Consider the following 56,303-nt stretch of genomic DNA (forward strand, 5'->3'; position numbering starts at 1 on the left):
CCGAAGAGCCGGGAGACGGTGTGCTTCTCCGAGAACTCGGACATGTCGAGCGAGATCAGCGCGTCCTCGTCGCCGAAGAGGAACTCGGCGAGCGTCTTGGACAGCTCGGTCTTACCGACACCGGACGGGCCGGCGAAGATGAACGAGCCGCCGGGGCGCTTCGGGTCCTTGAGGCCCGCACGGGTGCGCCGGATGGCCTGGGAGAGCGCCTTGATGGCGTCCTTCTGGCCGATGACGCGCTTGTGCAGCTCGTCCTCCATGCGCAGCAGCCGGGAGGACTCCTCCTCGGTGAGCTTGAAGACCGGGATGCCGGTGGCGGTGGCCAGGACCTCGGCGATGAGCTCCTCGTCCACCTCCGCGACGACGTCCATGTCGCCGGCCTTCCACTCCTTCTCGCGCTTGGCCTTGGCCTGCAGGAGCTGCTTCTCGTCGTCGCGCAGGGACGCGGCCTTCTCGAAGTCCTGCGCGTCGATCGCGCTCTCCTTCTCGCGGCGCACGTCGGCGATCTTCTCGTCGAACTCGCGCAGGTCCGGCGGCGCGGTCATCCGGCGGATGCGCATCCGGGAGCCGGCCTCGTCGATCAGGTCGATGGCCTTGTCCGGCAGGAAGCGGTCCGAGATGTAGCGGTCGGCCAGGGTGGCGGCGGCGACCAGGGCGGCGTCCGTGATGGAGACCCGGTGGTGGGCCTCGTAGCGGTCGCGCAGGCCCTTGAGGATCTCGATGGTGTGCGGCAGCGACGGCTCGGCGACCTGGATCGGCTGGAAGCGGCGCTCCAGCGCGGCGTCCTTCTCCAGGTGCTTGCGGTACTCGTCCAGCGTGGTGGCACCGATGGTCTGCAGCTCGCCACGGGCCAGCATCGGCTTGAGGATGCTGGCGGCGTCGATGGCGCCCTCGGCGGCGCCCGCGCCGACCAGGGTGTGCAGCTCGTCGATGAACAGGATGATGTCGCCGCGGGTGCGGATCTCCTTGAGCACCTTCTTCAGGCGCTCCTCGAAGTCACCGCGGTAGCGCGAGCCGGCCACCAGGGCGCCCAGGTCCAGCGTGTAGAGCTGCTTGTCCTTGAGCGTCTCCGGGACCTCGCCCTTGACGATCGCCTGGGCCAGGCCCTCGACTACGGCGGTCTTGCCGACGCCGGGCTCACCGATCAGCACGGGGTTGTTCTTGGTGCGGCGGGACAGCACCTGCATGACCCGCTCGATCTCCTTCTCGCGCCCGATGACCGGGTCGAGCTTGGCCTCGCGGGCGGCCTGGGTGAGGTTGCGGCCGAACTGGTCCAGGACCAGCGAGGTCGACGGGGTGCCCTCGGCGGGCCCGCCGGCGGTGGCCGACTCCTTGCCGCCGCCGGTCTGGTAGCCGGAGAGCAGCTGGATGACCTGCTGGCGCACCCGGTTGAGGTCGGCGCCCAGCTTCACCAGGACCTGGGCGGCGACGCCCTCGCCCTCGCGGATCAGGCCGAGCAGGATGTGCTCGGTGCCGATGTAGTTGTGGCCGAGCTGCAGGGCCTCGCGGAGCGACAGCTCCAGGACCTTCTTCGCCCGGGGGGTGAAGGGAATGTGACCGGACGGGGCCTGCTGGCCCTGGCCGATGATCTCCTCGACCTGCTGGCGAACAGCCTCTAGAGAAATCCCGAGGCTCTCCAGGGCCTTAGCGGCGACACCCTCACCCTCGTGGATCAGACCCAGGAGGATGTGCTCGGTGCCGATGTAGTTGTGGTTGAGCATCCGGGCTTCTTCCTGAGCCAGGACGACAACCCGCCGCGCGCGGTCGGTGAACCTCTCGAACATCGTTTATCGCTCCTCAGAGCGGTCGGGCAGTTCGGGGTCGGTCCCCGCCCTGTCCTTCCGCATGCTAGTCCCGCTCAGCGGCGCGGCCCACGGATTCACTCCCCCGTACGGGAGCGACATGCTGCGCGACCAGCCGACACCAATCCCAACCTGATGCTGGGAGACGGTGTTCCCACAGGTGGGCCGGATGCACCAGATACCGCTACGCCATCGGCGAACATCGCCGGACTCGGCGGATCCGGAACGGCCCCCGGCCGGTCGCACGTACTGCCCCGGGCGGGGTCCAGGACCCCGTCCACCTGCATTCATACCCGGTATCGGGGTGGTTCTCGCGCAGTTTCCGCGGTGGCGGTGTTCGCCTGGCGAGAAGTCGGCCGGCGGTGACGGTGGTTCAGCTGCGGCCGCTGTGGCCGGTAGGCCATCCCGGTGGTGCCTGCGTTACCGCTTCGCCCCTACAGCGTTGCACAGCCTGTGATTGTTCCGCCGCCCGGAACGCCGCCCGGAACGCCGCCCGGAACCCTGCCCCGAACGCTGCCCGGAACGCCGGCCGGACCGGTGCCCGCCGCCCGGGCGCGCGCCGCGGGGCGCGGAGGAGGATCCCTCCGCGCCCCGCGCGTGTGCCAGGAACACCGCCGGCCCGCGCCGGCGCCCCGCACCTGATCCGGCGGCGCCGGGGTCAGGCCGCGTTGGCCTTGTCGTAGGCCTCGCGGACGGTGCTCGGCACCCGGCCGCGGTCGTTGACCTCCAGGCCCTGCTCCTTGGCCCACGCGCGGATCTTGGCGGTGTCCGGAGCGCTGCCGGACGGGCGCGGAGCCGTGCCACGGCCCGGGCGGCGGGCGCCGGCGAGCCGGCCGCTCTGCTTGCGGCCCTTCTCCACGTACGGCGCCAGCAGACCGCGGAGCTTGTCCGCGTTGGCGCTCTTCAGATCGATCTCGTAGGCAACGCCGTCGAGCGCGAACGTCACCGTCTCGTCCGCCGAACCACCGTCGAGATCGTCTTCAAGAATGACCTGCACCCTCTGTGCCACGGGCTTCCCTTTCCGCTAAACGACCCATTGCCTAAGGAAAGGAAAGCGCCTTTCAGCGGAAAACACAAACCCCTGAGGGGGTCGGGAGCCGCTCACAGGTGCAGCAGCATGCGCGAGTTGCCCAGAGTGTTGGGCTTCACCCGCTCCAGGTCGAGGAACTCCGCGACACCTTCATCGTACGAGCGGAGAAGTTCTTCATAGACATCCGTAGCGATCGCCGCCGGGTCTGTCGTACCATCATCGGTTTCCTGGACCTCGCCGATCTCGACGAAACCGTGTTTCGCGAAGAAGGGCACCTCGAAGGTCAAGCAGAAAATCCGACGGACGCCCAGCCAGCGCGCGGTCTGCAGCAGCTTCTCCAGCAGCAGGTGTCCGACGCCGTGTCCGCGGCAGGAGGGATCGACGGCGAGCGTACGAACCTCCGCGAGGTCCTCCCACATGACGTGCAGCGCGCCGCAGGCCACCACCGCCCCGTTGTCGTCGCGTTCCGCGACCCAGAACTCCTGGACGGACTCGAACAGTGTGACGGTGGGCTTGTCGAGCAGAATGCCGTCGCGCGAGTAGGCGTCGATGAGCCTGCGCACTGTCCGCACGTCCGTGGTCCGCGCCCGGCGGATGGTGACCTCCATGGCGGGACGTTATCGCGCCGGCCCCGCCCCGGTCTCCCCGGTATCCGCCCCGGGCCCGGCGGAATCCGGCGGGGCCGGATCGGTCGGGAACAGAGCGGCCACCCGCAGCGCGTCCCGCAGCGCCTCCCGTTGCTCGGGCGACATCAGGCCGAAGAAGTGCACCAGGGCGGCCGCCGGATTGTCACTGGTGGCCCAGGCGTCGTTCATCAGGGCCGCCGTGTACGCCTCGCGGGACGAGACCGGTTCATATCGATAGGCCCGGCCGGCGCGCTCCCGGCGCAGCCAGCCCTTTCTGTGGAGCTTGTCCAGGACGGTCATCACCGTGGTGTACGCGATTTCGCGTTCCGACTGCAGATCCAGCAGAACCTCGCGAACCGTGACCGGTCGGTTCCACTGCCACACCCGGGTCATGATGGCGTTCTCAAGTTCGCCGAGTTGCCGGACCATAGTGCGGCCAGGATAGGGAGTGAATGGGGCAAATCTTGTGAAGTGCTGCCAAACCGGCGCGCCGCCACCCCGGGAATCGGGAATGGCGGCGCGCCGGAGTCCGCGGGCGGCTGACGGCGTCAGTCGACCAGGTCCTCCTTGGCCTTCTGGGCCCCGCCCTGGCTGCGGATGATGGCCCGCACCAGGAAGCCGAATCCGATCGCCATGACCAGCGGCGGGACGATCGCGCTGACGTAGTCCATCAGGTCACTCCTCCTCGGTCTTCTCCGCCGCGGTGGCGGCGGACGCCTTGGGCTCCGGCTTGACCAGCGGGAAGAGCACGGTCTCCCGGATGTTCTTGCCGGTGAGCAGCATGATCAGGCGGTCCACCCCGAGGCCGAGGCCGCCGGTGGGCGGCATCGCGTACTCCAGGGCCCGCAGGAAGTCCTCGTCGACCTGCATCGCCTCGACGTCGCCGCCGGCCGCGAGCAGGGACTGCGCGGTCAGGCGGGCACGCTGCTCGACCGGGTCGACCAGCTCGGAGTAGGCCGTGCCGATCTCGGTGCCGAAGATCACCAGGTCCCACTTCTCGGCCACGCCCGCGATCGAGCGGTGCTGGCGGGTGAGCGGGGACACCTCGGTCGGGTAGTCCTTGATGAAGGTCGGCGCGACGGCGTTCTCCTCCAGCAGGCGCTCGACCATCTCCAGCACGATCTGGCCGTGGCCCCACTCCTTCTCGAAGGGGATGCCGTGCTCGGTGGCCAGCTTGCGCAGCTCCTCGACGCCGGTCTCCGGGGTGACCTCGGTGCCCAGGTGGGCGGAGATGCCGGGGTAGACGCTGACCTCGGCCCACGGCTCGGCCAGGTCGATCTCGTGCTCGACGCCGTGCGGGTCCAGGCCGCGGATCACCGTGGTGCCCAGCGCGTCCCGGGCGGCGTTGATGATCGTCGCCCGGATCAGCTCGGCCTGGGTGTCGTAGTCGCCGTAGGCCTCGTACGACTCCAGCGAGGTGAACTCCGGGTTGTGGGTGGAGTCCGCGCCCTCGTTGCGGAAGTTGCGGTTGATCTCGAAGACCTTCTCCGCGCCGCCGACCACCAGCCGCTTGAGGTACAGCTCGGGGGCGATCCGCATGAAGAGGTCGATGTCGTACGCGTTGATGTGGGTCTTGAACGGACGCGCGTTGGCGCCGCCGTGCACCGGCTGGAGCATCGGGGTCTCGACCTCGATGTAGCCGCGCTCCTCGTAGGTGCGGCGGATCGAGCGGACCACCTTGGAGCGCAGGTGCAGGATCTCGCGGGCCTCGGGGTTGACGATCAGGTCGACGTACCGCTGGCGGACCCGGGCCTCCGGGTCGGTCAGGCCCTTGTGCTTGTCCGGCAGCGGGCGCAGGCACTTGGCGGTGAGCGCCCACTTGTCCACCATCACCGACAGCTCGCCGCGGCGGGAGGTGATCACCTCGCCCTCGACGCCGACCTGGTCGCCGAGGTCGATGTCGGACTTCCAGGCCGCCAGCCGCTCCTCGCCCAGCTTGTCCAGGGAGAGCATCACCTGGAGGTCGCCGCTGCCGTCGCGCAGGGTGGCGAAGCAGAGCTTGCCGCCCGTCCGGGAGAGGATCACGCGGCCGGTGATGCCGGCCCGCTCGCCGGTCGCGGTGTCCGGAGCGAGGTCCGGGTGCTTGGCACGGAGGTCCGCGATGGTGCTGGTCCGGGGGAAGCCGACCGGGTACGGGTCGACGCCGGCCGCCCGGAGCCGGTCCAGCTTCTCGCGCCGGACGCGCATCTGCTCGGGAAGGTCGTCGGTCGCGGGGAGGGGGCTCTGATCGCTCACCCCACAAGGGTAGCCAGCCACACACCGTGCTCCGCCACGGGATATCCGCAGCGCGTGCCGCGCCGCACGGCAGAAGGGGGAGAGCGCAGGGCTCTCCCCCTTTCCGTCAGCGCCAGATCACATAGAAGGTCCTACCGGCGTAGGACATCCGGGTGCCGTCCGTACTCACCGCGGTGACGGTTAGGTTCTGAATGCCCCAGTTGTTCGGTACGACGTCGACTGTCGCACCGCCATTGACCGGACGGACGGTCGGCGCCTCGGTGTCGTAGATTCCGGCGAAGCTGTACCTGAAGTACGCCAGCTGGAAGCCGGGCTCGATCTCGTCCGTCGTGGCGGTGAAGGTGAATCGCACCGGTTGGCCCATGTACACCGGGTCCTTGGGCTCCGACATGGTCATGGTGAAGCCGGGATCCTGGCTGGCCCTGAAGTAGCACGGCGCGCTGGCCGGAGAGGTGTGTACCCCGTCGGTGGTGTACGCGTACCAGCTGTACGCGTTGCCCTTGACCACATGGCCCTCGAAGATCAGTGCGTAGACCGGTCGGCCGTCGGGCTGGACCGTGTTGGTCGCGAACGATTTGGTGCCCTCCGGGCCCGTCAAGACGATCTGGGTCCAGACCGGCCCGGTGGCGCCGGGAAGCTTGCCTGCGGTCGCGAAGAGCGGGGAGGCCGAGATGCTCGGGATGAACCAGCGACCGGGGCTGGGTGTGTCACAGCCCGTGTGGTTCATCGACAGCCCGGTCGGGCCGCCCTGGGGTGCGGTGAAGTAGCCGAACACGTCGACCACCACGTCCACCGAGCCGGAGTGGTTGTAGAAGTTGACGTCCCCGGAGCCGTCGACGGGGACGATCACCGTGTTGGCCACGGTCTGCCCCGCCGTGTAGTTCAGGTTCGAGCTGCTCGGCCGCGGGCTCCCGCCCGGGTAGACGTCGAGGTGGCTGGTGGCCGTCGGGCCGGTCGCGGTCACGTTCAGCACGACGGCGCTCACCTTGCCGGCGGGCAGGGCCGGCTCGTCGCCGACGGACCAGCTCAGGATCTCGCCCGGGCCGACCGGGTGGTGACCAGGGTCGCGGGTGTCCAGGACCCGGGCCGGGCCGGCGGAGGTGAAGCCGGAGCCGCTGGGGGCGCCGGTGTAGAAGCCGAACACGTCCACGACCAGGTCGGCCGAGCCGACGTGGTTGTAGAGGTCGACGCTGCCGTCGGCCCCGAGCGGGACGGTGACGAGGTTGGGCACCGTCCGGCCCGCGGTGAAGTTGAGGTTCGAGGTGACCGGCCGGGCGGTGCCGTGCGGGTACACCGTGAGGAAGCTGGAGTCCTCGGTGTCGGTGGCGGTGACGTTGAGCACCACGGCCGTGGCCCCGGCGGCCGGGACGCGGTTGCGCCCGGCGAGCGCGAGGTTGACCGTGGCATCGGTGCCGACCGGCTGCGCGGTGCCGCCCGGACCGGTCGTGCGGGTGTCCAGCGCCCGCGACGGGGTGACGGGCTGGAAGGTCGAGGCGGTCGCCGCGGGGTCGTCCGTGTAGTAGCCGAACAGGTCGGCGATCAGGCTGGCCGAGCCGACGTGGTTGTAGACGTCGACGTACCCGTTGGACACCGGGACGGTGACCAGGTTGGCGACCGTCTGGCCGGGGGTGAAGTTGAGGTTGGACGTCCCGGGCCGGGGCCGGCCGTCGGGGTGCACGGTGACGAAGCTGTTCTCGGTGGTGTCCGTCGCCGTCACGTTCAGGACCACTGCCGTGGCACCGGGCGCGAGCTGTCCGACCGGGAAGCGGAGGGTGCTGTCGCCGCCGAGCGGCCCCTCGGTCGGGACGCCGATGGCGGCCCGGGTGTCCAGGAGCCTGGTGAGGTCCGTCTGGACGAACCGGCCGGGCTGGACGGCGGCGGGCGGGACGGGGTCGCCGGGGGAGACGGCCGGTGCGGCGGACGCCGGCACGGTGACCGCCGCGAGGGCCAGGGTGGTCGCGGCGACCGCGAGGCGCAGCAGTGTGCGCGGCGGTGCCCAGGCCCGGGGCCGCGGCGGGTAGGGGGTGGACCGGTCCATCCATGCTCCAGGGATCGCGAGTCGGCAGATCAGGGAGCGAACGATGGCGGACCGCGCACGGTCCGGCCCGGCCACGGGCATCGTGACCGGTGAAACGAACGAAAGAGTGTTCCTGTAGAGCCCGCCCCCGCCGGAGGCGTACTCCGGCAGCACACAGTCATACCAGCGGGGTGATCATCGGGGTTGCCCTTTGACGATCACTGTTCGGCAACGAAGAGACGAAGAGAGAGGGGCGGTGGGCCGTCGGCCCACCGCCCCTCTCGGCCCTCCCGGTCAGCCGGTGCCGGTGGCGAGTTCCAGTCCCTCCTCCGGCGCGGAGGGGGGAGCGGGGCGGGCCGGAGGCTTGGGGCGGCGGCCGAAGAGCTCGGCGGGGGTGGGCATCCGGTGCGGGCGGGGCGCGGACGCGGGGGTGGCGGGCTGCTCGGTGCCGGCGTCGGTGCTGCTCATCGGAATCCGTCCTCCAACAGGGGTGGGGAGACTGCTCGGGGGTGCGGCGGGGCTCGGTACGGCGACGAGGTGGCGCTGGCCGGTGGTGAGGGCGAGCCGTTCGCGGACGGCGGCCTCGGCCAGTGCGTGGCAGCGGCCGGCCAGCCGCGAGCGGCGGGCCCGCTCGCTCTGGCCGCAGGGCTGGCGGGTCAGGCCGCGCAGCGCGGTGAGGTCCTCGGGCCCCGGGAGGTAGCCGTCGGTCACCGCCTCCTCCAGGCGTTCCAGGTAGCCGCGGGCGCTGCCGGGCAGCGCGGCCCGGTAGCGGCCGAGGTCGGCGAGCAGGAAGGTGCGCAGTCGGCCGCCCTCCTGGACGGCTTCGTCGATCGCCTCGGTCAGGCGCAGGGCCTCCTGGACGTCCTCGGCCCACATGTCCGCGCCCGCGCCGGCGAACGGCAGCCGGTCGGGGGCCTGGAGATGGAGGGGGACGGCAGGGTGCAGGGCTTGGGCGAGGGCGCGGCGCAGCACGCGGACTTCGTCGGCGCTGAAGGCCATGCCGCCGCGCGATCCGTGTGGCGTAGGCATGGGTTGACACTACGTGAGGAATATCCGATTTGTCGGTAACGTCGCGCCGATGCCCCACGTTCGGCCCGCCGAATGCCCGCGGATGTCCCGTGGACGAAGGGCCCGGGCGGGGGCCGGGGCCGTCCGCCCGGCGCCGGACCGGTGCGGCGTCAGCGTCGCAGCGCCTCCGCCGGCTGGATCCGGGCCGCGCGCCAGGCCGGGTAGACGCCGGCCAGCAGGCCGGTGGCGAGGCCGATGACCGGCGCGGCGGCCACCGTCGCGGGGTCGACGACCGGGGTCCAGTCGCGGGCCAGCGCCACGCCGAGCACCGTGAGCACCCCCAGCGAGGTGCCGACCAGGCCGCCGACCAGTCCCAGCGAGGCCGACTCGGCGAGGAACTGGCCGGTGATGTGGCGGCCCCTGGCGCCCAGCGCCCGGCGCAGGCCGATCTCGCCGGTCCGCTCCAGGACGGCGACCAGGGTGGTGTTGGCGATCCCGACGGCGCCGATCACCAGGCAGAGCCCGGCGAGCAGCAGGAAGAGCCGGTCGAGGTCGGAGGTGACGTCGGAGCGCAGTGTGCGCGGGTCCGGGGGCGGCACCGGCTTGAAGTTCTCCGGGTGGGCCGGGTCCAGGGCGAGCGCGGCCTCGTCGGCGATCTGCCGGGCCGCGCCGATCCTGGTGGAGATGACCATCTTCGCCCGGCTCCGGTCGGGCGGGCCCCACAGCCTCTCGGCGGCCCCGCGCGGCACGGTGACGGAGAGCAGCAGGTCGGCCTTGCGGCGGACGTCGCCGACGATCCCGATGACGCTGAACGGCCTGCCGTCCAGGAAGACCGCGGGTTGGGTGTCCAGCGTGGTGATCCCCAGCCGGGCCGCCACCGCGGCGCCGATCACGGCGACCTGCCGGCCGGTGCCGTCGTGCCAGGAGTCGAAGGTCCGGCCCTGGACGAGCTGCGGCTCGGCCGCCGCCAGCACGCCGGCCGAGGCGGCGACCACCGCCACCTGCTCCCCGCCGTTCGGCCGGCCGACCGGCGCGGCCCGGACGGTGCCGGTGGCCTGGTGCACCGGCCAGTAGACGCCGGCCGCCTCGACCCCGTTCAGCCGCTGGATCCGGGCGTCGGCGTCGGAGGGGAAGGAAAGGGCGGTCAGCTCCGGCCGCGGCCCGCCGGTGTCCTCGACGTTCACCTCGGTCGCGGTCAGCACGCTGAACCGGGAGTCGATCCGGGCGGAGGCGGTGGCGGTCAGGCCGAGGACGGCCACGAAGGCGCCGACCCCGAGGACGGTCCCGAGGCCGGTCAGCGTCGAGCGGGCGGGCCGCTGCAGCAGCCCGGCCAGGGCCTCGGAGAGCAGGTCGCGCAGCGGCAGCCGGGACGGCTCGACCACGGGGGTACGACGGCGCAGCCTCATGCCGCGGCCACCTCCCGCAGCACGCCGTCGCGGATCGCCACCGTCCGCCGGCCGCGGGCGGCCACCTGCGGGTCGTGGGTGATCAGCAGGACGGTCAGGCCCCGCGCGTGCAGCTCGTCCAGCAGGGCGAGGACGGACTCCGCGGTGGCGGTGTCCAGGTTGCCGGTCGGCTCGTCGCAGAGCAGCAGCGAGGGCCGTCCGACCAGTGCCCGGGCGATCGCGACCCGTTGCCGCTCGCCGCCGGAGAGCCGGGTCGGCAGGGCGTCCAGTCGGTGGCCCAGGCCCACCTGGACGAGGGCCGCGCGGGCGCGCTCCCGTCGCTCGGCGGCGGCCCGGCGGCCGCGGGCCGCCGTGTACAGCAGGGCGAGGGCGACGTTCTCGGCCGCCGAGCGGTGCGGCAGCAGGTGGAAGGACTGGAAGACGAAGCCGATCCGGCGCCCGCGCAGCGCGGTGCGGTCGCCGTCCGGGAGCGCGCCGGTGTCGATGCCGTCCAGCAGGTACCGGCCGGTGGTGGGGGTGTCCAACAGGCCGGCGAGGTTGAGGAAGGTGGACTTGCCGGAGCCGGACGGCCCGATCACCGTGACGTACTCGCCCGGGGCGACGGCCAGGTCGCAGGGCCTGAGGGCGGCGACCGGGGGCGGCCCCGGGTAGGTCAGGCCGACCTGGCGGAACTCGACGACGGGGGTGCTCACGGGGCGCCCGCCCCGGAGGCGTCCTTCACGCCGACGATCACCTGGTCGCCGGGCCCGACCGCGCCCTCGGTCAGCGGCCGGACCTCCGCGCTGCCGCCGCCGACCGTGCCCGGGGTCACCTCCACCCGGCGGCGCCGCCCGTTCTCGTAGACCGTCACCACGGTCCTGCCGTCGGCCGTCGCGGAGACCGCCGACAGCGGGACGACCAGCACCGGGCCGGCCGAGGAGGCGGCCTGGACGGTGAGGCGGACGTCCTGGCCGGCCAGCTTCGGGTCGAGCGGGGCGTCCGGCTGGACGACCAGCTGGTAGCCGGCCGGCCCGCCTCCCTGACCGCCGCCGGCCTGCTGGCCGGTGCCGCCCTGGGGGCTGCCGGGGGCGGGCTGCTGGCCGTCGCCGGGGGCGTCGGCGACGGCCGCCACCTTGGCGGTGGCCTTGACCCCGGTCACCTCGGAGAGGATCTCGACCGGCTGGCCGGGGTGGACCAGGCCCTTGTCGGAGACGGTCAGCGTGCCCTTGACCACCAGGGCCCCGGCCGAGACGGTCAGCACCCTGCCGCTGACCTCGCCGCCGATCCGGCCGGTGACGGCGTCCACCCGGGCGGGGAAGCCGGAGATGAAGAGCAGTTCGGCGGCCGGGACCATCGGGCCGTCGGCGGCTGTGACGTCGGCGGCCTTCTTCCGGAGCCTGGCGAGGTCCTCGCCGGAGCGGGCCACCTGCTTCTGGGCGGTGTCGACGGCGGTTCGCGCGGCGTCCACCGGGCTCTCGCCGGCGGAGCCCGTGCCCGCGGAGGCCGATCCCGTGCCCGTGGAGCTCGCGCCCGGGCCGGCGGAGCCCGTCACCCCGCCGCCGGGGGGCGGGGTGGCCGGCGTGCCTGCCATGGCCGTCGCGGGGCCCGGGGCCTGGGAGGACTGCTGGGACCGCTGGGCGGCCACCGCGTCGTCGTACCGCTTCCGGGCGGCCTTCAGAGCGTCCTTGGCGTCGGACAGCGCCCGCTCACCGCCGGTCACCGCGTCCTGGGCGGCCGACATCTGGGCGTCCCCGTCCGGGGAGGCCGGCAGCGGGTCGTAGCCGCGCGCCGCGTAGAACGCCGTCACCGCGGTCTTGGTCGCCGCCCCGTAGATGCCCGCAGGGTCGCCGTCCGAGCCGAATCCGAGCTCCTCCAAGGCCTGTTGGAGCTGTCGGACGTCCCGTCCGGTGGCCCCGGGCTTGAGGTCCCGGTAGACCGGGAGGTCGCCCTTGAGCGCGAACACCGGCCGCCCGGCCACCTCCAGCACCGACTGCCCGGCCCGGGCCTGGTCGCCGGCCTTCAGCGGCAGCTTGGTCACCACCGGCCTGACCCCGCCCGCCCCGCCGCCGGCCGGCGCCACGTCCACCGACTGGCCGGCGCTGACCTGCCCGCGGACCACCACCGAGTCGGTCAGCACCCGCTTCTCCACCGGGGCGGTCAGCACGTCCGCCGGCGGCGGCTTGCTCTCCGCCGCCGCCTGCGCGGGCGACTTGATCACCAGTGAGGCGGCCAGTCCGCCGCCGGAGAGGGCCACCGCGGCCGCCACCACGGCCAGCAGCAGCCGCCTGCGCCGCCGCAGCCCGTGGCGCCCGGGCCCGTCCTCCAGCGGCTCCGGCCCATCGGCCGGGGTGTCCCCGGCCGTCACCTCCGGCTCCTCGAACTCCGTCACGCCCCCACCCTCGATCCGGCCGACCGGCCGCGGCCAATCAGGCCTGTATACAACAGTATTGATGAACTGTCAGGACCGTCTCGACCTTGCGGAAGGGCCCCTGGGCCGCCGCGCTCGGCCGGCCTCGCCGTCCCTTGCGGATCCGCGCCCGGGCAGGGGCGTTCCGCGGGGAGGAGGCGCCGTACCCGTACGAGCGGCGGTCATGGAACAGGCGGGCCCCGACCGGTGGCAGCGGCCGTGCCGGCCCGCCGGCCGAACCGGCCGCGCCGGAGATCCTCCGGACGTCTGTAACATCCCCGGCCCGCCGCCGGTCATCTAGGTGTAGGGGAAAACGAGGCAGGGGAGCCCGGCAGATGGCACGAGAAGGTCAGCTTCGGACGGCAGGAGTCCAGGGCCGGGACGAGGACTTCCGGGCCTTCGCGGCGGCCCGTACCCCGCACCTGTACCGCACCGCCTGCCTCCTCACCGGCGGGGACACCCACCTGGCGGAGGACCTGGTCCAGGAGACCCTCGGGCGGATCTACGCCCAGTGGCACCGCACCTCCTGGTTCGTCCCGCGCGCCCGGATCGACAACCCGGCGGGGTACGCGCACACCGTGCTGGTGCGCGCCTTCCTCTCGCACCGCAGCCGGCGCAGCAGCGGCGAGCAGCCCGTCGACGCCGTCCCGGACGGTGCCGCCCGGGAGAGTGACCCGGCACTGCGGCTGACCCTGGTCGACGCCCTCGGCCGGCTCCCGCCGCGTGACCGGGCGGTGCTGGTCCTGCGCTACTGGGAGGACCGCAGCGTCGAGGAGACCTCCGAGATCCTTCGCAGCAGTTCGGGCGCGGTCCGCACCCGGACGGTACGGGCGCTCGACCGGATCCGCGCCGTACTCGGCGACAGCCTCGGCGAGCTCGCCGGGCGTTGAGCCGGCCGCCCCCACGCACATCCGACCGACCGACCTGAAACGGTGGTTCAGCATGCCCGCAAACCGGGATCTTCCCGACACCCAGTACGAGCAGGACTTCGCCGCGGCGATCACAAGCGCGGGGGAGACATTCCAGACCGAGACCACCTCGCTGGTCGACACCGGCTGGGCGTACGGCCGCCGGCTGCGCCGCCGCCGGCGGGCGTCGGTCCTGGCCGGTGCCGCCGCGCTGGCGCTGATCGGGGTCGGCGGCGTGGCCGCCGGCGGTCTGACCGGCGGTGGCGGTGGCGGGGGCCTCGGCCCGGCCGCCGCCGCCTCGGCCGCACCGGTCTCCGGCCAGGAGTTCCTCGGCATGCTGACCGGCCTGCTGCCGGCCGGAAAGGTCGTCGAGGTCGGTGAGGCCAGGGGGACCGAGGGCGGCAGCCCGCAGCTGCGGCTGACCTACGACGACGGGCAGGGCGTGGTGCAGTACCTGTTCTGGATCACCCGCGCCGTGAAGGTCGCGGACGGCGGCTGCGAGCACACCGTCGCACCCGACGTCTGCGCCGAGACCACCGCGGCGGACGGGTCACGCGTCGTGCTCTACCAGGCAGGGACGCGGTCCGGCGAGCCGGCCGGATCGAAGACCTGGTCCGCCTCGTTGTACTCGAAGAACGGCTACCAGCTGATGCTCCAGGAGTGGAACCGCAAGCCGCTGGAGAAGGACTCCCCCGTCACCAGGGCCGATCCGCCGCTGACCACCGACCGGATGGCCGCGGTGGTGACCGACAAGCGCTGGGAGCGGGTGGCCGCCGCGATCCCGGGGGAGAAGCAGCCCTACGTGACGACCACCATCCCGGGGCCGGACGGCGGCCCGGGCATCGTCGTGACCCACGAGAGCGGCCGGCCGCTGCCCTCCGACATGGTGTCCGCAATGGTCGAGGACGCGAAGCGGAAGGGCCCGGCCACCCCGGTCCCGGGGGCCGGCGCGACGGTGCCCCAGCCGCCGCTCCCGAAGCCGGACGGCGCCACCCCGCCCGCCGGTTCGGTGACGCTCCCGGCCACCCCGCCGGCCGGTCTGGTGACGGCCCAGGCCACCCCGCAGAGCGGTCCGGTGACGGCCCAGGCCTCGCCGCCGGCCGCTCCCTGACGCGGCGTCCGCCGGGCTCAGCTCGGGCGGTTGCGCTCGTAGACCAGGCGCAGGCCGATCAGGGTCAGCCAGGGCTCGTGCACGTCGATGGTGCCGGCCTCGCCGAGGACCAGCGGGGCCAGCCCGCCGGTGGCGATGACCTGGACGTCGTCCGGGTCCTTGGCGAGCTCCCGGGCCATCCGGTCGACCAGGCCGTCGACCTGGCCGGCGAAGCCGTAGAGGATGCCGGACTGCATGCCCTCGACGGTGTTCTTGCCGATCACGTTGCGCGGCCGGGCCAGCTCGATCTTGCGCAGCTGGGCGCCGCGCGCGCCGAGCGCCTCCACGGAGATCTCGATGCCGGGGGCGATCGCCCCGCCGACGTAGTCGCCGCGGGCGTTGATCGCGTCGAAGGTGGTGGCGGTGCCGAAGTCGACCACGATGCACGGGCCGCCGTACAGGTGGTTGGCGGCCAGCGCGTTGACGATCCGGTCGGCGCCGACCTCCTTGGGGTGGTCCATCAGGACGTGCACGCCCGTCTTCACCCCGGGCTCCACGATCACCGCGGGGACGTCACCGTAGTAACGGCGCGTCACCTCGCGGAACTCGTGGAGCACCGAGGGGACGGACGAGCAGATCGCCAGGCCCTCCACCGCGGCCTCGTTGACCGCGGTGTGCGAGCCCATCAGCCCCTGCAGGAGGACCGCCAGCTCGTCGGCCGTGCGGCGCGGATCGGTGGAGATCCGCCAGTGCTCGGCCACTTCCTCGCCGTCGAACAGGCCGAGTGTGGTCTGGGTGTTGCCGACGTCGATGGTGAGCAGCATGGGTGCCTTCTGCGTGAGGGGCGATCAGGTGATCAGGCGCGCAGGTCGAGGCCGATGTCCAGGATCGGCGAGGAGTGGGTGAGCGCGCCCACGGCCAGGTAGTCCACACCAGTCTGGGCGACCTCGTGCGCGGAGGCCAGGGTCAGGCCGCCGGAAGCCTCCAGCCGGGCGCGGCCGGCCACCAGCTCGACGGCCTCCTTGAGCTGCGGGACGGTGAAGTTGTCCAGCAGGATGAGGTCGGCCCCGGCGTCCAGCACCGGCGGGATCTGCTCCAGGGTGTCCACCTCGACCTCGACCGGCAGGTCGGGGTAGGCGGCCCGGACGGCCCGGAACGCCTCGGCGACGCCGCCGGCCGCGATCACGTGGTTGTCCTTGACCAGGGCGGCGTCGGAGAGCGCCATCCGGTGGTTGGCGCCGCCGCCGCAGCGGACCGCGTACTTCTGCAGCGCCCGCAGGCCCGGGGTGGTCTTGCGGGTGTCGCGGACCACCGCGCCGGTGCCCTCCAGGGCGTCCGCCCAGGCGCGGGTGGCGGTGGCGATGCCGGAGAGGTGGCAGAGCAGGTTGAGCGCGCTGCGCTCGGCGGTCAGCAGGTCGCGGGTGCGGCTGCGGACGGAGAGCAGCACCTGGCCGGCCTCGACCCGGTCACCGTCCTGGACGTGCCGCTCGACCTCGAACTCCTCCTCGCAGACCAGCGAGACGACGGCCTCGGCGATCCGCAGGCCGGCCACCACGCCGGCCTCGCGGGCGGTGAAGTCGGCGGTGGCGACGGCCTCGGCCGGCACGGTGGCGACGGAGGTGACGTCCTCGCCGCCGGCCAGGTCCTCGGCCAGCGCCAGGGTGGCGATGTCCTCGACCTCGATCGGGTCCAGCCCGGCCTCCTCCAGCAGCTCGGCGAGCTGCGGGTCCAGGCCGGTCTCGTAGCCCTCGCCGTCCCCGCACGCGCAGCCGTCGCCGCAGCCGCCGGCCATCGGGAGTTCCTCGTGGGAGTGGGTCATGGTTCTACTGCTCCTCAGGGGTGCTGACAAGGTCGCCGGAGGCGGTGAGGGTGGTGATCAGGTGGCGCTGCCAATGGGCGTCGTCCCGCTCGGGGAAGTCCTCGCGCCAGTGGCAGCCGCGGGTCTCGGCCCGCTGCGCGGCGGCCGTGACCAGGGCGGTGGCGACCAGCAGTAGGTTGGCGGCCTCCCAGGTCTCCACCCGGGGGTCGGCCGGCTTCTCCTCGGCGACGTCCGCGGACGCGCCCCCGGCCCGGCGGCTGTGAGCTGCCCCTCGCCCGGCGAGCAGGGCGAGCCCGGCGGCGGTGTCGGCCATCGACGCGGCCGAGCGCAGCACGCCGGCGCCGCGCGACATCAGCCGCTGGATCTCGGCGCGCGCCTCGGGCGCGGGCAGCGGCACCGCGTGCGCGGCGCGGGCGGCCGCGACGTCCACCGACCGCTCGGGCAGGTCGCCCGTGCGGTGCAGGCCGGTCAGGTCGGCGGCGATCCGCTCGGCGAAGACCAGGCCCTCCAGCAGCGAGTTGGACGCCAGCCGGTTGGCGCCGTGCACCCCGGTGCAGGCCACCTCGCCGCAGGCGTACAGGCCCGGGACGGTGGTGCGGCCGTGCAGGTCGGTGCGGATGCCGCCGGAGGCGTAGTGCGCGGCCGGGGCGACCGGGACCGGCTCGGTGACCGGGTCGACGCCGTGCGCGCGGCAGGAGGCGAGGATGGTCGGGAACCGCTGCTCCCACATCTCGGCGCCGAAGTGCCGCCCGTCCAGGTACATGTGGTCGGTGCCCTGCAGCTGCATCTGACGGGTGATCGCCTTGGCGACGATGTCGCGCGGGGCCAGCTCCGCCAGCTCGTGCTGACCGAGCATGAACCGGGTCCCGGCCGCGTCGACCAGGTGCGCGCCCTCGCCGCGGACCGCCTCGGAGACCAGCGGCTGCTGGCCCTCGGCCTCCGGGCCGAGCCAGAGCACGGTCGGGTGGAACTGGACGAACTCCAGGTCGGTGACCTCGGCGCCGGCCCGCAGCGCGAGCGCGACGCCGTCGCCGGTGGAGACCGCCGGGTTGGTGGTCGCCGAGAAGACCTGGCCCATGCCGCCGGTGGCGAGCACCACCGCGCGGGCCCGGATGGCGCCGACGCCGTCGCGCTGGCCCTCGCCCATCACGTGCAGGGTCAGGCCGGCCGCGTGGCCGTCGGCGTCGGTCAGCAGGTCGAGGACGAGCGCGTGCTCGATCAGCTCCAGGCCCGGGTCGCTGCGCACGGCGGCCACCAGCGCGCGCGATATCTCGGCGCCGGTGGCGTCCCCGCCCGCGTGCGCGATCCGGCGCCGGTGGTGGCCGCCCTCGCGGGTGAGCAGGATCTCGCCGTCCTCGCCGCGGTCGAAGGCGGCGCCGGTGGCGATCAGGTGGCGGACGGCCTCCGGGCCCTCGGTGACGAGGGTCCGCACGGCCTCCTCCTCACAGAGCCCGGCGCCCGCCACCAGGGTGTCGTCCAGGTGCTGCTCGGGGGTGTCGCCCTCGCCCAGGGCGGCGGCGATGCCGCCCTGGGCCCAGCGGGTGGAGCCGTCGTCGAGCATCGCCTTGGTGACCACCACGGCCCGCAGGCCGGCCTTGCGGACGTTGAGGGCGACGGTGAGGCCGGCCACGCCGGAGCCCACCACGACGACGTCGGTGGTGGTCGTCCAGCCGGGGGCGGGGGCGGCGAGGCGGTGCGTGACGGACATGGCGTTCAGTGGCTCCTTCAGCGCGCGGCGGTCGGGGCCGCGTCGTTGCCGTCACCGTACGCCTGGTCGCCGCGGAGCAGCCCGGTGCCCTCCCCGGCCTCGGCGGGGTCGCCGCCCATGCCCGTGATCCGGTTGTCGGCGTCCACGAAGACGACCTTCGGCTCGTAGCCCTTGGCCTCGGCGGTGTCCATCTGCCCGTAGGCGATGAGTATGACGAGGTCGCCCGGGTGGACGAGGCGGGCGGCGGCGCCGTTGATGCCGATCACGCCGGAGCCGCGCGGGCCGGCGATGGTGTACGTCTCCAGCCGGGCGCCGTTGTTGATGTCGACGATGTGGACCAGCTCGCCGGGGAGCAGGTCGGCGGCGTCGAGCAGGTCCTCGTCCACCGTGACGGAACCGACGTAGTGCAGGTCGGCCTGGGTCACGGTGGCCCGGTGGATCTTGGACTTGAGCATGGTGCGGAGCATTGCGGGTCACGCCTCCTGTGAGTGCATGCCTGAGGGTTGCCTACCGGATTCGCCCGGGTTGCCGGGCGGTTCTGTGCTTCGTGCCCATCCGCCTAGCGGCAGATGACGTGGACGTTGTCGATCAGGCGGGTCGAGCCCACCTTCGCGGCGACGGCCAGCACCGCCTCGCCCTGGAAGTCGTCCGCCGCCTCGGTGAAGGCGTGCGGGTCGATCAGGGCGAGGTAGTCGAGGGTGACGCCCTCGGCGGCGTCCAGGACGGCCGCGGCGGCCTCGCGGACGGCCTTCGGGCCCTGCGCGGCCACGTCGCGGCCGGCGAACAGCGCCTTGGAGAGGGCCGCCGCGTGCACGCGGTCCTCGTCCGAGAGGTAGCGGTTGCGGGAGGAGAGCGCCAGCCCGTCCTCCTCGCGGATCGTCGGCACGCCCACGATCTCGACGTCGAAGTCCAGGTCGGCCACCATCCGCTGGATGATCGCCAGCTGCTGGGCGTCCTTCTCGCCGAAGAAGGCGAAGTCCGGGTCGGTGATGTGCAGCAGCTTGGCGACCACGGTCAGCACGCCGTCGAAGTGGCCGGGGCGGGTGGCGCCCTCGTAGCGCTCGCCCATCGGGCCGGCCGCCAGGCGCACCTGGGGCTCGCCGTTCGGGTAGACCTCGTCGACGGACGGCGCGAAGACCACGTCGGCACCGGACTCCTCGGCGAGCCTGACGTCGTCGTCCAGGGTGCGCGGGTAGCGCTCCAGGTCCTCGCCCGCACCGAACTGCAGCGGGTTGACGAAGACGGTGACGGCGACCCGGCCCTCCCGGCCGACCTGCTTGCGGGCGGCCCGGATCAGCGCGGCGTGGCCCTCGTGCAGTGCGCCCATGGTCATCACGACCGCGTTGTCCACCGGCTGCTCGTCCGGCCAGAAGGCCGCCTCGAAGTCGGCGACGGTGCGCGTCACGACGGCCCGGTGGACCTTGGGTGCCCGCTGGGCCTTGCCCGGCTGCTTGCCGCGTGCCATTGGTCAGCTCTCCTCGTTCAGTACGTCCAGCAGCGCCGCCGCCGACGCTTCGTCGATCGTCCCGTGCGCGAGCGCCCGCTGGGCGGTGGCGCGGGCCATCGCCCGGTAGGCGGCCGGGATGTCCGGGGACACCGTACTGAGCTGCGCCAGGTGGCGCCGCACGGTGCCGCTGTCGCCCCGGGCGACCGGGCCGGTCAGGGCCGCGTCGCCGGAGCGCAGGCTGTTGTCCAGGGCGGCGCCGAGCAGCGGGCCGAGCAGCCGGCCGGGTTCGGCGACCCCGGCGGTGCGCAGCAGCTCCAGGGCCTGCGCGACCAGCGTGACCAGGTGGTTGGCGCCGTGCGCTAGGGCCGTGTGGTAGAGCGGGCGGACGCCTTCCGGCACCCACTCGGGCTCGCCGCCCATCTCCACCACCAGCGCCTCGGCGACCGGGCGCAGCTCCTCGGGGGCGGTCACCCCGAACGGGCAGCCGGCGAGGCGGGCGAGGTCGACGGAGGTGCCGGTGAAGGTCATCGCGGGGTGCAGCGCCAGCGGCAGCGCCCCGGCCCGGGTGGCGGGCTCCAGGACGGCGACGCCGTGCGCGCCGGAGGTGTGCACGAGCAGCTGGCCCGGGCGGACCGAACCCGTCGCGGCGAGGCCGGCGACCAGGTCGGCCAGGGCGTCGTCGGGGACGGTGAGCAGCACCAGGTCGGCGGCGGCGAGGACCTGCGGCGGGGTGACGATCCGTACGCCCGGCAGCAGCGCGTCGGCGCGTCGGCGGGAGGCGGCGGAGACCCCGGAGGCGGCGACCACCCGGTGCCCGGCGAGCTGGAGGGCGGCGCCGAGGGCGGGCCCGACCCGGCCGGTGCCGACCACGCCGACGGCGAGCCGGGCGGGGCGGTTGCCGGGGTCGGCCGGGTCGCCGAAACCGTCGGCGAGCGGGGCGAAGTCGGCACTGTCGGCACTGCTCACGGCTCGGCCCTGGTCCTCACTCTCCGTTCCGGTCCTCCTCGGGTACCGGACGCACCGGCCCATTCTACGGGCGCGGCCCGGCGCGCCTTCAATCCGTGGTGCCGGCCCGGATCAGACCCGCCTCGTAGGCCAGGACGACGGCCTGGACCCGGTCCCGCAGGCCGAGCTTGGCCAGGATCCGGCCGACGTGGGTCTTCACGGTGGCCTCGGAGAGCACCAGCCGGGCGGCGATCTCGCCGTTCGACAGGCCCTGGGCGACCAGCAGGAAGACCTCGCGCTCGCGCTCGGTGAGCGGGCCGAGGGTGTCCGGGCCGGGCGCGCTGGCCGGGGTGGGCAGCACCTCGGCGAAGCGGTCGATCATGCGGCGGGTGGTGGTGGGCGCGACCACCGCGTCGCCGCCGTGCACGGCGCGGATCGCGGCCACCAGCTCGGTCGGCGGCACGTCCTTGAGCAGGAAGCCGCTGGCCCCGGCCTTGAGCGCGGCGAAGGCGTACTCGTCGAGGTCGAAGGTGGTGAGGATGAGGACGTGCGGGGCGTCCGGCAGGGGGCTGCCGTCCTCGGCGAGGCAGATCCGGCGGGTGGTCTGCACACCGTCCAGGCGGGGCATCCGGACGTCCATCAGGATCACGTCCACCTGTGTGTGCTTCAGCTTCTCCAGCGCCTGCGCGCCGTCGCCGGCCTCGGCGGCGATCTCGATGTCGCCCTGCGACTGCAGGATCATCCGGAAGCCGGTGCGCAGCAGCTCCTGGTCGTCGACGAGCATCACGCGGATGGTCAAGGTGGCTCCTAGTTCGGGGGCGGCGCGGTGGGGGCGTTCGGGGGCGGCCCGGTCAGTGGGCTGCCTTGAGCGGCAGGACGGCCCGGATCCGGAAGCCGCCGCCGGGGCGCGGCCCGACGTCGAGGCTGCCGGCGACCATGCCGACCCGCTCGCGCATGCCGATCAGGCCGTGGCCCTGGCCGTCGATGCCGCCGGTGGCCAGCTGCTCGTCGGTGGAGCCGCGGCCGTCGTCCTCGACCAGGACGGCCAGCTCGCGCTCGCCGAAGTCGACCGCGACCCGGGCGTGCACGTCGGGGCCGCCGTGCTTGCGGACGTTGGTCAGCGCCTCCTGGACGATCCGGTAGACCGTCAGCTCGACGCCGCGGGGCAGCTCGCGGAGGTTGCCCGAGGTGGCGAACTCCACCTGGAGGCCGGCCGTGCGGACCTGGTCCAGCAGCTCGGGCAGCTCCTCGACGCCCGGCTGCGGCACATACTCCTCGGCGGTGTCGGCCGTCCGCAGCACACCCAGCAGGCGGCGCATCTCGACCAGCGCCTGGCGTCCGGTGGAGGCGATCGTGCCGAGGGCCTCCTTGGCCTGCTGCGGCGAGTTGTCCAGGACGTACGCGGCGCCGTCGGCCTGGACGATCATGACGGAGACGTTGTGCGCGACCACGTCGTGCAGCTCACGGGCGATCCGCGCCCGTTCGGCGGCGACGGCCACCTTGGCCTGGGCGTCCCGCTCGCGTTCCAGCCGGGCGGCGCGGTCCTCCAGCTCGACCAGGTAGGCCCGGCGCACCCGGGTCAGCCGGCCCCACGCCCAGCAGAGGATGAAGGGGCTGGTCATCAGCGCCGTGATGAGGAGCGTCTCGCCGACGCCGTAGGGGTGGAGGGTGGTCGTCCTGGTTTCCGGGTGGTACGTGCTCTTGAGCAGCCCCTGCTGCCAGAAGACCAGCGGCCCGGCGGCCAGGCCGGCGGCGAGGGCCAGTCTGGAGATCCAGGCGGAGCCGAAGGCGGCGCCGGTGTACGCGAAGACGAGGTAGGCGATGCTGGAGGAGCCCGGGTCGACGTTCAGCGCGACCTGGGTGAGCCCGATGACGACGGCGGCGGCCACCGTGAGGTCGGGCCGGCGCCGCCGGAAGACCATCAGCAGCGGCAGGATGATCGCCACGGCGAGTTGCACGCCCCCGCGCCACCCCTCCTCGCCGGCGTCGCTGGGCAGCACCCCGAAGAACAGCACGATCGCCGCCCAGGCGGAGTCGACCACCATGGGGTGACGGCGGAGCCAGGCGTTGAGTCGTTGCACGTCTCAAGCGTAGGCAGTCGCACAGTGTGCCCAGGTCCGCCGGGAGGGCGATCCGTCCTACTCCCTAGGTCGGAGAAGCCCTCGCTCCGTTTGGGAGGGTGCGCCCGGATCCCGGTAGCGTCCCGCTGCATGACTTGGATGCGGTGGCAGCCCGCCATGGAACGGGCCCTGTACGACCCGGACGGCGGCTTCTACCGCAGGCCGGAGGGCCCGGCCGGGCACTTCCGTACCTCCGTGCACGCCTCCCCGCTGTTCGCCCGTGCGGTGGCCCGGCTGCTGCTTGAGGTTGACGCGGCCCTCGGCCGTCCGGAGGAGCTGGCCTTCGTGGACGTCGGGGCGGGCCGCGGCGAGCTGCTGGCCGGCGTGCTGGCCGAGCTGCCGGACGCGGTGCGGGCCCGGCTGCGGCCGTACGGCGTGGAGATCGCCGACCGGCCGGACGCACTGCCGTCCACAGCCCTGTGGACGGACGAGGTGCCGAGCGGGGTCACCGGGCTGCTGTTCGCCAACGAGTGGCTGGACAACGTGCCGCTGGACGCCGGCGAGGTGGACGAGGACGGGGTGCTGCGCTACGTCGAGGTGGACACCGTGACGGGCGCCGAGCGCCCGGGCGGGCCGGTGGACGCGGCGGACGCCGCCTGGGCCGCCCGCTGGTGGCCGGTCCGCCACCCGGGGGCGTACGTGGAGTTCGGCGGGCCTCGGGACGCGGCCTGGGCGCGGGCCGTCGCCGGGCTGGAGCGCGGCCTCGCCGTCGCCGTCGACTACGGGCACACCGCCGCCCGCCGCCCGCCGCTGGCCACCCTGACCGGCTTCCGGGCCGGACGCGAGGTGCCGCCGGTGCCGGACGGCTCCCGCGACGTCACCGCGCACGTGGCGCTGGACGCGGTGGCCGTGCCCGGTCTCCACAGCCTGTGGACGACGCAGCGCGACGCCCTGCGGGCGCTCGGCGTCAGCGGCGCCCGCCCGGCGCTCGCCCTGGCCTCCACCGACCCCCTCGCCTACCTGCGGGCGCTCGGCGGTGCGGGCGAGGGCGCCGAGCTGACCGACTCCGCGGGCCTGGGCGCGTTCGGCTGGCTCGCGCAGACCGTCCGCATGCCGGTACCGGAGAGCCTGGGGATGCTGCCGGGATGGCAGACTCTGGGGTCATGAGGGAGACCACGGTCGGCATCGGGGCGGGAGCCGAGAACTTCACGGGCGAGGCGGGCACCACCGACATGGTGCTCAACATCGGCCCGCAGCACCCCGCGACCCACGGCGTGCTGCGCCTGAAGCTGGTGCTGGACGGCGAGCGGATCGTGACCGCCGAGCCGGTGATCGGCTACATGCACCGCGGCGCGGAGAAGCTCTTCGAGGCCCGCGACTACCGGCAGATCATCATGCTGGCCAACCGGCACGACTGGCTCTCCGCCTTCGCCAACGAACTGGGCGTGGTGCTGGGCGTCGAGCGGATGCTCGGCATGGAGGTGCCCGAGCGCGCGGTCTGGATCCGCACCCTGCTCGCCGAGCTGAACCGGGTCCTCAACCACCTGATGTTCCTCGGCTCCTACCCGCTGGAGCTGGGCGGGATCACCCCGATCTTCCACGCCTTCTCCAGCCGCGAGGACCTCCAGCACGTCCTGGAGGAGGCCTCCGGCGGCCGGATGCACTACATGTTCAACCGGGTCGGCGGCCTCAAGGAGGACCTCCCGGCCGGCTGGCTCGGCCGGGTCCGTGCGGCGGTCGCCACCGTCCGCTCCCAGCTGCCGGTCTTCGAGGACCTCGTCCTCGGCAACGAGATCTTCCGCGCCCGCACCGCCGGCGTCGGCGTGCTCAGCAGGGCGCACGCGGAGGCGTACGGCGTCAGCGGGCCGATCGCCCGCGCCAGCGGGCTCGACTTCGACCTGCGCCGCGACGAGCCCTACCTCGCGTACGGCTCGGACGAGCTGCGCTCGGTGCTGACCGTGGTCACCCGCGAGGAGGGCGACTGCCTGGCCCGCTTCGAGTGCCTGCTGGAGCAGACCGTCAACGCGCTGGACCTCGCCGACGCCTGCCTCGACAAGCTGGCCACGCTGGCGCCCGGCCCGGTCAACCTGCGGCTGCCCAAGGTTCTCAAGGCCCCCGAGGGCAGCACCTACGCCTGGACCGAGAACCCGCTCGGCGTCAACGGCTACTACCTGGTGTCGCGCGGCGACAAGACGCCCTGGCGGCTCAAGCTCCGCTCGGCGTCCTTCAACAACATCCAGGCGCTGACCGAGCTGCTGCCCGGCACCCTGGTCGCCGACATGGTGGCGATCCTGGGCTCGATGTTCTTCGTCGTCGGGGACATCGACAAGTAGGCCGCCGAGCAGCCCGCGCCTACGGCTGCTTCTTCTTCGGCTTCGCCGGGTCGGCCGGGTGCGGTGCCACTCTGCGGTCGCCCTTGGTGGCGATCCGCTGCTCGCAGAGGCCGGCCAGCACGTCGTACGCGGCCTTGCCCATCAGCTCGGTGAGCTCGGGGCGGTAGCTGACGTACACCGGGTCCGCGCCGGTGTGCGCGTCCGGGCTGCCGGTGCACCACCAGTGCAGGTCGTGGCCGCCCGGGCCCCAGCCGCGGCGGTCGTACTCACCGATGGTGACCTGGAGGTAGCGGGTGTCGTCCGGGCGGTCGATCCAGTCGTAGGTGCGGCGCACCGGGAGCTGCCAGCAGACGTCCGGCTTGGTCTCCAGCGGCTCCTTGCCCTCCTTGAGGGCGAGCGCGTGCAGGGCGCAGCCGGCGCCGCCCGCGAAGCCCGGGCTGTTGACGAAGATGCAGGCGCCGTTGACCCGGCGGGTCTGCCGGTCGCCGTCCTCGTCGAGCATGGTGATGCCGCCGTCCGGCTTGATCCGGCCCTTGGCGTCGGTGCCGTGCGCGAAGTTCTCCCAGAGCTCGGGCGTCAGCCGGGCCGCGTGGCCGGCCACACGCTGCTCGTCGTCCTCGTCCGAGTAGTGCGCGCCGAGCGTGCAGCAGCCGTCCGACTCGCCCCGGCCCTCGCGGATGCCCTGGCAGCCCTGGCCGAAGATGCACGACCAGCGGGAGGTCAGCCAGGTGAGGTCGCAGCGGAAGACCTGCTCCTCGTCGTCGGGGTCGCCGAACTCGACCCAGGCGCGCGGGAAGTCGAGCGGGACCTCGGCACGCAGGGTGGGCATCGCGAGGTCGACCGCGGTGGTGCCGGTCTTGGACTTCTTCTTGGACGTGTCTGCTGCTGCCACTCGGCAAGGGTAGAGCCTCGGCGCCCGGTGCGAACCGCCCGTGGCTTGGGCATTTGCGACGATTTCACCGGGTGACGGCAGGGGTACGCCGCGTCGGCGGGCGTGAAGGCGGGGTGAAGAGGTCCCCGGCGTGCTGCGGGGGTGCCCGGAAGCGGCCCTAGGATGGCGGCCGGTCCGCTACGGGGAGGTACGGGGATGGCCAGCGGCAGCAGTACAGGCGGGTCCGGAGGCGGCAAGTTCGTCATCAAGCCGTGGGAACTGCACGGCGAGGGGCGGGAGTTCGAGAAGATCTCGCAGGATTTCGGGAAGGCGGCCGCCACCCTGGAGCAGGCGCTCGCCGCGCTCGGCAGCCCGTGGGGGCTGGACAAGCCGGGCAGCGGGTTCGCCGCCGTCTACAAGGACGCGCACGGCGGGCTGCTCGGCGGCCTGCGCGGGCTGGCCGGCCGGCTCGGCCAGGTCGGCTCCGGGCTGCACACCATGGCCGAGCGGACCGCGGACGCGGACACCTCGGCCGCGACGGGGTTCGGCGGCGGGGCGGGGCCCGGCGCGGCGGTGCCGGGCGGGAGGACGGGCGCAACCCCGGCGGGCGGGAAGACCGTCCCCAAGGACATGTCGGCCTGACCGCCGGCCCGTCCGGCCGGTGCGGCCGATGGCCCGCACGGCGAAGTCCGCAGTTCGAAGACCGCACGTCGAAGGGGGAGGCACGTGTCCCGGAAACTGCCCGAGGAGCTGGCGCCGGTACTGGCCAGGACCGGTCACCAGTGGCCGCAGGCCGACGAGGACGGGCTGCGCAAGGCAGCCGGACTCTGGCGCGAGTTCGGCACCGAGGCCGAGCGCCTCGGCAAGCGCGGCGGGGACTCCGCCAAGCGCGTCGCCGGGGACAACTCCGGCCGCGCGGTGGAGGCCTTCGAGGCGTACTGGCAGGCGTTCAGCGGGAGCGGCAAGGGCCACCTGGACGACGCCCACTCCGCCACCGGCCTGATCGCCGGCGCCTTCGACAAGGCCGCCCGGGCCGTCGACAGCTGCAAGGGCGACATCGTCGCCACCCTCACCGAGCTGGCCGCCGAGCTGAAGAAGGCCGAGGAGCAGGCGGCCAAGGCCAAGGAGGCCGCGGCCGCGATCGCCGCCGCCACCCAGACCACCCAGAGCGGGGGCAGCGCCCCCGGCGGCGTCTTCGGGGGGCTCCGGCAAGGCGTCAACGCCATCGCGACCGGGGTGCAGAACGCCGCCACCGAGAAGGTCGCCGAGGTGTCGGCGGCGCTCGCCGTCGAGGCCGCGAAGCTGAAGATCGGCGGGCTGCTGGACGAACTCGGCCGGGCCATGAAGGACGGGCTGAGCGGCACGCTCAAGGAGCCCGCCGTGGTCGCCATGCTGCGCCTCGGGCCGGACGGCGGCCCCGGCGGCGTCCGACCGGCCTCGTACACCACCGGCCCCGACGGCGCGTTCGACCCGCTGGCCGCAGGCCTGCCCGCCGCGCTCGGCGAGCCCGGCGTGCTCGGCGCGGGCGGCGCCGGCCTGGCGGTGGTGGTCGGCAAGGACGGCAAGCCGGTGATCGGCGAGGACGGCAAGCCGGTGGTCGGCGTCCCCGGGCTCGCGGTCAAGCTGGACGAGACCGGCCGGCCGGTGCTGGACGAGCTCGGCAACCCGGTCATCGTCCGGGCCGACGGCACGCCGGTCGCCGACCCGAGCGGCCTGCTCGTCGTCCGGGGCGCGGACGGCAGGCCGGTGGTCGGGGTGGAGGACCTCACCGTCAAGGTCGACGAGCACGGGCGGCCGGTGCTCGGCAAGGACGGCCGGCCGGTGCTGACCGACAAGGACGGCAAGGAGGTCGTCGTCCCGCTGTCCGACCTCGCGGGGGGCGGCAAGGGGAACGGCCACGGACTCGACGGCAAGCCGGGCGGCTTGCTCGCCGACGGGCCGGGCGCCGTGCTGCCCGGCGCGCCGGGCGCCCCCGTGGCACCCGGGGCGGGGGTGACCGGGGCCGGGCCGGACGACCTGGTGATCATGGCCGGGGCCGACGGCAACGGGCACGGCCGTGGCGGCGGGCCGGTCTCCTCGGGCGGCCCCGGCGCGGACGCCTCCGCCGCCGACGGCGGCCGGGCGCCGGTGCGGACCGGCCCGGTGACCGGTGGCGGCGACTGGTCGCCGCCACCCGCCCGCCCGGACACCCCGGACCGGCCGGCCGCCCCGGCGCACCACGGCGGCGGGGGCGGCGGCCCGGCCGAGGGGGACTACAACCTGGCGCCGGCCACCCCGGCCGCGGCCTCGTACGCCTCCGGCGGCGGGCCCGTCACCGTGCGGACCGACTCCGTGCTCGCCCCGCCCGCGCCGTCGGCGCCCGCCTCGTACCCGTCGTACACGCCGGGGCCGGACGCGCCGTCGGGCGGCGGCGCCTCGCACGGCAGCTCGTACGGCGGCACCTCCTACAACGGCCCGTTCAACGTGCCGGTCGGGGCCGGACCGGCCGCGGGTCCGACCGGCCCCGGCCCGCTCGGCGGCGGGTCGGCCGGCTACAGCGGTGGTTACGGCGGCGGCTACAGCGCCGCCCCGCCGGCGGCCGGGCACGGCACGGCACCGTTCGGCGGCGGCGTCGCCGGTCCGCCGGCCGGTGGCGCCCACCCCGGTGCGCCGGTACCGGCCGGGCCCGCCGGAGTGGTCGGCGTCCCGGTCGGCACGGGCAGCCCGGTGCCCGGCGGGTCCGCGGCGCCCGGCGCCTCCGGACAGCACGCCCCCGGCGAGGCCCGGCCCGGCGCCGGGCCGGGGGGCGGCCCGCGCGCCGCCACCGGCACCCCGCACCCCGTCACCACACCGGGCCCGCTGATCGTGCCGCCGCCCCCGGCCGCCCCGCCGGTCGCCGGCCCCGGCACCGGGCGCCCCGAGTTCCACCCGGGCGACCAGCGGCGCCGCCCCGACGGCTCCCCGGCCGAGGGCCAGACCGGGCTCGACTGGGCCGCCGTGCCCGTCGCCACCGCCCACGCGATGGCCCTTCAGCTCGCCCTGCGGGGGAGGCGCGGCACCGCCCCCGACGAGCTCGTCCTCCGGCTGCGGACCATCGCCGACAGCCGCCCCTACGGCCTGCCCGGCGGCCTCGGCCCCGTCGACCCCGAGCACCAGCGGGAGATCGAACGCCGCGCGCCCCGGGACGCCGACGGCCTGCCGCTGCGTCACCCCGACCCGGCGGCCGGCGGCTGGGCCGAGGTCGTCAACGACGGCGGGCACCGCGAGCCCGGCCGGGCCAACAACAGCCTGGAGATCGCCCTCTCCGCCGTCGACACCTTCACCGGCCGCCCGACCTGCGCGGCCCCGCGCATCCCCACCGAGGGCGACGCGGGCGAACGCGGCGGGCGCGACCGCGCCGAACGGGAACTCGGCGCACCCTTCCGCGACCTCGGCGACGGCGGAACGGCCTTCGGCCGGCTTGCCGGCGAGCTGCGGCGGGCCGGCCACGGTGCTCAGGCCGTGCTGCTCACCCTGGACGGCTTCGGCCGCCCGCACGCCTGGAACGCCGTCAACCACGAGGACACCGTGACCTACCTCGACCACCAGGTCGGCCGCCAGGACCACGCCCCCCTGCACGACGCCGCCCACGGCCTCTGGGCCATCGCCCTCGACCCCGACGGCCGCCCCCTCGACCTCGCCGCCCGCCGCCCCGACTTCGCCACGGCCCAGGCCTCGTGACGTCCCGTCCGTCCGCCCGGCGCCGTCTCCCCGGGCGGGGGCCGGGCCGGCCGGTGCGCCGGCGGCGCGTGGGATCCTGGCAGGTGGCCGGTGGGGGGCCGGAGGCCGGACCGGCGCTCCGGTGCCCGCCGTCCGGTCCGTCCGTCCGTGCTCGCGCCCATGCAAGGAGCTCCACCACGTGACCACCCGCGCGCAGGCGATCGAGGCCGCCCACCGCTGGATCAACGGCGAGTTGCCGAGGGCTTCGGCCGACGGTTCGACCGGGAGCCGGCGGGTGCACTCGCACGAGTTCGAGCTGGGCTGGGTGGTCTGGGCCGAGCCGTCGCCGGCCCGGGTCGACCCGCTGACGGGGGAGCGGCGGGCTCCCGAGGAGGTGGGGGCGGCCTGTGCGGTGGTGGACCGGGAGACCGGGCGGTTCACCGTCTGGCCGTCGGTGCCGGTGGACGCGGTGGTCGCGCTCTACCGGGACTTCCTCGGTGCGGGCGCCCACGACCCGGCCCGGCCGCCGGCCACCGGCCGGGGCACCCGGGCCGAGCTGACCTACCGGGACGACCTGGGCGAGGTGCGCTCGCTGGCGCTGCGTTCGGCGCCCGGCCTGCCGCACCCGGCGCTGCGCGGCTGGTGGTGGCTGCGCGAGCAGGGCGTGCGGGCCGAGCACATGCTGTCCGTCCACACCGACCTGCGGCTGAGCGCGCTGCCCGGCGGCTACTGGGCGTACGCGCTGGCGGCCGAGCTGCCGGACGTCCGAGTGGGCTTCGACCTGCCGTACGGGCCGTACTTCGACCACCGTGCGGCGGCCGTCCGCGCCCTGCCGCCCGAGGCGCCCGAGGGTCCCGGGGAGGGGGCGCCGGCCCGCAACCGGGTGCCGTTCCCGCGCACCCTGCCGCCGGTGCCCGCCGAGCCGGACGGGGTGCTGGCGGCCCGGCTGGTGGAACGGTTCGGCGCCGGCGGCGTCCAGCGGTTCGACCCGGCGGACGTCGCCCGGGCGGACCTGCCGGAGGCCTCCGCCCGCGTCCTGCTGACGGTCGGCGTGCCGGTGGCGGTCGAGGGCTTCTTCGCGCTGCACCACCCCCGGCCGGACGCGATCGCGGACGGCACCCGGCCCGGTACGGTGCTGCCGCCGCTGGCCGGCCACCTGGCGGAGATCGGCCGGGGCACCCGGGTGGCCGAGCGGGAGCGCCTGGCCCTGGCCCCGCAGCTGCTGCTGGGCACGGACGGCTGGGCGCTGATCACGGTGGACACCGCCTGCGGCGCCGTCCGGGCGGTCGACCCCGACTACGCCACCGCTCGGCACTGCAACGACGGGCCGGCGTCCTTCGTCCGCTGCCTGGCGCTGTTCGCCGAGCGGCTGCCCGGCCTGCGCGGGCTCGACCCGTTGGCCGCCGGGGCCGCCGTCGACGCCTTGCAGCGCGGGTTGGCGGCGATCGACCCGACCGTCTTCGACGACCCGGAGAACTGGTGGGCCGTCATAGTCGAGCAGCTCTGGGACGGCCTGCTGTGACGGCGGAGGCGGGCGCGTGCGTCCGGGTGATCTGCGGTGCGCCGCGGCCGGGGCGTCCCGGGGAGCGGGCGCACCCTGAGGAGAGCCGACCGAACTGTCGGGTTGTCAGATCATCTTGACGATTCCTGGCCGACCTCCGACGATCCCCCCGGACGCCCGCCTCCACCGCGGCGTCCGCAACAGAGCTGGAGCCCCGCCGCCGTGACCACGTCGCCCCGCGCCGCCCGCACGGCCGTGCTCGCCGCCATCGCGGTGCTGGCCGCCGCCTGCGCCTCCGATCCCGGGCTGCGGGCCCGCCCGGCCGCCGCCCAGCCGGTCTGCGCCCCGCCGGTGGTGATCGGCCACCGGGGCGCGCCGCTCGACGCCCCCGAGAACACCATGGCCTCCTTCGAGAAGGCTCTCCAGCAGGGCGCCGACTGGCTGGAGACCGACGTCCAGACCACCCGGGACGGCGTTCCGGTGCTGATGCACGACGCCACCGTGGACCGCACCACCAACGGCAAGGGCGCGATCGCCGACCTGACCTCCGCCCAGCTCGCCGAGCTGCGGGTGACCGTCGGCCCCGGCCCGGCCGAACCGGTGCCGACCCTGGAGGAGTTGCTGGGGCGGCTGGCCGGCACCGGCGTCCCGCTGCTGATGGAGCTCAAGTGGCAGCGCGCCGAGGACGTCTCCCGGATCGCCGGGATCGCGGCCGGCAGTGGCGCCCGGGTCTTCCTGTACTCGTTCTCCGCCGAGCACCTGCGCCAGGCCCACGCCGCCGCCCCCGGCCTGCCGGTGGTCCTCATCCAGGGCGCCGGCATCGCCGAGGACCCGGGCGGCCTGCCGCTGCACGGCATCGCCCTCGACGCCACGCTGGCCACCGCCTCCCGGATCGCCGCCGAGCACGGGGCCGGCCGCGAGGTCTACGTCTGGACACTGGACGACGAGGAGTCCTGGCAACTGATGACCGAGCGGGACGCCGACGGCCTGATCACCGACACCCCCGCCAGGGCCCGCCGTTGGGCGGACGCCGACTGCCGCACCGGGAGCCCGGAGGCCGCCCCGCGACGCGCCCGCGTGCACTGAGCCGGGGCCCTCCCGGCGGACTGGCCCGGACCAGCACCAATACCGCCGTGCCAGGTCTGCCCCGGGGCAGGATCGCGTAGCGTGGAGAGTTATGCGACTCGGTGTGCTCGACGTAGGTTCCAACACGGTCCACTTCCTCGTGGTGGACGCCCATCCCGGGGCCGCCCCGCTGCCCGCCTACTCCCACAAGGCCGAGCTGCGGCTGGCCGAACTCCTCGACGGGCAGGGCGCGATAAGCGGACCAGGCGTCGACAAACTGGTCGGCATGGTCGCCTCCTCGCTGCGGGTCGCCGAGGACAAGGGCGTCGTCGACATCCTGCCGTTCGCCACCTCCGCCGTCCGGGAGGCCGCCAACGGCGAGGAGGTGCTCCGCCGGGTCGCCGAGGAGACCGGCGTCGAGCTGCGGGTGCTCTCCGGGCAGGACGAGGCCCGGCTCACCTTCCTGGCCGTCCGCCGCTGGTTCGGCTGGTCCTCCGGCCGGCTGCTCAACCTCGACATCGGCGGCGGCTCGCTGGAGATCGCCTGCGGGCTGGACGAGCAGCCCGACGTCGCCTGCTCGCTGCCGCTCGGCGCCGGCCGCCTCACCGGCCGGTGGCTGCCCGGCGACGTCGCCGACCCGGAGGATCTGCGCGGCCTCAGACGCCACATCCGGGCCGAGATGGCCGCGGTGGTCGGCGAGATCGCCCGGCTCGGCGCGCCGGACCACGCCGTCGCCACGTCCAAGACCTTCAAGCAGCTCGCCCGGATGACCGGCGCCGCCCCCGCCGACGCCGGCCCCTACGCGGACCGGCGGCTCACCCGCAGCAACCTCTCCGCCTGGCTGCCCCGGCTCTCCGCGATGACCGTCGCCGAACGGGCGCAGATCCCCGGCGTCTCCGAGGGCCGCGCCAAGCAGCTGCTGGCCGGCGCGCTGGTCGCCGACGCCGCGATGGACCTCTTCGGCCTGGACGAGCTGGACGTCTGCCCATGGGCGCTGCGCGAGGGCATCATCCTGCGCCGCCTGGACACCATGGACAGCCCCACCGACCGCCGCCGTCCCGCCCTCACCACCTGAGGGCCGTCCGGACCGACCCCGAGGGCCCTGCTCCCCGTTCCGGGCGCGGTCCGCTTACGCTGTCTCCCGTGGCGCAAGCAGCGGGCGAGGACGGGACGCAGGAGGGCCGCGCACCCGGGGACGGGCAGCCGCGGCCGGACGCCCCGCGCCGCACGCGCCCGGCCGGCGGGGAGGGCCCCGCGGAGGGCCCGGACGGGACGGCCGGCCGCTCCCGCAAGCTCGGCAAGGCGGTGAAGGGCGTCCGGGCGGCCAAGGCGGCGACCGCCGCCAAGACCGCGGCGGCGGCGAAGAAGGCCGCCGGCGGGGTCGACCGGAAGGCCACGGAGAAGGCCGGACGGAAAGCCGCCCGGAGCGCCGCACCGCAGAGCGCGCAGGACGCCCCGGAGAAGGACGCCCCGGAGAAGGACGCCCCGGAGAAGGACGCCCCGGAGAAGGACGCCCCGGAGAAGGACACCCGGGAGGACACCCCGGCCGGGCCGGCGAGGAAGCCGAGGAAGCAGCCGAGGAAGGCCCCCGCGGTCAAGGCGCCCACCGCCCAGGCGCCCCGTGAGACGCGGACCGCACGCGCCGCCGGCGCCGCCAAGGCCGCCGTGCAGTCGGTGAAGTCCGTCAAGGCCGCCCGGCAGGCCGCCGGCCGGACCGCCCCGCTGCTGCGCACCACCGACCGTCTGGTGCTGCCCCCGCACCCGGCCCTGCACATCCCCGACACCAAGGTCGCCCTCTCCACCGCCTCCGTCTACCCGGCCGGCACCGCCATCGCCTTCGAACTGGCCGCCAAGCTGGGCTACGACGGGGTGGAGGTGATGGTCTGGAACGACCCGGTCAGCCAGGACATCGAAGCGCTGCGCAGGCTCTCCGACGTCCACCGGATGCCGATCCTGGCCGTGCACGCGCCCTGCCTGCTCATCACCCAGCGGGTCTGGACCACCGACCCGTGGACCAAGCTGGTCCGGGCCCGGGCCGCGGCCGAGAAGCTCGGCGCGAGCGCCGTCGTCGTCCACCCGCCGTTCCGCTGGCAGCGCCAGTACGCCCGCGAGTTCGTCGAGGGCATCAACCGGATGGCGGGTGAGACCGACGTCCGCTTCGCCGTCGAGAACATGTACCCGTGGCGCTACCGCGACCGCGAGATGCTCGCCTACGCCCCCGGCTGGGACGTCACCGAGGAGGAGTACCAGCACTTCACCATCGACCTCTCGCACGCCGCCACCTCCCGGATCGACGCCCTCGCCATGGTCGAGCGGATGGGCGGCCGGCTGGCCCACATCCACCTGGCCGACGGAAGCGGCTCCGGCAAGGACGAGCACCTGATCCCCGGCCGCGGAAAGCAGCCCTGTGCCGAGCTGCTGGAGCACCTGGCCCGCACCGGCTTCGACGGCCACGTGGTGCTGGAGGTCAACACCCGGCGCTCGGCCTCCCCCGCCGAACGCGAGGCCGACCTCGCCGAGGCGCTCGCCTTCACCCGGCTCCACCTGGCCACCCCGGCCCGGGTACGATGACCGCGAACTGCCGTACGGAGGGGGAGAGATGGCGGAAGCGACGGATTTCCGGGAGCTGGCCAAGTCCTTCGGCGGGGTGGCCGCCGAGTACGACCGGGCGCGGCCCTCGTACCCGGACGAGCTGTTCGACGAGCTGGAGCGCCTGGCTGGCCGTCCGCTGAAGGGCGCCCGGGTGCTGGACGTCGGCGCGGGCACCGGTATCGCCACCCGGCTGCTGGCCGGCCGCGGCGCGGACGTCATCGGTGTCGAGCCCAACGACGGCATGGGCGCCCAGTTCCTGGCCTCCTCGCCGGCCCTGCCGCTGGTCAAGGGCGGCGGCGACGAGCTGCCCTTCCACGACCACTCGGCCGACTTCGTCACCTACGCCCAGGCCTTCCACTGGACCCACCCGGAGCGCTCCGTCCCCGAGGCGATCCGCGTGCTGCGGCCCGGTGGCGCCCTGGCCACCTGGTGGAACGTGAAGGACAGCAGCGTCGGCTGGGTGCGCGCCATGGGCGAGCGGCTCGCCGTCGCCCTGCAGGAGCGGTACCACGGCTACGGCGCGGTCAACGAGATCGCCGGCCACCTCGCCCCGTACGACCTGCGGGTCGGCAGCGCCGTGCTGCGCTGGGAGCGCCGGGTCACGGTGGACCACGTGCTCACCGACCTCACCTCCCGCTCCTACCTCGCCTCCCTCACCCCCGAGCAGCGCGCCCCGCTGCTCGCCGTCGAGCGCGAGGCCCTTCTGGCGGAGTTCCCGGACGGCTGGGTGACCGAGCCGTACGTGCTGGACCTGACCGTGGCGCGCACACGCGGCTGACCGCATCGCGGACGTGGCGTCCACCGCACGGACGGCGGGCGTAGTCTCGGAAGACACAGCGGCCGCCGCACCCTCCCTACCGGCGGCGCCGCCGGCCTCCGAAGGAGTGGAGCACAGTGCCCGAGCTGAAGTCCCGTACGGTCACCCACGGTCGCAACATGGCAGGCGCCCGGGCGCTTCTCCGGGCCGCCGGCGTAGCCCGCGAGGACTTCGGCAAGCCGATCATCGCGGTCGCCAACTCCTTCACCGAGTTCGTCCCCGGCCACACCCACCTGCAGCCGGTCGGCCGGATCGTCTCCGAGGCGATCAAGCAGGCGGGCGGCATCCCGCGCGAGTTCAACACCATCGCGGTGGACGACGGCATCGCGATGGGCCACGGCGGCATGCTCTACTCGCTGCCCTCGCGCGACCTGATCGCCGACTCCGTGGAGTACATGGTCAACGCGCACTGCGCCGACGCCCTGATCTGCATCTCCAACTGCGACAAGATCACCCCCGGCATGCTGATGGCGGCGCTGCGCCTCGACATCCCCACCGTCTTCGTCTCCGGTGGTCCGATGGAGGCCGGCAAGGCCACCCTGGTCGACGGCACCGTGCGCAAGCTCGACCTGGTCGACGCGATCTCCCAGGCGGTGAACGAGAACGTCTCCGACGAGGACATCGCGATCATCGAGGAGAACGCCTGTCCGACCTGCGGGTCCTGCTCGGGCATGTTCACCGCCAACTCGATGAACTGCCTCACCGAGGCGATCGGCCTCTCGCTGCCCGGCAACGGCTCCGTGCTCGCCACCCACACCGCCCGCAGGGCGCTGTACGAGCGGGCCGGCCGGACCGTCGTCGAGATCACCAAGCGCCACTACCACCAGGACGACTACTCCGTCCTGCCGCGCTCGATCGCCACCCGGGCCGCCTTCGAGAACGCCATGGCCCTCGACATCGCCATGGGCGGCTCGACCAACACCATCCTGCACCTGCTCGCCGCCGCCCAGGAGGCCGAGCTGGACTTCGACATGCGGGCCATCGACGCCATCTCCCGCAAGGTGCCCTGCCTCTCCAAGGTCGCGCCCAACGGCTCGTACTACATGGAGGACGTGCACCGGGCCGGCGGCATCCCCGCCATCCTCGGCGAGCTCTACCGCGGCGGACAGCTCAACGAGGACGTGCACACCGTCCACTCCGACTCGCTCGCCGAGTGGCTGAAGACCTGGGACGTCCGCGGCGGCTCGCCGTCCGCCGAGGCCGTCGAGCTCTGGCACGCCGCCCCCGGCTGCGTCCGCTCCGCCGAGGCGTTCTCGCAGTCCGAGCGCTGGGAGTCGCTGGACACCGACGCGGCCAAGGGCTGCATCCGCAGCGTCGAGCACGCCTACTCCGTCGAGGGCGGCCTCGCCGTGCTGTACGGCAACCTCGCCGAGGACGGCTGCATCGTGAAGACCGCCGGCGTGGACGAGTCGATCTGGACCTTCAGCGGCCCGGCCGTCGTGGTCGAGTCCCAGGAGGACGCCGTCGACGCGATCCTCACCAAGCGGGTCAAGGAGGGTGACGTCGTCGTCATCCGCTACGAGGGCCCCAGGGGCGGCCCCGGCATGCAGGAGATGCTCTATCCGACCTCCTTCCTGAAGGGCCGCGGCCTCGGCAAGGCCTGCGCGCTGGTCACCGACGGCCGCTTCTCCGGCGGCACCTCGGGCCTCTCGATCGGCCACGCCTCCCCGGAGGCCGCGTCGGGCGGCACCATCGCCCTGGTCGAGGACGGCGACATCATCGCCATCGACATCCCCGGCCGGAAGATCTCCCTGGAGGTCTCCTTCGAGGAGCTCCACGAGCGCCGGCTGAAGCTGGAGGCCGAGGGCGGCTACCGGCCGAAGAACCGCGACCGCCAGGTCAGCCAGGCCCTGCGCGCCTATGCCGCGATGGCCACCTCGGCCGACAAGGGTGCCGTCCGCGACGTCTCCAAGCTCGGCTGACGCACCGCGCACCCGCCTGACACCCCGCGCACAGCACCGCGCACCACGAGGAGCCGTTCCGCCCCGGCGGACGGCTCCTCCGCGTTCCCGCGGCACCGGGTGATAATCGGCCGTGTGACCGAGCACTCCACCCCCGCCCCCAAGCCCGCCGGCGCCCCCGAGCCGGAGCCGATCCGCTGGTTCGGCACCAGCTGGGTCGGCCGTGGCCGCGACTACTGGACGCGCCGGGTCGTCGTGCCGGTCGGCGCCCTGCTGGCGACCGCTGCCGTGGCCCTCGTCCTGCGCCTCGCCGTCGACGGCGTCCGGCTCTCCGACAACGGGGGCTTCGTCAACGGGCTGCTGCTCGCCGCCCTCGCGATCTGCTCATGCCTCTCCGGCCTGCGCAACTGGAAGCTGCTCACCGAGGGCAGGGACCAGCTGACCGGCTGGATGGCCGAGGAGAAGTCGCTCGGCGCGGTCTGGATCATCGGCGGAGCCGGCGCGCTGTTCGCCTACTTCCTGCGCAGCCTCACCGAGGCCCCCGGCGAGGCGGTCAAGCGGGCCGGGTACGAGCGGGCCACCGCCGCCCACGGGCGCCGCCAGGCCGGCCGCAGCGGCCGGCCCGACGCCAAGGCGCCGGGCCGGGGCAAGCGCAAGCGCTGACGGCGGTCAGCTGCGGCTGACCGTGCCGCAGTCCTCGTGGTCCGTCAGGTCCTTGGAGCGGTCGTACGGGTCGCTGGTCGGCCCGCTCTGATTCGGCTGCGGCCGGGCGAACTGGTTGAACTGCGGGTGGAGGTAGCCGTCGTAGACGTCGCAGGCCGAGTTGCCGGACTCCGAGCGGCTCCTGCCGAAGTTGATCTTCTTCGGGTCGTTCCGGTACTTGCCCGGGTCGTAGAACCGGAAGTCCTCGATCTTCCGCACCACGGTGCGGGCGGTCCAGGTGTCCCCGGCGACATCGGCCGCCGGCACCAGCAGGCCCACCGGCTTGGCCGTCCCGTCACCCTTGGTCGTCCCGTCGCCCTTGGGGGCAGGAGCCGCCGACTGCGGCGGGGTGCCCGTCGTGGGGCGCCGGGAGGCGGCCAGCTGCGCGGCCTCCGGCCCCGGGCGCAGGGCGTAGACGTAGGTGAAGTCGGTGTGCACCACGACTCCCTTCTCACCGTCGCCCTCGACGCTGATCCGGCCCTGCAGCTTGACCGTGTCGGTCACCGGGACCGCCTCGCGCGGATCGAAGCGGCTGAACGACCCGGTGGGGTCGTTCTCCTTCGACGGGTGGGCCAGTGCGGCCTCGATCTCGTCCCTGGTCTCCCGTTCGAGCATCGCCAGCGCCGCGTCCGGCCGCCCGCCCGCGATCACCTTCGGATCCAGGTTGGCCGCCGCCAGGTACGCCTTCACCAGCTTGACCTGGGCGGCCACCTGCTCGGCGCTGAACACCCCGATCGCGCCGGGGGCCTGCGGCAGCTCGAAGGCGTCCAGCGTGGTCGGCCAGCCTTCGGCGGGCGAGCCGGCCCACGGGTGGTCGACGGTCGGCTGCTGTGCGTCGGCGGCCGGCGGTGCGGTGGTCGGCTTCGCCGTCTCCGGGGGCGCGGACGGCGCGGGGGAGGGACCGCTGTCGCTGCCGTAGTGCTCGGAGTACCAGCTCCGCAGGGCGTTCAGGTTCAGTGCCGCGAGCAGCACGGCGATCGTCAGCACCACGTAGAGCGGCGTGCGCCACTCCAGCCGGCGGCGCGGGCGGGGGCCGCCCCAGGGGTCGACCGGCTTCGGGGCGCGGCCGAACCGCCTCCCCTTCGCCGGGCCGTCGTTCACCGAGCGGCGGCCGCCGGGGTCGACCGGAGGGGTGTGCTTCCACTGGGCGGCGAGCATCCGGGTGCGACCAGACTGCTCCTTCACGGCAGCGCCCTTGACGAACTCCTCGTCCAGGACGAGGTCGTCGAACGGGTCCTTCCCGCCCGCCCCGGACGGGTCTGCCCCGTCCGGGCTCCGGCCCTCGGACGGGCGCGGTTCTGGATCTTCGGCTATCGGCATCGCGCCAGTATGCCGACGGGGTGTGACGGTTCTTCGATCGGGTCCGCACCTTGTGGTGAACTCGTGTGCGGCGTGCGAGAATCGCCCCTGTTTGTCCGGTCCGGGGCCGCCTCACCCCTTGCCGCGGGCCTGCTTCACCGAGCCGACCACGCCCGCGACCGCCAGCAGCACGCCGGCCGGCAGCAGCGAGAGGAAGAACGCGCCGAACAGGCTCGCGTCGCCGAGGAACGCCTGCGTCAGCGTGTTCAGCACCAGTAGTCCGCCGGCCGCAGGCAGCGCCGACTGCCACGGGTGCTCGGCCGCCCACGCGCGCAGCCGCCGGTCTCCGCTGTCGTGGCGCAGCCGGCCGCCCACCGTGCCGACCAGGAAGAAGAAGAACAGCGCCCAGCCGGCCGGACCGGCCAGCATGCTCAGCGACCAGTCCCCGGTGATCGCGTCGATCCCCAGGGCCGTCGCCCCCACCACCGCACCGACACCCGCGGCCGTCCGCCACGGTCCCACCGTCGCGGCGGCGACGGCGACTTGCCGGTTCTCACGTCGGGACATCTCTCCGTGTGCCATATCTCCACGGTGCGCCCGGGAACAGCCGCGGGCCATAGGGGAGAACCCCGAGTTTCTCCCTAGGGCGTGTGCCTGCCGTGCCCCGTGGGGCACGCCCCGGGTGCCCCGTGGGCTTCCGCAGGGTGGACGTTCCCGCTGCGGGCGGACCGGCGGTGCGAGGATGGCGGCAGGAACGGATGCAAGGAGCGGGCATGGGCAGCGCAGGGGCGCACGGGCAGAAGATCGCCTTCCTCGGCACGGGCAAGATCGGGGAGGCCCTGCTCTCCGGTCTGCTGCGGGCCGGGAAGGACCCGGCGGACGTCCTGGTGACCGCCCGCCGGCCGGAGCGGGCCGCCGAGCTGGCCGCCACGTACGGCGTCGCCGTGGTGGGCAACAGCGAGGCCGCCAAGCTCGCGGACACCCTGATCCTCGCGGTGAAGCCGCAGGACATGGGCACCCTGCTGGACGAGCTGGCGCCGCACGTCGGCGCGGACCGGCTGGTGATCTCGGCGGCGGCCGGCATCCCCACCGCCTGGTTCGAGGCCCGGCTGGCGGCCGGCACCCCGGTGGTCCGGGTGATGCCCAACACGCCCGTCCTGGTGGACGAGGGGATGAGCGTGATCTCCGGCGGCTCGCACGCCACCGAGGCGCACCTGGAGCGGGCCGAGGAGATCTTCCGTTCGGTGGGCAAGGCGCTGCGGCTGCCGGAGGCCCAGCAGGACGCGGCCACCGCGCTGTCCGGCTCCGGCCCGGCGTACTTCTACTTCCTGGTCGAGGCGATGACCGACGCGGGCATCCTGCTCGGCCTGCCCCGGCACGTGGCGCACGACCTGATCGTGCAGTCGGCGATCGGCGCCTCGGTGATGCTGCGGGACTCCGGCGAGCACCCGGTGAAGCTGCGCGAGGCGGTCACCTCGCCGGCCGGCACCACCATCGCGGCCATCCGCGAGCTGGAGAACCACGGGGTGCGGGCCGCCCTGCTCGGCGCCCTGGAGGCGGCCCGGGACCGCTCCCGGGAGCTGGCCTCCGGCGGCAAGTAGGGCCGCCGGAGCCGCCCAGTAGGCTCGACGGCATGGCCTACGACCTGGTGATCTTCGACAACGACGGTGTCCTGGTGGACAGCGAGCCGCTCTCCAACCGGCTGCTCGCCGAGTACCTGACCGAGCTCGGGTACCCGACCACGACCGAGGACTCCTACCGGGACTTCATGGGCACCGCCGCCCACCGGGTCCACGACGTGATCGCCGAGCGGTACGACGGCGCGAAGCTGCCCGACGGCTTCGACGACCTGTTCCATGCCCGGGTGTTCGCCACGTTCGACGCCGAGCTCACCGCCGTCCGGGGCGCGGAGCCGCTGCTGAAGGAGCTTCAGCAGCGCTCCGTGCCCTACTGCCTGGCCTCCTCGGCGAGCCACGCGTGGATCCGCACCGCCCTCGACGTCACCGGCCTGCGCGGCTACCACGCCGAGGAGCGGATCTTCAGCGCCCAGGACGTCGGTGTCGGCAAGCCCGCGCCCGACCTGTTCCTGCACGCCGCCCGTACGCTCGGCGTCGACCCGGCCCGCTGCCTGGTGCTGGAGGACAGCCCCAACGGCGTGCTGGCCGCCCGCGCCGCCGGGATGGACGTGTACGGCTACACCGCGCTCACCGACGCGGCCAAGCTCACCGCCGCCGGTGCCACCGGGCTGATCGCGGCCCTGGCCGAGGTGCCGGCGCTGCTCTGAGCCCGCGGGGCCGGACCCCGGAACTCCCGCGCGACCCCTCCCGCAATCGCCCGCCACCGCCTACGCTCTCGCCAACATCGTCGTACCGGCCAGTAGCGAGGTCCGTGTGAGCACCGCGATACCCCCTCGGCTGCGGCAGGCCAGAGCCGCGCTCGCCGCGAGCTTCCTGCTCCAGGGCGTCACCTTCGCCCTGCTGGTCACCTGCATCCCCGAGCTCCAGGACCGGTACGGGCTCAGCGACGCGCTGCTGCCGGTCTTCCTGGCGGCCGTGCCGGTCCTGGCCGGGGTGGGCTCGATCCTCTCCGAGCAGCTGGTGAAGCGGACCGGCGCGCGGGCCGTGCTGCGGGTGGTCCAGCCCGCCGTCTGCCTCACCCTGGCCGGAGCCGGGCTCGGCGGGACGCTCTGGCAACTCGCCCTCGCGCTGGGCGCGTTCGGGCTGTTGGTCGGCGCGCTGGACGCCAGTATGAACATGCTCGGCGTGGGCCTCCAGCACCGCTACGGCCGCTCGGTCATGCTCGGCTTCCATGCCGCGTTCAGTCTCGGCGGCATCGTCGGCGCGGCCCTCGCGGGCCTCGGCTCGCACTACGACCTCGGCCTGCCCGTCCTGTTCGGGACGGCCGCCTCCGTGGTCGCCCCGCTCGCCGTGGCGGCCGGCACCCTCCCCCGGCCTTCGGCCGGGGGGACCCCCACCGCCGGGCCCGCCGAACTCGGCGACGCCGTCCGGGAGGCCGCCGAGGCCGCGGCCCGGTCCATTCCGTGGCGGCCGCTGCTGCCGCTCTGCCTGGCGATGGCGTTCGCCTACATCGCCGACGCCTCGGTCTCCAACTACAGCGTCAAGTACCTCACCGACGGCCTGGGCAGCCCCGAGGACGTCGCCAAGCTCTCCTACCTCGGCTACATGGTGGCGATGCTGCTCGGCCGTGCGGTCGGCGACCGCGCGGTGCAGCGCTGGGGCGCCGTCCCGGTGGTCCGCGGCGGTGCCGCACTGGCCGCGCTGGGCTTCGCGGCGGCGGCCGCCGCGCCCGGTGCGGCGGCCGGGATCGCCGGGTTCACCGTGCTCGGCTTCGGGATCTGCGCGATCATCCCGCAGGTCTTCGCGGCCGGCGGGCGGCTCTTCCCGGCCGACTCGGACGCCGCCGTGGCCCGGCTCAACCTCTTCAACTACCTGGGCTTCCTGATCGGTTCGCCCCTGGTCGGGGCGATCGCCGGCGCCGGCTCGTACCGCTGGGCGCTGCTCGCCCCGATGCTGCTGGTGCTGGCCGTCCTGCCGCTGGCCGGCCGGTTCGCCCCCGCCCCGGTGCTCGCTCCGGTGACGGCCTGAGGCCCGCGGCCCGCGGCCCGAGGTCCGAGGTCCGGGTGCAGGGCTCAGGGCTCGCGGATCTCGTCCAGTGACTCCTGCATCAGCGCCTTGGCGCGGGTGAACCAGTCCGCGAGGACGGCGATCTCGCCCGGGGTGTAGTCGGCGAACAGCGCACCGAGGCGCTGGTAGAACGGGCCGTAGACCTCCAGGATGCGCGCCTGTGCGGACTCCGCCATCACCACCCGTACCCGGCGCCGGTCGGCGGGGTCGGCCTCCCGGTGGGCGTAGCCGGCCTTCTCCAGGCGGTTGAGCACGCCGGTCACCGCGCCGGTGGTCAGGTGCGCCCGCTCGGCGAGGTCGCCTGCCGCCAGCGGCTCCCCGGCCAGGGCCGCCTCGATGACGAAGCCGAGGCAGGTGAGGTCGGTGACGTTCAGTCCGAGCCGTGCGGCGATGTCCTGTTGTCCGAACTGTGCGAGCGCGATCATCCGGTCCATCGCGTACTGCGCCTGCTCGGCCGTCGCCTGCGGGCGCGGCTTGCCCTCCACGGGAGATCTCCTTAGCATCTAAGTTACTTAGCTCGTGAGGTAAAACGTCTGCGCGGCCGCTCCGCCCTGCGGTCCGGCCGGTCGCGGGTCCCATCACACCAAAAGAGGAGACATGGGCGCACACGACGAGCACGACATGGGCCACACCGTCGCCGGCTGGACCGGCGTCGCCCTCGCGGTCACCGGCAGCGCCGTCGCCGGCCTGGCCCTGGTGGCCGGCTCGGCGGCAGGGCTCTGGCTCGGCGCGGCGGTCACCGCCCTCGGCGGGCTCACCGCCTGGCTGCTCCACCTCGCCGGCTGGGGCAAGGCCACCGGCCCGCGCCCGCCCGGCCGCCGGCACTGGCGCACCCGCGACACGGCCGCCCGGCACGGCCACCCCGACTGCCTCGGCTGCCGCCTGGCGGGCCGGACGGGCACTGCGGCCGTCACCGCGGCCGTCACCGCGAGCGGTGCCGGGGCCGCCCCCGCACCGCGGCCGGCCGGCCGGGCCGCCCGCGGGTAGCCGCGCCCGCGGGCCGGGGCCACGCCCCTGGCGGCCGTCGCACCGCCGCGACGCACTACCGTGGAGGCCATGCCCGAAGCCGAGCGTGACACCCCCTGCGGCCTGCATCTCTTCTGGGACGAGGCGGTCACCGCCTACGACTTCGGTCCCGGTCACCCGATGGACCCGGAGCGGCTGGCGCTCACCATGCGCCTCGTGGAGTCGCTCGGGCTGGACACCGGGCCGGGCGTGACCGTCCGCTCGGCGCCGCCGGCCGGGGACTCCACCCTCCACTTGGTGCACACCCGCGAATACGTCGAGGCGGTCAAGCACGCCGCCGCCCACCCGGACGAGCGGGACCAGCGGCACGGGCTCGGCACCGACGACAACTGGGCCTTCCCCGCCGTGCACTCCGCCTCCGCGCTGATCGCCGGCCAGTCGGTGGCCGCCGCCGAGGCGGTCTGGCGCGGCGAGACCTCGCACGCCGTCAACTTCGCCGGGGGCCTGCACCACGCCATGCCCGGCAAGGCGTCCGGCTTCTGCATCTACAACGACCCCGCGCTCGCCATCGCCCGGCTGCTCGAACTCGGCGCCGAGCGGGTCGCCTACGTCGACGTGGACGTCCACCACGGCGACGGTGTCCAGCAGGCGTTCTGGGACGACCCCCGGGTCCTCACCGTCTCGCTGCACGAACACCCCGCCACGCTCTTCCCGCAGACCGGCTGGGCCACCGAGACCGGCGGCCCGGACGCCCCCGGCACCGCCGCCAACCTTCCGCTGCCCGCCGGCACCGGTGACTCCGGCTGGCTGCGCGCCTTCCACGCCCTGGTGCCCGAGCTGCTGGCCGCCTTCCGCCCGCAGGTCCTGGTCACCCAGCACGGCGCGGACACCCACCTGGAGGACCCGCTCGCCCACCTCGCCGTCACCGTCGACGCCCAGCGGCTGATCGCCGAGGAGCTGCACGCCCTGGCCCACCGGCACGCCGAGGGCCGCTGGATCGCCCTCGGCGGCGGCGGCTACGCCGTCGTGGACGTCGTCCCGCGGACCTGGACCCACCTCGTCGCCACCGCCGCCGGCCGGCCCGTCGACCCGGCCACCGAGACCCCGGAGGCCTGGCGCGCGGAGGTGTACCGGCGCACCCGCCGCCCGGCCCCGCTGCGGATGACCGACGGCGCCCGGCCGGCCTGGCGGGACTTCGACGCGGGATACGATCCGGCCGACCGGCTCGACCAGGCGATCCTGGCCGCCCGCCGCGCCGTCCTGCCCCACCACGGCCTGCTGCCCTGACCGGGGGCACTGACCAGGGCCCCGGCCGTGGCGCTGAACCGCGGCCCCCGGTTGTGAAGGGTGTGGGCGGTGCGCACGGACGGTACGGCAGACCGCCGAGCGACTACGTACTGCAACAGTCCTATCTCTCACCGTACGAGGACTGCGCTTCTCCCTCTTCCCACTGGTACCACCCATAACTACTCTGGGGATACACGTGTGCCGGTGGAGTCACCGGAGGGGAAGCCGGTGCCTTGCACACGGGTAAGGGTCGGGTGATGGTCATGAGTTCCGGCGAACGCCCCCTGCAGGAAGTTGTCTTCCTGACCGTGGCCGAGGTGGCCGCGGTCATGCGGGTGTCGAAGATGACGGTGTACCGGTTGGTGCACAGCGGAGAGCTGCCGGCCATCCGGGTCGGGCGGTCCTTCCGGGTGCCCCAGCAAGCGGTGCACGAGTACCTCAAGGAGTCGTACGTGCGGCTCGAGAGCGCGTAGGACAGGCGGCGGGTCGGGGCTCACAGCCGGTGGGCCCCGCACTCGTTTGCCGCAGATTTCCCCCGAGTTTCCCGGTCACCGGGAGCACGATTACTGCCCTGGGCCTACGGACGGTAGGCTAGGCCCTCCGTCAGTCGTATGGACTCCGTCTCTCACGGACGGGAGTCTCAGTGAGCGAGGGTTGTTCCGTGGGCTCTGTCATCAAGAAGCGTCGCAAGCGTATGGCCAAGAAGAAGCACCGCAAGCTTCTGAAGCGGACCCGCGTGCAGCGTCGCAACAAGAAGTAAGCGCCCGCCGCGCCCTGCGCGCCCGGCGCTTCCACCGCCCGTCCAGGCCCCTGTGGTCTGGGCGGGCGGTGTCGTTTCACGGCCCGCCGCGGTGTCGCGGTACGGTGCACGCAGGCCGCGAAGGCCGAGGAACGAGGTGCAGCAGCGTGGGCAAGGTCGTGCTCGTCACCGGCGTGGCCCGCCAGCTGGGGGCCCGCTTCGCCGCCGAGCTCCGCCGCCGGCCCGGCGTCGACCTGGTGGTCGGCGTGGACGTGCTGCCGCCCCGGCAGGCCGTCGAGGAGCCGGACGGGCCCGCCGCGCCGTACCGGTTCCACCAGCTCGACCTGCGCCGCCCGGCGGTGGCCCGGGTGATCGCCGAGCACGGCGTCGACACCGTCGTCCACCTGGCCGTGAGCGCCACCGGCCTGGGCTCCACCAACCGCTCGTCGGTCAAGGAGTCCAACGTCATCGGCACCATGCAGCTGCTCGGTGCCTGCCAGAAGGCGCCCGGGGTGCGGCGGCTGGTCGTGAAGTCGACCACCGGCGTCTACGGCTCGGCGCCGCGCGATCCGGCGGTGTTCACCGAGCGGACCCAGCCCAAGAACCTGCCCGGCGGCGGCTTCGCCAAGGACGCGGTGGAGGTCGAGGGCTACGTCCGCGGCTTCGCCCGGCGCCGCCCGGACGTCGCGGTGACGGTGCTGCGGTTCGCCAACATCGTCGGCCCCGGCGCCGACACCCCGCTCAGCGAGTACTTCGCGCTGCCGGTGCTGCCCACCGTCCTCGGCTACGACCCGCGGCTGCAGTTCGTCCACGAGGACGACGTGCTCGCGGTCCTCTCCCGGGCGGCCGACGAGCCCGAGCCGGGCACCGTCAACGCCGGCACCTTCAACGTGGCGGGGGAGGGCGTGCTGCTGCTCTCCCAGTGCGCCCGCCGGCTCGGCCGGCCGATGCTGCCGCTGCTGCTGCCCGCGATCAGCTGGATGGCCGGGCTGGCCCGGCAGACCAGGATGGTCGACTTCTCGCCCGAGCAGCTGCGGCTGCTCACCCACGGCCGGGTGGTGGACACCACCCGGCTGCGCGAGACCTTCGGCTACCGGCCCCGGTACACCACCCCGGGGGCGTTCGCCGACTTCGCCGCCGCGCAGTCCGCCGGCCTGCTGCCGCCCGAGCGGCTCGCCGCCGTCACCGACGGGCTGGCCGCGCTGCTCGGGCGCGAGCACGGCCCGGCCACCCGCCCCGACCGACCCAGGAGCTGAACCCGCGATGAGTGCCGCAGCCGAGAACGCGCCGGGCCGGGCCAAGGTCATCCCGATCGAGTCCGCGCCCAGCTGGAGCGAGCCCGACCGGCCCGCCGGCCTGGCCGACCAGCTCGCCGACGCCGTCGGCGGGGCGCTGGCCGGGCGGCTCGGCCCGGCCGCCACCCGGCTGTTCGGCAAGGGCTGGGAGGGCCGGGCCGCCGAAGGCCTCGCCTTCCTGCGCCGCCGGGTCACCGGGGACTACGAGGTGGACGAGTTCGGCTTCGACCGCGAGCTGACCGAGGAGGTGCTGCTCTCGCTGCTGCGTCCGCTCGCCGAGAAGTACTTCCGGATCGAGGTGCGCGGGATCGAGAACATCCCGGCCGAGGGCGGCGCGCTGATCGTCGCCAACCACTCCGGGACGATCCCGCTGGACGCCCTGATGACCCAGGTCGCCATCCACGACCACCACCCCGGCGGGCGGTTCCTGCGGATGCTCGCCGCTGACCTGGTGTTCGTCCTGCCCGGCATCAACGAGCTGGCCCGCAAGGCCGGCCACACGCTGGCCTGCAACGAGGACGCCCAGGCGCTGCTGGAGCGCGGCGAGCTGGTCGGGGTCTGGCCGGAGGGCTTCAAGGGCATCGGCAAGCCGTTCTCCGACCGGTACAAGCTGCAGCGGTTCGGGCGGGGCGGGTTCGTCGCCTCGGCCCTGCGGGCACAGGTGCCGATCGTCCCCTGCTCGATCGTCGGGGCGGAGGAGACCTATCCGATGATCGGCAACTTCAAGACCCTGGCCCGGCTCCTGGGCCTGCCGTACGTGCCGATCACGCCGACTTTCCCGTGGCTCGGGCCGCTGGGCGCGGTGCCGCTGCCGACCAAGTGGACGATCCAGTTCGGCGAGCCGATCGCCACCGACCGGCACCCGGTGGAGGCGGCGGACGACCCGATGCTGGTCTTCGACCTGGCCGACGAGGTGCGGGAGACCATCCAGCACACCCTCTACGAGCTGCTGGTGCAGCGGCGTTCGGTGTTCTTCTGAGCCTGCCGGCGTCCTGCCGGCGTTCTGCCGGATTCCTTTCCGGAACGGCTGAGGGGCCCGGCGGCAGCGCCGGGCCCCTCAGCCGTGTTCCACCGCGTCAGCCGCCGAGGATCCGCAGCCCGGGCAGCAGCCCGGGGATCAGCGGGGGCACCTCGACGCCCTGCGGAGGTGCGTCGCCGGTGGCGGCGCTGGGCGTCCCGGACGGCTGTGGGGCCGCCTGGTCGGGCGTCGGGTCGGGGCTCGGCGAGGGCTTGGTGCCGGTGAGCCCGTTGGTGAGGTTGTCGACCAGCCCGTTCACCGCGCCCGCGGCGTTGCTGGGCACGCTGCTCGGGGCGCCGGCGCCGCCGTTGCCCGGCGTGCTCGCCCCGGTGGACGGTGCCCGCTCGGTGGTGCCGGCCTTGCCGCCGTTGGCGCTGCCCGCGCCGCCGCTCTGGGCCTGCCCGGCGCCCGGTGCGGCGTTGCCGCCGACGGCCGGGGTGCCGGCCGGGGAGCTGCCGTTGGGCGCGGAGCCCGTGCCGCCCGTCCCGTTGCCTGCCTTGTCGCCGCCCTTGGCGGGCGGCGCAGCCAGTCGCAGGGGCGCGACGTCCTCGCTTATGTCGTCGAAGAGCTGGTCGACCAGGTGCGCCTGGGGGATCAGCTGGACCGGCAGCCTGCTCTGCAGGTCGCTCCAGCGGTCGTCCTCGTCCTGGGCGAAGCCGGCCAGGGTGCGCATCGGGTCGAGCGAGCCGTTGCTCCGGTAGACCGAGCGCAGCAGGTCGCGGCCCTTGAGGGCGTCGGCGTGCATGTCGTCGAGCGCCTTGCGGACCTGATCGACGGTGCCCGGGCTGAGCGCGCCGGCGCCGTCCGTCCGGCCGACCAGGCTCTGGGCCTCGTCGAGCCGGGTGGCGGCGTTGTCGAGCAGCAGCCCGCCGCGCTCGCTGTCGGAGTTCGCGAGGTCCAGCCGGAGCCCTTCGAGGCCGCGCTTCATGCCGTAGAGCGTGTCCCCGGGCAGCGCGTTGGAGCTGGCGACGGCCGCGCCGGCGAAGCTGCCGACGGCGAGCCCGGCGACCAGGCCGCCGATCGCGAACCGGCGGCTCCAACGGCCGCGCGGCGCCATCCGGACCGCCCGGTGCCTGCGCTGGCGGGGGACGGTCGCGCCCGGTCCGCCGGCGAAGGCCTGCTCGAACGCGGCCATCAGCTGGGCGCGTTGGACGGTTCGGACCTCCGCGTCCAGCTCCGGTCCGGGCAGCGCGCCCAGCGCACCGGCCATGCCGACCAGCTCGGCCATGGCGGCCGAACCGGCACCGGTGGAAGCGGTGTTGGCCGATCCGGCAGCGGCGGCGCCGCGTTGCTCTGCCTGGTGGGCCTCCAGCGCCTCGGCGAAGGCCTTCACCCGCCGGTGCTCCAGCACGTTTGCCGTCACGGGCCACACCTCCCTTCGTCGTTGTCGACACCCCGGCCTGCCGGACGGTTGCCTCGGCGGGCCAAAGCCACTCCATCGGGTGAGAGGTCGCAATTCGACTTGACCGTACGCCTGGTGGAGGCTTGCACGCTGGCCAACGAGCGGTGCGGGCGGTCGGTTACGCACGGCTGATCATCGGACCGACCGTTCACCCGGACGTGTCGGGCCTGCGCCGACGGTGACGGCACCCCCGGCGCCCTCTCCGTCGTCCGACCGGCTCGCTGCCCGGCTATCTCACCGGGGCGGTCCCCGGCGCCGTCTCCGGCGGTGTTCCCGCCACGGCCCCCCGGTCCGGCTCCGCTCACCGCGCGTCGGGCGGCAGCAGACGGGCCAGCGTCCGCACCGCGCGGTACTGGAGGGTCTTGATGGCGCCCTCGTTCTTGCCCATGATCCTGGCCGTCTCGGCCACCGAGAGCCCCTGCAGGAAGCGGAGCGTGACGCACTCCTGCTGCTGCGGGTTGAGCCGGCGCACCGCGTCCAGCAGGGCGGCGTTGGAGAGCGACTCCAGCACCGACTCCTCCGGGCTGCGCTCGCACTCGTTGGAGTCGAGCATCTCGCCGGTGGTGACCTCCAGCCGGAACCGGCTGGACTTGAAGTGGTCGGCCACCAGGTTGCGGGCGATGGTCACCAGCCAGGCGCCGAAGTCCCGGCCCTGCCAGGTGAAGGTGCCGATCCGGCGCAGCGCGCGCAGGAACGTCTCGCTGGTGAGGTCCTCGGCGGTGGCCCGGCTGCCCACCCGGTAGTAGATGTAGCGGTAGACAGTGTCCGCGTAGTGGTCGTAGAGGCGGCCGAAGGCCTCGCTCTCGCCGGCCTGGGCCTTCTCGACCAGCTCCATGATCGGGTTGTGTTCGGTCTCGTAGCCGGGGCTCGGGGCCGTCCTGGCCCGGCTGCGGCCGCTGGTGCCGGTGGCCCCGGTCCGGCCGCGCGAGCCGGTCCCGGTGGAGGAGCCGGCGGCGGTGGTGCGCAGGGCCTGGCCGGCGGGTTGGGGCGGGCCGTAGCCGAACGCGGCGCCGGCGGGGACCAGTTGGGGCGAGGCGGCGAGCTGGCTGCGGAGCAGGGTGCGCAACAGCTCCAGGCCGGTGGAGATCTGCCGGGCGGAGGCCGGGCGGCCGCGGAGGCTGGTGCGGGAGCGCAGGGGCGCGGGCGACGGGCGGGAGGGTGCAGGCGCGTCGTTCCGGACGGGTGGGTACACGGGACTCCCAGAGGCAGAACTGTGGACGGATCACCTCCGCCTGCGCGGAGAGCACGCCCGCGCCGCCCGGTCGGGAGGGGCGCGTGGGTGACGTGCATCCAGGAGAGAATAACGCTTTGTGCAATGACAGCTACACCGTGTGGTCGAAGTGGTCGTTTGGGATCCGCATTGCATGCATATTCGGCTGACACTGACCGAAGATGTCATCGTTCATCCGGCCCAACGTGATCGAACAGGCGCACAGGGTGACCAATTCGGCGGTCTGGCGGGCGGTTTCCCAGTCATTGGCCTCGGTAACCCCTGACTTTCCCCGTCTGGCGAACGATCAGAACCGGTCGCTGGCTGACAGGTTCGTTCGCTCGGCTCGGACGGCCCTGCGCCACGCGGGAGTTCGCCCGTACGAGCGGCCTGGTCAGCATGCGGATTGACGGGCGGTCACCCGCCCAGGGGAAGCCGTCGTCCCGGCGCGCCACGGAACGGCGGAGGCGTCGTCCGGACGCGGTCCGGGTGGTCCGGACGCGGTCCGGGTGTGGTCCCGGGTGTGGTCCCGGGCGCGGATCAGGCGCGCCGGCGGCGGTGCAGGGCGACCCCCGCGGCCGCCCCTCCCGCGACGACGCCCAGTGCGGCCGCCGCCGGGAGGCCCACCCGGGCCGCCTTGCGCCCGGTCCGGAAGTCCCGCACCCGCCAGCCCTGGGCCCGGGCGTGCCGGCGCAGCGCGCCGTCCGGGTTCACCACGTACGGGTGGCCGACCAGCGAGAGCATCGGGATGTCGTTGGCCGAGTCGCTGTACGCGGCGCAGCGGTCCAGGGCGAGCCGTTCGCGGCGGGCCAGCGCCCGGACGGCGGCCGCCTTGGCGGGCCCGTGCAGCAGCTCGCCGACCAGCCGGCCGGTGTAGAGGCCGCCCTCGGCCTCGGCGACGGTGCCGAGCGCACCGGTCATGCCGAGCCGGCGGGCGATGACCCGGGCCACCTCCAGCGGGGCGGCGGTGACCAGCCAGACCCGCTGGCCCGCGTCCAGGTGCATCTGGACCAGGGCGCGCGTGCCGGGCCAGATCTTGTCGGCGACGACCTGCTCGAAGACCTCCTCGCAGAGGGCTTCGAGGTCGGCGGTCCGCTTGCCGGCGACCAGGCCGAGCGCGGTGTGCTGGGCGTCGGCCATGTGGTCCGGGTCCTCGGCGCCGTGCAGCCGGAACCAGGTCTGCTGCCAGGCGAACCGGGCGATGTCACGGCGGGTGAGGAAGCCGCGGCGGTAGAGGCCGACGCCGAGGTAGAAGATCGCGGCGCCGCGCAGGATGGTGTTGTCGCAGTCGAAGAAGGCGGCGGCGCGCGGGTCGTCCCGCTCGGGGGTGTGGTTCCCGGCGGGTGCCTTGGGGGCCTTCGCCGACCGGTCGGCCGCCGGGGCCTGCTCCTCCGGTGCGTCCGGGGCGACGGCGACGGCCGGCTCGGCCCGCAGGGCGGCCTCCGCCGCCTCGGCCGCGGCCTCGCCGGCCAGGGCGGTCCGCGCGGTGGTGGAACGCCTTGACTGGGTGAGCCTTCGGAGCACGGCCATGGCACCGAGCATAGCCAGCCGGGCCGGGAGAGGCCGTGACGACGGAGTGCCCGCGCGGTGAACACCGGGCGGCCCGCCCGTGGCTCCGGGCCGGCGTGGGGCGGGCGCACAATGGCCGGGTGAGCCCACTGCTGCGACGTGACAAGAACCCGAGCCCGAACCCGGCCGAGCGGACCGTGACCCTGGTCGGCAAGCCCGGCTGCCACCTGTGCGACGACGCCCGGGAGGTGATCGTCCGGGTGACCGGCGAGCTGGGTGCGTCCTTCGAGGAGAGGGACATCACACAGGACGAGGAGCTGTACCGGAAGTACTGGGAGCAGATCCCGGTCACCCTGATCGACGGCCGTCAGCACGACTTCTGGCGGGTCGACGAGCGCCGCCTGCGCGCCGCCCTGGGGGCCTGAGGGGCGGGCGGTACGCGCCCGGGCCCGGTCCGGGCGGCCCGCGCCCCTGCCGCCGCCGCCCCTGCCGCCGCCGCCCCCGCCGTCCGGCGGGGGCGGTTCGCCGAATCGTTGTGAAGAAAACCGGGATCGGTCTGGGGAGCCCCCGCCGGTCGGCTTACGATCGAACTCGTTTGCGCCCATGGGGGGCTGAGCACGCGAGGAGTGCCGCCATGCTTCCCGGCCCGACCCCTGGGACTTCTGTCGTGCCCGCCGGGGCCGGCGGGTTCGCGGTGGTGGACGTGGAGGCGACCGGCCGCAGCCCGTGGCGGCACCGGGTGGTCGAGGTCGCCGTGGTGTTGCTGGACGGGGCGCTGCGCCCCGAGGCCGAGTTCTGCACCTTGCTGGACCCGCTGGGCCCGGTCGGCCCGACCCATGTGCACCGGATAGCCCAGGCCGACGTCGAGGGCGCCCCCCGGTTCCGCGAGATCGCGCCGCGCCTGCTGGAGCTGCTGGCCGGCCGGGTGCTGGTCGGCCATCACGTGACCTGCGACCACGCCTTCCTGGATCGTGAGTTCGCCCGGATCGGCGTGCCGCTGCCGCCGGTCCCCCTGCTCTGCACGATGCGGCTGGCCCGCGCGCACCTGCCGCAGGCCCGCGGCTTCGGCCTGGCGGCCTGCGCGGAGGCGGCCGGCCTGGGCCGGTTCCCGGCGCACACCGCGCTGGGCGACGCCCGGGCCACCGCCGAACTGCTGCGGCACTGCGTGGGGGTGCCGTCCTGTCCGCTGGACGACTGGGCGGTGCCGTTGCGCGAGGCGGCCCGGGTGCCGTGGCCGCGGCTGGGCCAGGCGCGTTCCCGGCCGTCCGGCGAGCCCGTTCCGCTGCGCCGTCGCGACCTGCCGCCCGAGGCGTCGCCGGCGGGCCCGCCCGAGCCGCTTCGGGAGCCGCCGTACCCCGTCCGGACGCCGGGCGCACAGCCCCCGGCGGCGGCCCGGAAAGGGACCGGTGCTATGGGGTCCTCGGCGTGATGCGCATCACTGTGCGGGGACAAATCGGACACCATCTTTGTGCACACGTTCACAAACGCATAGCCTGGCTGCCAAAGCCCAGCTTCACCCACAGGAGCACCGTGGCAATCGGCCGATCACCACAGAGCAGTTCGCAGACGCCCGACCAGGGCGCCGCGCGCCGACCCTCGCGTGCCCGGGGAATCCCGGAGGCGACCGTCGCCCGTCTTCCCCTCTATCTGCGGGCCCTCACCGCGCTCTCCGAGCGCTCGGTGCCGACCGTCTCCTCCGAGGAGCTGGCCGCCGCCGCGGGCGTGAACTCCGCGAAGCTGCGCAAGGACTTCTCCTACCTCGGCTCGTACGGCACCCGCGGTGTCGGCTACGACGTCGAGTACCTCGTCTACCAGATCTCCCGCGAGCTGGGCCTGACCCAGGACTGGCCGGTCGTCATCGTCGGCATCGGGAACCTCGGCCACGCGCTCGCCAACTACGGCGGCTTCGCCTCCCGCGGATTCCGGGTGGCGGCCCTGCTGGACGCCGACCCGGCCGTGGTCGGCAGCAGCGCGGCCGGCCTGCCGGTGCGCCACATGGACGAACTGGAGTCCATCGTGGAGAGCCAGCACGTCTCGATCGGCGTCATCACCACCCCGCCCGGCGCCGCCCAGCAGGTCTGCGACCGCCTGGTCGAGGCCGGTGTCACCAGCATCCTCAACTTCGCCCCGACCGTGCTGACCGTCCCGGACGGCGTGGACGTGCGCAAGGTGGACCTCTCCATCGAGCTGCAGATCCTGGCCTTCCACGAGCAGCGCAAGGCCGGCGAGGAGCCCGACCGCACCGAGTCGGTGCTGGACCGCGCCCCCGGCCCGGTCCGCGCGGCCGCCGCCAAGCTGCGCCGTGCCGCCGGCGGCTCCGGCAAGACCCGTACGACCGCCGAGCCGGCGGCCAAGGACGCCGAGGCGGCGCCGAAGGCCGACAAGCCCGGCAAGGGCGGCGAGGGCGAGCTCTCCGCGGTGATGCCGGCATGAGCACCGAGATCCGTGGCACCAGGGGGCGGGCATGAGTCTTCTCGTCGTAGGGCTGAGTCATCGCACCGCCCCGGTCGGCGTGCTGGAGCGCGCCGCCCTGACCGGTGACGTCCCGACCAGGCTGCTGCACGACGCGGCGGCCACCGCGACCGTCGCCGAGGCCGCGCTGCTGAACACCTGCAACCGGATCGAGCTGTACGCGGACGTGGACAAGTTCCACGCCGGCGTCGCCGAGCTGTCGCTGCTGCTGGCCCACCACAGCGGGGTGGACCTGGAGGAGCTGACCTCCCACCTCTACGTCCACTACGAGGACCGCGCCGTCCACCACCTCTTCTCGGTGGCCTGCGGCCTGGACTCGATGGTGGTCGGCGAGGGCCAGATCCTCGGGCAGCTGCGCGACGCGCTGGCCAAGGCGCAGGACGAGCACACCGCCGGGCGCGGCCTGAACGAGCTGTTCCAGCAGGCCCTGCGGGTCGGCAAGCGGGCGCACAGTGAGACCGGCATCGACAAGGCCGGCCAGTCGCTGGTGACCTTCGGCCTGGAGCAGGTCGCGGCCGGCGCGGGCGAGATCGCCGGCAAGCGGGCCCTGGTGGTCGGCGCGGGCTCGATGAGCTCGCTGGCCGCCGCCACCCTCGTCCGCTCCGGCGTCACCGACCTGCTGATCGCCAACCGGACGCCCGAGCGCGCCGAGCGGCTGGTCGAGATCCTCGGCGCCGGTGCGGCCAGGACGGTCGAGCTGGCCAAGGTGCCCGAGGCGCTGGCCGACGTCGACCTGGTGATCTCCTGCACCGGCGCGGCCGGCGTGGTAATCAGGGCCGAGGACGTCGCCGCGGCGGTCGCCGCCCGCGGTGCCGCCACCCCGCTCGCCTTCCTCGACCTCGCCATGCCGCGCGACGTCGACCACGCCGTGCACGAGCTGCCCGGCGCGCTCCTGGTCGACCTGGAGAGCCTCTCGCACGCCCACGCCGCCACCCCCGGCGCCGGGGACGTGGACGCCGTCTCCGGCATCGTCGCCGACGAGGTGGCCGCCTTCGGCGCCGCCCAGCGGGCCGCCCGGATCGCCCCGACCGTGGTGGCGCTGCGGGCGATGGCCTCCGACGTGGTGGCCGCCGAGCTGGGCCGCCTGGACTCCCGGCTGCCCGGTCTGGACGAGCGCTCCCGCGCCGAGATCACCCAGACCGTCCGCCGGGTCGTCGACAAGCTGCTGCACGCGCCGACCGTGCGGGTGAAGCAGCTGGCCGCCGAGCCGGGCGGCGCGTCCTACGCGGACGCGCTGCGCGAGCTGTTCGACCTCGACCCGGCGGCCGTGCACGCGGTCTCGGGCACTCCGATCGGCACCCAGCAGCCTTCGGGCGGGGGCGCCAGATGAACCGTCAGCCATCCCACGAGTACCACCGGGACGATCACCTCATGAATGGTCAACCGCTCACCGACCAGGCCCCGGCCGCCACCGCACCACTGCGGCTCGGCACCCGGCGCAGCGCGCTCGCCATGGCCCAGTCGGGCATGGTCGCCCGCGAGGTGACCCGGCTCACCGGGCGCCCCGTCGAGCTG

General features: G+C 74.2%; 54 protein-coding genes (2 of these 54 only partly in view). 27 read left to right on the forward strand and 27 right to left on the reverse strand.

The features are described 5' to 3' along the window. From ACZ3YO_RS11420 to ACZ3YO_RS11470, 11 genes are all read right to left on the reverse strand, one after another. Window positions 1-1,784, reverse strand: the 5' portion of a protein-coding gene (locus ACZ3YO_RS11420) for an ATP-dependent Clp protease ATP-binding subunit (RefSeq protein ID WP_465567876.1). The gene continues 736 nt to the left of window position 1, outside the view; only the first 1,784 of its 2,520 coding nucleotides appear in the window; it begins with the start codon at window positions 1,782-1,784; its stop codon lies beyond the left edge, outside the window. Window positions 1,785-2,460: 676 nt separating this feature from the next. Further along, a complete protein-coding gene (locus tag ACZ3YO_RS11425) occupies window positions 2,461-2,811 on the reverse strand; it encodes a histone-like nucleoid-structuring protein Lsr2 (protein ID WP_396321894.1) in 351 nt (116 codons plus the stop codon). Between the two features lie 92 nt (window positions 2,812-2,903). Further along, window positions 2,904-3,440 (reverse strand): amino-acid N-acetyltransferase, encoded by a 537-nt coding sequence (locus ACZ3YO_RS11430; protein WP_396321893.1) that lies wholly within the window; start codon window positions 3,438-3,440, stop codon window positions 2,904-2,906. Between the two features lie 9 nt (window positions 3,441-3,449). Further along, window positions 3,450-3,887, reverse strand: coding sequence for a BlaI/MecI/CopY family transcriptional regulator (locus ACZ3YO_RS11435; RefSeq protein WP_465567881.1), 438 nt, complete (start codon window positions 3,885-3,887; stop codon window positions 3,450-3,452). A gap of 119 nt (window positions 3,888-4,006) precedes the next feature. Beyond that, the gene (locus ACZ3YO_RS11440; RefSeq protein WP_256463529.1) at window positions 4,007-4,129 is read right to left on the reverse strand and encodes a hypothetical protein; all 123 of its coding nucleotides are present in this window, start codon (window positions 4,127-4,129) and stop codon (window positions 4,007-4,009) included. 4 nt (window positions 4,130-4,133) lie between these two features. Next, window positions 4,134-5,738 carry a bifunctional lysylphosphatidylglycerol synthetase/lysine--tRNA ligase LysX gene (gene lysX, locus ACZ3YO_RS11445; protein ID WP_465568061.1) on the reverse strand — a complete coding sequence of 535 codons (1,605 nt, stop codon included), beginning with the start codon at window positions 5,736-5,738 and terminating at the stop codon, window positions 4,134-4,136. Between the two features lie 61 nt (window positions 5,739-5,799). Beyond that, a complete protein-coding gene (locus tag ACZ3YO_RS11450) occupies window positions 5,800-7,731 on the reverse strand; it encodes a hypothetical protein (protein WP_465567884.1) in 1,932 nt (643 codons plus the stop codon). Between the two features lie 273 nt (window positions 7,732-8,004). Further along, window positions 8,005-8,739, reverse strand: a complete 735-nt coding sequence (locus tag ACZ3YO_RS11455) for a hypothetical protein (RefSeq protein ID WP_465567887.1) — start codon at window positions 8,737-8,739, stop codon at window positions 8,005-8,007. Window positions 8,740-8,888: 149 nt separating this feature from the next. Then, entirely contained in the window at window positions 8,889-10,124 is a 1,236-nt protein-coding gene (locus ACZ3YO_RS11460) for an ABC transporter permease (RefSeq protein ID WP_465567890.1), read from the reverse strand. After that, on the reverse strand, window positions 10,121-10,816 hold the full coding sequence (locus ACZ3YO_RS11465; protein ID WP_465567893.1) for an ABC transporter ATP-binding protein: 696 nt from the start codon (window positions 10,814-10,816) through the stop codon (window positions 10,121-10,123). The genes ACZ3YO_RS11460 and ACZ3YO_RS11465 overlap by 4 nt, the downstream gene beginning before the upstream one ends. After that, the gene (locus ACZ3YO_RS11470; protein ID WP_465567896.1) at window positions 10,813-12,492 is read right to left on the reverse strand and encodes a peptidoglycan-binding protein; all 1,680 of its coding nucleotides are present in this window, start codon (window positions 12,490-12,492) and stop codon (window positions 10,813-10,815) included. Before ACZ3YO_RS11470 ends, ACZ3YO_RS11465 begins: the two co-directional genes overlap by 4 nt. A 353-nt stretch (window positions 12,493-12,845) precedes the next feature. Here ACZ3YO_RS11470 and ACZ3YO_RS11475 point away from each other — a divergent pair, with 353 nt between their 5' ends. Together ACZ3YO_RS11475 and ACZ3YO_RS11480 are read left to right on the forward strand one after the other, a co-directional pair. Then, window positions 12,846-13,400, forward strand: coding sequence for a SigE family RNA polymerase sigma factor (locus ACZ3YO_RS11475; RefSeq protein ID WP_465548420.1), 555 nt, complete (start codon window positions 12,846-12,848; stop codon window positions 13,398-13,400). Between the two features lie 52 nt (window positions 13,401-13,452). Then, the gene (locus ACZ3YO_RS11480) at window positions 13,453-14,529 is read left to right on the forward strand and encodes a hypothetical protein (protein ID WP_465567900.1); all 1,077 of its coding nucleotides are present in this window, start codon (window positions 13,453-13,455) and stop codon (window positions 14,527-14,529) included. Between the two features lie 17 nt (window positions 14,530-14,546). Here ACZ3YO_RS11480 and ACZ3YO_RS11485 read toward each other — a convergent pair whose 3' ends face one another. The 8 genes from ACZ3YO_RS11485 to ACZ3YO_RS11520 form a co-directional block, all read right to left on the reverse strand. Beyond that, window positions 14,547-15,332, reverse strand: a complete 786-nt coding sequence (locus ACZ3YO_RS11485; protein WP_465548422.1) for a type III pantothenate kinase — start codon at window positions 15,330-15,332, stop codon at window positions 14,547-14,549. 32 nt (window positions 15,333-15,364) lie between these two features. Beyond that, on the reverse strand, window positions 15,365-16,327 hold the full coding sequence (gene nadC / locus ACZ3YO_RS11490) for a carboxylating nicotinate-nucleotide diphosphorylase (protein WP_396321883.1): 963 nt from the start codon (window positions 16,325-16,327) through the stop codon (window positions 15,365-15,367). Window positions 16,328-16,331: 4 nt separating this feature from the next. Further along, entirely contained in the window at window positions 16,332-18,035 is a 1,704-nt protein-coding gene (locus ACZ3YO_RS11495; RefSeq protein WP_465567903.1) for an L-aspartate oxidase, read from the reverse strand. A 17-nt stretch (window positions 18,036-18,052) separates the two neighbouring features. Further along, complete coding sequence (gene panD, locus ACZ3YO_RS11500; RefSeq protein WP_396321881.1) at window positions 18,053-18,502, reverse strand: aspartate 1-decarboxylase; 450 nt, start codon at window positions 18,500-18,502, stop codon at window positions 18,053-18,055. Window positions 18,503-18,594: 92 nt separating this feature from the next. Beyond that, window positions 18,595-19,500, reverse strand: a complete 906-nt coding sequence (gene panC / locus ACZ3YO_RS11505; RefSeq protein ID WP_465567906.1) for a pantoate--beta-alanine ligase — start codon at window positions 19,498-19,500, stop codon at window positions 18,595-18,597. A 3-nt stretch (window positions 19,501-19,503) separates the two neighbouring features. Next, window positions 19,504-20,448 carry a Rossmann-like and DUF2520 domain-containing protein gene (locus tag ACZ3YO_RS11510; protein ID WP_465567909.1) on the reverse strand — a complete coding sequence of 315 codons (945 nt, stop codon included), beginning with the start codon at window positions 20,446-20,448 and terminating at the stop codon, window positions 19,504-19,506. A gap of 88 nt (window positions 20,449-20,536) precedes the next feature. Beyond that, entirely contained in the window at window positions 20,537-21,226 is a 690-nt protein-coding gene (locus ACZ3YO_RS11515; protein ID WP_465567912.1) for a response regulator, read from the reverse strand. 52 nt (window positions 21,227-21,278) lie between these two features. After that, window positions 21,279-22,508 (reverse strand): sensor histidine kinase, encoded by a 1,230-nt coding sequence (locus tag ACZ3YO_RS11520; protein WP_465567915.1) that lies wholly within the window; start codon window positions 22,506-22,508, stop codon window positions 21,279-21,281. Between the two features lie 129 nt (window positions 22,509-22,637). Between ACZ3YO_RS11520 and ACZ3YO_RS11525 the strand changes: the two genes are divergently transcribed. Both ACZ3YO_RS11525 and ACZ3YO_RS11530 read left to right on the forward strand, forming a co-directional pair. Next, complete coding sequence (locus ACZ3YO_RS11525) at window positions 22,638-23,654, forward strand: SAM-dependent methyltransferase (protein WP_465567918.1); 1,017 nt, start codon at window positions 22,638-22,640, stop codon at window positions 23,652-23,654. After that, window positions 23,651-24,820, forward strand: coding sequence for an NADH-quinone oxidoreductase subunit D (locus ACZ3YO_RS11530; protein WP_465567920.1), 1,170 nt, complete (start codon window positions 23,651-23,653; stop codon window positions 24,818-24,820). The genes ACZ3YO_RS11525 and ACZ3YO_RS11530 overlap by 4 nt, the downstream gene beginning before the upstream one ends. 19 nt (window positions 24,821-24,839) lie before the next feature. Here ACZ3YO_RS11530 and ACZ3YO_RS11535 read toward each other — a convergent pair whose 3' ends face one another. Beyond that, complete coding sequence (locus ACZ3YO_RS11535; RefSeq protein ID WP_465548461.1) at window positions 24,840-25,649, reverse strand: DUF3109 family protein; 810 nt, start codon at window positions 25,647-25,649, stop codon at window positions 24,840-24,842. A gap of 258 nt (window positions 25,650-25,907) precedes the next feature. Here ACZ3YO_RS11535 and ACZ3YO_RS11540 point away from each other — a divergent pair, with 258 nt between their 5' ends. The 5 genes from ACZ3YO_RS11540 to ACZ3YO_RS11560 all read left to right on the forward strand — a co-directional run bounded on the left by ACZ3YO_RS11540 (window position 25,908) and on the right by ACZ3YO_RS11560 (window position 33,010). Next, window positions 25,908-26,333: a hypothetical protein gene (locus ACZ3YO_RS11540; protein ID WP_465567922.1), complete on the forward strand. Its 426-nt coding sequence runs from the start codon at window positions 25,908-25,910 to the stop codon at window positions 26,331-26,333. Between the two features lie 84 nt (window positions 26,334-26,417). Further along, window positions 26,418-29,390 carry a toxin glutamine deamidase domain-containing protein gene (locus ACZ3YO_RS11545; RefSeq protein WP_465567925.1) on the forward strand — a complete coding sequence of 991 codons (2,973 nt, stop codon included), beginning with the start codon at window positions 26,418-26,420 and terminating at the stop codon, window positions 29,388-29,390. 178 nt (window positions 29,391-29,568) lie between these two features. Continuing rightward, on the forward strand, window positions 29,569-30,891 hold the full coding sequence (locus tag ACZ3YO_RS11550; protein WP_465567928.1) for an SUKH-4 family immunity protein: 1,323 nt from the start codon (window positions 29,569-29,571) through the stop codon (window positions 30,889-30,891). A 201-nt stretch (window positions 30,892-31,092) separates the two neighbouring features. Further along, complete coding sequence (locus ACZ3YO_RS11555; protein WP_465567931.1) at window positions 31,093-31,956, forward strand: glycerophosphodiester phosphodiesterase; 864 nt, start codon at window positions 31,093-31,095, stop codon at window positions 31,954-31,956. A 91-nt stretch (window positions 31,957-32,047) separates the two neighbouring features. Continuing rightward, a complete protein-coding gene (locus tag ACZ3YO_RS11560) occupies window positions 32,048-33,010 on the forward strand; it encodes a Ppx/GppA family phosphatase (protein ID WP_396321871.1) in 963 nt (320 codons plus the stop codon). Here ACZ3YO_RS11560 and ACZ3YO_RS11565 read toward each other — a convergent pair. Continuing rightward, on the reverse strand, window positions 33,000-33,710 hold the full coding sequence (locus ACZ3YO_RS11565; RefSeq protein WP_465567935.1) for a pentapeptide repeat-containing protein: 711 nt from the start codon (window positions 33,708-33,710) through the stop codon (window positions 33,000-33,002). The two genes, ACZ3YO_RS11560 and ACZ3YO_RS11565, sit on opposite strands and share 11 nt — an antisense overlap. Here ACZ3YO_RS11565 and ACZ3YO_RS11570 point away from each other — a divergent pair. The 4 genes from ACZ3YO_RS11570 (at window position 33,679) to ACZ3YO_RS11585 (ending at window position 37,908) form a co-directional block, all read left to right on the forward strand. Continuing rightward, the gene (locus ACZ3YO_RS11570) at window positions 33,679-34,506 is read left to right on the forward strand and encodes a sugar phosphate isomerase/epimerase family protein (protein ID WP_465568065.1); all 828 of its coding nucleotides are present in this window, start codon (window positions 33,679-33,681) and stop codon (window positions 34,504-34,506) included. The genes ACZ3YO_RS11565 and ACZ3YO_RS11570 overlap by 32 nt on opposite strands. A 28-nt stretch (window positions 34,507-34,534) precedes the next feature. Beyond that, window positions 34,535-35,305, forward strand: a complete 771-nt coding sequence (locus ACZ3YO_RS11575) for a class I SAM-dependent methyltransferase (RefSeq protein WP_465567938.1) — start codon at window positions 34,535-34,537, stop codon at window positions 35,303-35,305. 116 nt (window positions 35,306-35,421) lie between these two features. Next, entirely contained in the window at window positions 35,422-37,266 is a 1,845-nt protein-coding gene (gene ilvD, locus ACZ3YO_RS11580) for a dihydroxy-acid dehydratase (protein ID WP_396321869.1), read from the forward strand. Between the two features lie 114 nt (window positions 37,267-37,380). Then, window positions 37,381-37,908 carry an EamA/RhaT family transporter gene (locus tag ACZ3YO_RS11585; RefSeq protein ID WP_465567942.1) on the forward strand — a complete coding sequence of 176 codons (528 nt, stop codon included), beginning with the start codon at window positions 37,381-37,383 and terminating at the stop codon, window positions 37,906-37,908. 6 nt (window positions 37,909-37,914) lie between these two features. Here the strand turns inward: ACZ3YO_RS11585 and ACZ3YO_RS11590 are convergent, their stop codons facing one another. Continuing rightward, window positions 37,915-39,267: an SCO2583/SCO2584 N-terminal domain-containing protein gene (locus ACZ3YO_RS11590; protein WP_465567944.1), complete on the reverse strand. Its 1,353-nt coding sequence runs from the start codon at window positions 39,265-39,267 to the stop codon at window positions 37,915-37,917. A 111-nt stretch (window positions 39,268-39,378) separates the two neighbouring features. Then, window positions 39,379-39,813: a hypothetical protein gene (locus ACZ3YO_RS11595; protein ID WP_465567946.1), complete on the reverse strand. Its 435-nt coding sequence runs from the start codon at window positions 39,811-39,813 to the stop codon at window positions 39,379-39,381. Between the two features lie 206 nt (window positions 39,814-40,019). Between ACZ3YO_RS11595 and proC the strand changes: the two genes are divergently transcribed. From proC to ACZ3YO_RS11610, 3 genes are all read left to right on the forward strand, one after another. Continuing rightward, window positions 40,020-40,847 (forward strand): pyrroline-5-carboxylate reductase, encoded by an 828-nt coding sequence (proC, locus tag ACZ3YO_RS11600; protein WP_465567949.1) that lies wholly within the window; start codon window positions 40,020-40,022, stop codon window positions 40,845-40,847. Window positions 40,848-40,879: 32 nt separating this feature from the next. Then, a complete protein-coding gene (locus ACZ3YO_RS11605) occupies window positions 40,880-41,530 on the forward strand; it encodes an HAD family hydrolase (RefSeq protein ID WP_465567952.1) in 651 nt (216 codons plus the stop codon). A gap of 106 nt (window positions 41,531-41,636) precedes the next feature. Beyond that, window positions 41,637-42,851 carry an MFS transporter gene (locus tag ACZ3YO_RS11610; protein WP_465567955.1) on the forward strand — a complete coding sequence of 405 codons (1,215 nt, stop codon included), beginning with the start codon at window positions 41,637-41,639 and terminating at the stop codon, window positions 42,849-42,851. A 44-nt stretch (window positions 42,852-42,895) separates the two neighbouring features. Here the strand turns inward: ACZ3YO_RS11610 and ACZ3YO_RS11615 are convergent, their stop codons facing one another. Further along, a complete protein-coding gene (locus ACZ3YO_RS11615) occupies window positions 42,896-43,375 on the reverse strand; it encodes a MarR family transcriptional regulator (RefSeq protein ID WP_465567958.1) in 480 nt (159 codons plus the stop codon). A gap of 112 nt (window positions 43,376-43,487) precedes the next feature. Between ACZ3YO_RS11615 and ACZ3YO_RS11620 the strand changes: the two genes are divergently transcribed. From ACZ3YO_RS11620 to ACZ3YO_RS11645, 6 genes are all read left to right on the forward strand, one after another. Next, window positions 43,488-43,877, forward strand: coding sequence for an HGxxPAAW family protein (locus tag ACZ3YO_RS11620; protein WP_465567961.1), 390 nt, complete (start codon window positions 43,488-43,490; stop codon window positions 43,875-43,877). Between the two features lie 69 nt (window positions 43,878-43,946). Next, window positions 43,947-45,143 (forward strand): acetoin utilization protein AcuC, encoded by a 1,197-nt coding sequence (locus ACZ3YO_RS11625; protein WP_465567964.1) that lies wholly within the window; start codon window positions 43,947-43,949, stop codon window positions 45,141-45,143. Between the two features lie 263 nt (window positions 45,144-45,406). After that, on the forward strand, window positions 45,407-45,616 hold the full coding sequence (locus tag ACZ3YO_RS11630) for a helix-turn-helix domain-containing protein (protein WP_148644250.1): 210 nt from the start codon (window positions 45,407-45,409) through the stop codon (window positions 45,614-45,616). 188 nt (window positions 45,617-45,804) lie between these two features. Beyond that, the gene (locus ACZ3YO_RS11635; protein ID WP_003948845.1) at window positions 45,805-45,903 is read left to right on the forward strand and encodes a 30S ribosomal protein bS22; all 99 of its coding nucleotides are present in this window, start codon (window positions 45,805-45,807) and stop codon (window positions 45,901-45,903) included. A gap of 146 nt (window positions 45,904-46,049) precedes the next feature. Continuing rightward, a complete protein-coding gene (locus ACZ3YO_RS11640; RefSeq protein WP_465567968.1) occupies window positions 46,050-47,138 on the forward strand; it encodes an NAD-dependent epimerase/dehydratase family protein in 1,089 nt (362 codons plus the stop codon). Between the two features lie 7 nt (window positions 47,139-47,145). After that, complete coding sequence (locus tag ACZ3YO_RS11645; protein ID WP_465548441.1) at window positions 47,146-48,156, forward strand: lysophospholipid acyltransferase family protein; 1,011 nt, start codon at window positions 47,146-47,148, stop codon at window positions 48,154-48,156. A 97-nt stretch (window positions 48,157-48,253) separates the two neighbouring features. Here the strand turns inward: ACZ3YO_RS11645 and ACZ3YO_RS11650 are convergent, their stop codons facing one another. The 3 genes from ACZ3YO_RS11650 to ACZ3YO_RS11660 all read right to left on the reverse strand — a co-directional run bounded on the left by ACZ3YO_RS11650 (window position 48,254) and on the right by ACZ3YO_RS11660 (window position 52,337). Beyond that, complete coding sequence (locus ACZ3YO_RS11650) at window positions 48,254-49,558, reverse strand: DUF5667 domain-containing protein (protein ID WP_465567972.1); 1,305 nt, start codon at window positions 49,556-49,558, stop codon at window positions 48,254-48,256. Window positions 49,559-49,898: 340 nt separating this feature from the next. Next, window positions 49,899-50,684, reverse strand: coding sequence for an ECF subfamily RNA polymerase sigma factor, BldN family (locus ACZ3YO_RS11655; protein ID WP_465568068.1), 786 nt, complete (start codon window positions 50,682-50,684; stop codon window positions 49,899-49,901). 663 nt (window positions 50,685-51,347) lie between these two features. After that, entirely contained in the window at window positions 51,348-52,337 is a 990-nt protein-coding gene (locus ACZ3YO_RS11660; RefSeq protein WP_465567975.1) for an HAD family hydrolase, read from the reverse strand. 119 nt (window positions 52,338-52,456) lie between these two features. On the opposite strand from ACZ3YO_RS11660, the gene ACZ3YO_RS11665 reads away from it, so the two are divergent. The 5 genes from ACZ3YO_RS11665 to hemC form a co-directional block, all read left to right on the forward strand. Further along, window positions 52,457-52,741, forward strand: coding sequence for a glutaredoxin family protein (locus ACZ3YO_RS11665; protein WP_465548445.1), 285 nt, complete (start codon window positions 52,457-52,459; stop codon window positions 52,739-52,741). A 209-nt stretch (window positions 52,742-52,950) separates the two neighbouring features. Continuing rightward, the gene (locus tag ACZ3YO_RS11670; protein ID WP_465567978.1) at window positions 52,951-53,745 is read left to right on the forward strand and encodes a 3'-5' exonuclease; all 795 of its coding nucleotides are present in this window, start codon (window positions 52,951-52,953) and stop codon (window positions 53,743-53,745) included. A gap of 101 nt (window positions 53,746-53,846) precedes the next feature. Then, on the forward strand, window positions 53,847-54,749 hold the full coding sequence (locus ACZ3YO_RS11675) for a redox-sensing transcriptional repressor Rex (RefSeq protein ID WP_405360232.1): 903 nt from the start codon (window positions 53,847-53,849) through the stop codon (window positions 54,747-54,749). A 31-nt stretch (window positions 54,750-54,780) separates the two neighbouring features. After that, window positions 54,781-56,118, forward strand: coding sequence for a glutamyl-tRNA reductase (locus tag ACZ3YO_RS11680; protein WP_465548448.1), 1,338 nt, complete (start codon window positions 54,781-54,783; stop codon window positions 56,116-56,118). A gap of 41 nt (window positions 56,119-56,159) precedes the next feature. Further along, on the forward strand, window positions 56,160-56,303 hold the 5' portion of the coding sequence (gene hemC, locus ACZ3YO_RS11685; protein ID WP_465567982.1) for a hydroxymethylbilane synthase. It continues 867 nt past the right edge of the window; the window shows 144 of its 1,011 coding nt (coding positions 1-144); its start codon is at window positions 56,160-56,162; the stop codon falls past the right edge of the window.

Source organism: Kitasatospora sp. NPDC022785 (assembly GCF_055561295.1).

Coding starts and splice junctions, on each gene's coding strand:
- ACZ3YO_RS11560 (WP_396321871.1), top strand. CDS start 32,048: ATGCGACTCGGTGTGCTCGACGTAGGTTCCAACACGGTCCACTTCCTC.
- panD (WP_396321881.1), bottom strand. CDS start 18,502: ATGCTCCGCACCATGCTCAAGTCCAAGATCCACCGGGCCACCGTGACC.
- ACZ3YO_RS11590 (WP_465567944.1), bottom strand. CDS start 39,267: ATGCCGATAGCCGAAGATCCAGAACCGCGCCCGTCCGAGGGCCGGAGC.
- ACZ3YO_RS11430 (WP_396321893.1), bottom strand. CDS start 3,440: ATGGAGGTCACCATCCGCCGGGCGCGGACCACGGACGTGCGGACAGTG.
- ACZ3YO_RS11495 (WP_465567903.1), bottom strand. CDS start 18,035: ATGTCCGTCACGCACCGCCTCGCCGCCCCCGCCCCCGGCTGGACGACC.
- ACZ3YO_RS11680 (WP_465548448.1), top strand. CDS start 54,781: ATGAGTCTTCTCGTCGTAGGGCTGAGTCATCGCACCGCCCCGGTCGGC.
- ACZ3YO_RS11620 (WP_465567961.1), top strand. CDS start 43,488: ATGGGCGCACACGACGAGCACGACATGGGCCACACCGTCGCCGGCTGG.
- ACZ3YO_RS11525 (WP_465567918.1), top strand. CDS start 22,638: ATGACTTGGATGCGGTGGCAGCCCGCCATGGAACGGGCCCTGTACGAC.
- nadC (WP_396321883.1), bottom strand. CDS start 16,327: ATGACCCACTCCCACGAGGAACTCCCGATGGCCGGCGGCTGCGGCGAC.
- ACZ3YO_RS11480 (WP_465567900.1), top strand. CDS start 13,453: ATGCCCGCAAACCGGGATCTTCCCGACACCCAGTACGAGCAGGACTTC.
- ACZ3YO_RS11660 (WP_465567975.1), bottom strand. CDS start 52,337: ATGGCCGTGCTCCGAAGGCTCACCCAGTCAAGGCGTTCCACCACCGCG.
- ACZ3YO_RS11535 (WP_465548461.1), bottom strand. CDS start 25,649: ATGCCCACCCTGCGTGCCGAGGTCCCGCTCGACTTCCCGCGCGCCTGG.
- ACZ3YO_RS11540 (WP_465567922.1), top strand. CDS start 25,908: ATGGCCAGCGGCAGCAGTACAGGCGGGTCCGGAGGCGGCAAGTTCGTC.
- ACZ3YO_RS11450 (WP_465567884.1), bottom strand. CDS start 7,731: ATGGACCGGTCCACCCCCTACCCGCCGCGGCCCCGGGCCTGGGCACCG.
- ACZ3YO_RS11435 (WP_465567881.1), bottom strand. CDS start 3,887: ATGGTCCGGCAACTCGGCGAACTTGAGAACGCCATCATGACCCGGGTG.
- ACZ3YO_RS11575 (WP_465567938.1), top strand. CDS start 34,535: ATGGCGGAAGCGACGGATTTCCGGGAGCTGGCCAAGTCCTTCGGCGGG.
- ACZ3YO_RS11475 (WP_465548420.1), top strand. CDS start 12,846: ATGGCACGAGAAGGTCAGCTTCGGACGGCAGGAGTCCAGGGCCGGGAC.
- ACZ3YO_RS11530 (WP_465567920.1), top strand. CDS start 23,651: ATGAGGGAGACCACGGTCGGCATCGGGGCGGGAGCCGAGAACTTCACG.
- ACZ3YO_RS11485 (WP_465548422.1), bottom strand. CDS start 15,332: ATGCTGCTCACCATCGACGTCGGCAACACCCAGACCACACTCGGCCTG.
- ACZ3YO_RS11455 (WP_465567887.1), bottom strand. CDS start 8,739: ATGCCTACGCCACACGGATCGCGCGGCGGCATGGCCTTCAGCGCCGAC.
- ACZ3YO_RS11440 (WP_256463529.1), bottom strand. CDS start 4,129: ATGGACTACGTCAGCGCGATCGTCCCGCCGCTGGTCATGGCGATCGGA.
- ACZ3YO_RS11595 (WP_465567946.1), bottom strand. CDS start 39,813: ATGTCCCGACGTGAGAACCGGCAAGTCGCCGTCGCCGCCGCGACGGTG.
- ACZ3YO_RS11565 (WP_465567935.1), bottom strand. CDS start 33,710: ATGTGCAGGGCCGGGTGCGGGGGCAGCACCAGACGGTCGGTGGTGCGC.
- ACZ3YO_RS11625 (WP_465567964.1), top strand. CDS start 43,947: ATGCCCGAAGCCGAGCGTGACACCCCCTGCGGCCTGCATCTCTTCTGG.
- ACZ3YO_RS11630 (WP_148644250.1), top strand. CDS start 45,407: ATGAGTTCCGGCGAACGCCCCCTGCAGGAAGTTGTCTTCCTGACCGTG.
- ACZ3YO_RS11645 (WP_465548441.1), top strand. CDS start 47,146: ATGAGTGCCGCAGCCGAGAACGCGCCGGGCCGGGCCAAGGTCATCCCG.
- ACZ3YO_RS11670 (WP_465567978.1), top strand. CDS start 52,951: ATGCTTCCCGGCCCGACCCCTGGGACTTCTGTCGTGCCCGCCGGGGCC.
- panC (WP_465567906.1), bottom strand. CDS start 19,500: ATGGCACGCGGCAAGCAGCCGGGCAAGGCCCAGCGGGCACCCAAGGTC.
- ACZ3YO_RS11605 (WP_465567952.1), top strand. CDS start 40,880: ATGGCCTACGACCTGGTGATCTTCGACAACGACGGTGTCCTGGTGGAC.
- ACZ3YO_RS11460 (WP_465567890.1), bottom strand. CDS start 10,124: ATGAGGCTGCGCCGTCGTACCCCCGTGGTCGAGCCGTCCCGGCTGCCG.
- proC (WP_465567949.1), top strand. CDS start 40,020: ATGGGCAGCGCAGGGGCGCACGGGCAGAAGATCGCCTTCCTCGGCACG.